This is a genomic window from Curtobacterium pusillum, from assembly GCF_007680845.1.
Lineage (GTDB): Bacteria > Actinomycetota > Actinomycetes > Actinomycetales > Microbacteriaceae > Curtobacterium > Curtobacterium pusillum_B.
On sequence record NZ_VEIY01000003.1, the window covers coordinates 457,367 to 513,589 of the forward strand.

A 56,223-nucleotide genomic window follows, 5' to 3' on the forward strand; every position below is an offset into this window, starting at 1 on the left:
TGACGAACTCCTTGCGGCGGTCCTGGGTGAGCTCGGGGATCGTGACGCGCACGATCTCGCCGTCGTTCGTCGGGCTCGCGCCGAGGTTCGGGAACGTCGCGATCGAGCGCTCGATCTCCTTGAGCGCCGACTTGTCGTACGGCGTGACGATGAGCGTGCGGGCTTCCGGCGTCTGGAGGGACGCGAGCTGCGCGAGCGGGGTCGGCGTGCCGTAGTAGTCGACGGGGATCTTCTGGAAGAGCGCCGCGTTGATGCGGCCGGTGCGGACGGTCGAGAAGTCGTCCTTGGCGACCTCCACGGCCTTCGCCATCTTCTCGGTGGCTTCGGTCAGGACATCACTGATCACGGTGGTTCTCCTTCGGTACTGGCGTCGAGTCTAGTCAGCGGCGGAGGTCAGTTGCTGACCACCGTGCCGATGCGCTCACCCCGGATGGCTGCGGCGACGTTCCCCTCGCCCTCCATGCCGAACACGTGCATCGGCATGCCGTTGTCCATGCAGAGCGAGAACGCCGTGGCGTCGACCACCTTGAGCCCCTTGAGGAGCGCGTCCTGGTAGGTCACGTGGTGCAGCTTCTCGGCGGTGGCGTCCTTCTTGGGGTCGGCCGTGTACACGCCGTCGACGCCGTTCTTGGCGACGAGGACCTCGTGCGCGTCGATCTCGAGGGCGCGCTGTGCCGCGACGGTGTCCGTCGAGAAGTAGGGCAGGCCGGCACCGGCGCCGAAGATGACGATGCGCCCCTTCTCGAGGTGCCGCTCGGCGCGCCGCGGGATGTACGGCTCGGCCACCTGGGTCATGCTGATCGCCGACTGCACGCGCGTGGCCGCACCGGCCTGCTCCAGGAAGTCCTGCAGGGCGAGCGCGTTCATCACGGTGCCGAGCATGCCCATGTAGTCAGCACGCCCGCGGTCCATGCCGCGCTGCGAGAGCTCGGCGCCGCGGAAGAAGTTCCCGCCGCCGACCACGATCGCGACCTCGACGTCCTGCGCCGCGGCGGCGATCTCCTTCGCGATGGTGCTGATGACGTCCGGGTTCACACCGAGGGAGCCGGCACCGAAGGCCTCTCCGGACAGCTTCAGCAGAACGCGTCGGCGTCCGGTCTTCTCGTTCGTCATGTGGTCGCACCCTTCGTCGAATGTCTCGTGGGAATCTACCGGGCCGCGCCCCGGCCGCGAAAAACGGGGCCCGGAACCGATGTGGTTCCGAGCCCCGTCACGGGTTCGTTACGCGCCGACCTTGACGCGGGCGAAGCCCTGGATCGTGATGCCGGCGTTGGCCGCGGCCTTCGCGACGGAGATCTTGTTGTCCTTCGCGTAGTCCTGGTCGAGCAGCGACACCTGCTTGATGAAGGCGTTGAGGCGACCCTCGACGATCTTCGGGAGGGCGGCCTCGGGCTTGCCCTCCTCGCGCGTGATCGCCTCGACGGTCGCGCGCTCCTTCTCGATGGCCTCGGCCGGGACCTCGTCGCGGTTGAGGTACGTCGGGTTGGCGAACGCGACGTGCTGCGCGATCGAACGGGCCTCGGCCGCGTCGGAGCCCGAGTAGGCGATGACGACGGCGATCTGCGGCGGGAGGTCCTGGCTGGTCTTGTGCAGGTAGACCTCGAACTCGTCGCCCTCGACACGGGTGACCGTGCGGAGCTCGAGCTTCTCGCCGAGCGCGGCGGCGTTCTCGTCGATGACCTCGGCGACGGTCTTGCCGTCCAGCGGGGCGGCGTTGCCGGCCGCGACGTCGGCAGCACCGGCGGCGGCGACCGCGGCGACGACCTTGTCGGCGAGGGAGGTGAAGCGCTCGTTCTTCGCGACGAAGTCGGTCTCGCTCGCGAGCTCGACGACCGTGGCGGCGCCGTTCTCGGTGCTCGCCACGACGACGCCCTCGGAGGTCGCACGGTCGTCGCGCTTGGCGACGGCCTTCGCGCCCTTGATGCGGAGGAGCTCGACGGCACGGTCGTAGTCGCCGTCCGCCTCGACGAGGGCGTTCTTGGCGTCCATCATGCCGGCCCCGAGGTCCTCACGGAGCTTCTTCACGTCAGCAAGGCTGTAGTTGGCCATTGACTGGAGTCCTTTCTGGACTGTGCGTTTGTGGAGAGAGAGAAGGGGCGCCGAGCCGATCGGCCCAGCGCCCCCGGTGGTCACTCGGCGGGGGTGGTCTCCGCGGCGGCCTCGGCCTCGGCCGTGGGCTCCGCGTTCTTCGCGTCGTCGGCGATCGGCTCGCCGATCCCCTTCGCGGCGACCTGCGCGTCAGCGTCGTTCTCTTCGGTGGTGGCGCCCTCTTCCGTGGCGGCCGGGGCCGACGCGGCGGCCGGAGCCGTCTCGGCGGGGGTCGCGGCGGCGTCGCCACCGAGGAGCTCCTGCTCCCACTCGGCGAGGGGCTCGGTGGCCTCGTCGTCGTCGCCACCGTTGTGGCGGGTCTTCAGGCCCTCGGCGGCAGCGTCGGCGACGATGCGCGTGAGGAGACCGACGGAGCGGATCGCGTCGTCGTTGCCCGGGATCGGGTACGTGATCTCGTCCGGGTCGCAGTTGGTGTCGAGGATGCCGATGATCGGGATCCCGAGCTTCTGCGCCTCGTCGACGGCGAGGTGCTCCTTCTTGGTGTCGACGATCCAGAGCGCGCTCGGGGTCCGCGTGAGGTTGCGGATGCCGCCGAGGGTCTTGTGGAGCTTGTCCAGCTCGCGCTTCTTGATGAGGAGCTCCTTCTTGGTGAAGCCCTTCGTCGTGTCGTCGAAGTCGATCTCCTCGAGCTCCTTCATGCGCGCGAGGCGCTTGGAGACCGTCTGGAAGTTCGTCAGCAGACCGCCGAGCCAACGCTGGTTGACGTACGGCTGGCCGACGCGGGTCGCCTGCTCGGCGATGGAGCCCTGCGCCTGCTTCTTGGTGCCCACGAAGAGGATCGTGCCACCGTGCGCGACCGTCTCCTTGACGAAGTCGTACGCGCGGTCGATGAAGGCCAGCGACTGCTGCAGGTCGATGATGTGGATGCCGGAGCGCTCGGCGAGGATGAATCGCTTCACCTTCGGGTTCCACCGACGGGTCTGGTGTCCGAAGTGAACGCCGCTGTCGAGCAGCTGGCGGATGGTGACGACGGCCATGTGCCGTCCCTCCTTGGATCTGGACGCACTGCACAGCAGAGCGTCGCTTGCGGTTGTGTCGGTCGCGACCGGTGGTCGTGGCCCCTGGCGCCTCGGTCCCCCTCCGCCCGCGCCGTGCGGGGCGGGACCGGTGGAGGGGATGCCTTGGTAGGCGCGCGAAGTCAGCGCAGAGCGCTGCTGGGTAGATGCTAACAGACTGGAGGCGCGGTGCGGGACGGACCCGCACCGCGCCTCCCGAGCAGTGGTGACGACGCGTCAGGCCTTGGCGCCCACCGTGCCGCCCTCGGCCGAGATGCCCATCTCCTCGAGCGAGCGGCCCTTCGTCTCCGGGATCTTCGCGATGACGAAGAAGAACGAGATGAGGGCGAACAGCGCGTAGATGCCGTACGTCACGGTGAGGTTGAAGCCGGACAGGACCGGGAACGTGATCGTGACGAGGAAGTTGGCGATCCAGTTCGCCGAGGAACCGATGCCGAGCGCCGTCGCGCGGATCCGGTTCGGGAACATCTCGCCGAGCAGCACCCACATCAGCGGACCCCACGTGGCGCCGAACGACACCACGAAGAGGTTCGCGAAGATGAGGGCGATGATGCCCCACGCGCCGGGGAGGCTCGGGTTGCCGTTCACGATCTCGGCCTGTGAGAACGCGATCGCGACCATCGCCAGCGAGACGAACATGCCCGCCGAACCGCTCACCAGGAGCGGCTTTCGGCCGACCTTGTCGACGAGGAAGATCGCGATGAAGGTCACCGCGACGTTCACGACCGAGGTGATCGTCGAGATGAGGAAGGAGTCGCTCTCCTTGAAGCCGACGGCCTGCCAGAGCGTCGTCGAGTAGTAGAAGATCACGTTGATGCCGACGAACTGCTGGAGCACGGCGAGGATGATGCCGACCCAGACGATCGGCTGCAGGCCGAACCGCTTGCCGCGGATCGAGCCCTTCTTCTCGGTGGCTTCCTTGTCGATGCCGTCCTGGATCTCCTCCAGGCTGGTGTTGACGGTGTCCCGCGGGACGATCTTCGTCATCACGTCGCGGGCGTCGTCCTTCCGGCCCTGCGCCAGCAGGAAGCGCGGGGACTCCGGCAGGGTGATCGCGAGGACGCCGTAGACGACCGACGGGATCACACCGACGAGGAACATCCAGCGCCAGGCCGGCAGCCCGAGGATGACCTCGGACGCGCCGCCGGCGGTCACCGCGAAGAACTGGTCGGACAGCAGCGCGGCGAAGATGCCGAGCGTGATCGCCAGCTGCTGGAACGAGGCCAGACGACCGCGGATCTGCTTCGGGGCGACCTCGGAGATGTACGCCGGCGCGATCACCGACGCGGTGCCGATGCCGAGACCGCCGACGAGGCGCCAGATCACGAAGTCCCAGGTCGCGAAGGCGAAACCCGCCCCGATCGAGCTGACCAGGAAGAGCACGGCCGCCCAGAACATCACGCGGGTGCGACCCCAGCGGTCAGCCAGACGACCGGCGAAGTAGGCACCGAAGGCGCAGCCGATGAGCGCCGACGCGACGGCGAACCCGCTTGCCCCCTCGGACAGGTCGAACTCGCCCTTGATCGCCTCGACCGCACCGTTGATGACGGACGAGTCGAAGCCGAAGAGGAAACCGCCGACCGCTGCTGCGACCGCGAACGCGGTGACCTTCCCCTTGAAGGCACGGTCTTCGCCGTGCTGGGTGGACGTGTTCGACACGATGCTCCAGGTTCCCCGCCGCCGTGCGGGATGCTGCACGGTGCTCCGACGGTCGGCTGGTTCGCCGTCCGAGCGGCGTTGCGTGTTCCGGAGCGGCCTCGACTGTACTCCCCGAGCGGCTGGCACGCCGAGTTCGACACCGCGCCCGTCGGTGGCACGCCGAGTTCGACACCGCGCCCGGCGATCGACGCGTGCGACGTCGCACCATGCGCACGCACTGGTTCCGCCCGGCTCGCGGGCGTCCCTCCTCCACCGGCCTGGAGGCGCGACCCACCCTCCACAGATCGGCCCGCCTCGGCAGCGGCCCGCGCCCGCACCCGCGAGGCTCGGTTCCGTGCACCGCCCACTCCTCGCCGCCGCTCCCATCGCCGCGTTCGTGGCCGCGCTGCTGCTGCTCCTGCTCGTGCCGGGCTGCGGCGTCCGGCCGATGGCGCCGTCCGAGCCGTACCGCGCTCCGGCTACGGCTTCGGCTCCCGCTCCCGCTCCGGCATCGTTGCCGTGGGTGTGGCCGACCGGGACCCGCGTGGTGGTCCGCCCGTGGCAGGCCCCGGCGGACGACTACTCCGCCGGCCACCGCGGCCTCGACGTCCCGGCGCCGATCGGGACGGCGGCGGTCGCGGTGGCCGACGGCACGGTGACCTTCGCGGGCCAGGTCGGTGGGCGCGGTGTCGTGACCATCGACCACGGAGGTGGGCTCGTGAGCACGCTCGACTCCGTCGCGCCGGCGGTCACGGTCGGCGACACCGTCGTGCAGGGCGAAGAACTGGGCACGGTGTCGGTGGGGCACTGCCCCGCGTCGGATCCGTGCTTGCACCTCGGCGCCCGACTCGACGAGCGGTACGTGGACCCGACGCCGTACCTGCCGCCGGCGGAGTGGCCCGTCCTGCTGCCCGACGCCGCGTGGCCCGTCCGGCTGCCCGATGCCCCGCTGCCCGGATGAGGGCTGTGCTCGTCAGGCGCGGGGGTGGGCGGCTCGTCAGGCGCGGGCGCGGGCGGCTCGTCAGGCGCGGGCGCGGGCGGCTCGTCAGGCGCGGGCGGCTCGTCAGGCGCGGGCGCGGGCGGCTCGTCAGGCGCGGGCGGCTCGTCAGGCGCGGGGATGGGCGGTGCGGTAGACCTCGCGGAGTCGAGCGGACGAGACGTGCGTGTAGATCTGGGTCGTCCCGAGGCTGGCGTGCCCGAGGAGCTCCTGCACGGCACGGAGGTCCGCTCCCCCGTCGAGCAGGTGCGTCGCCGCGGTGTGTCGGAAGGTGTGCGGCCCGCTCGGCCCCTCGCCCGGCAGGTCCGCGAGCAGCCTGGCGACGATCCGGTACGCCCCGCGAACGCCGAGACGGGCTCCGCGGTCGCCGAGGAACAGCGCGTCCGGGTCCGCAGCCTCGGTCCGCGCGGCGATGACCGGCCGCCCACGCTCGAGCCACGCCTCCAGCGCATCACGCGCCGGGACCCCGAACGGCACGACACGTTCGCGTCCGCCCTTCCCGAGCACCCGGACGGTGAGCCGCTCGCGATCGAGGTGGCGGACGTCGATGCCCACGAGCTCGCTGACACGGATCGCCGCCGCGTACAGGAGCTCCACCACCGCCAGGTCCCGGAGCGCTCCCGGGTCGTCGCTCGAGGCCCGCGCAGCCAGGCCGTCGAGCATCGTCCGGACCTGTTCGGACGACACCACCCGCGGCAGGTGTGCCGCTCCCTTCGGGGCACGGAGCCGGACGCCCGGATCGTTCGAGATGCGCCCGGCCTCGCTCGCCCACCGGGTGAAGGCCCGGACCGAGGAGGACCGACGGGCGATGGTGCTCCGCGCGAGACCGCGGTGGTCGGCGTCCCAGAGCCAGTCACGGAGGAGCTCGAGCCCGACGTCCGGGAGCAGCTCGACCCCTCGTTCCGTGGCGAAGGCGACGAACTGTTCGAGGTCGTTCGCGTACGCACGCACCGTCTGCTCGCTGAGACCACGCGCGTGGCGGGCGTGGCCGAGGAAGGCGTCCACCGCCACCGTGAGCCGCTCGTGATCCGTCACGCCCTCAGCGTAGGTCCCGCCACCGACTCCGCGGTCAGCGGCGACACCACCCGTCGGCCAGGGGAACCGCCAGCCCTTCGAGCTGCGCGAGTGCGAGCGCGTCCATTGCGTCGTCCACCGAGAGACCGCTGCGACGAGCGATCTCCTCCACCGGGAGCGGCCGCCGGTCGAGTGCGTCGAGCGCCCGCTGCACGTGCGGATCGGCACCCGTGGCGAGGACGACGGTGCCGCTCTCCGGCGATGGTCCGGTCGCGTCGCCCGGGACGCTCGTGTCGGCCAGCAGCGCGGTGACCGGATCGCTCGGCCCGACGACGATCTGCGCGTTCCCGTCCGCGATGAGCCGGTGGCACCCGACCGACGCCGCCGACGTGAACGCCCCGGGAACGGCGAACACGGGGCGTCCGAGGTGCAGCGCGTGGTGCGCGGTGTTGAGCGCCCCCGAGCGGGCGGCCGCCTCGACCACCACGGTGGCTCCGGACAGCGCTGCGATGAGTCGGTTCCGGGAGAGGAACCGCCACCGGGTCGGACGGGTCCCCGGGGGTGACTCGGAGAGCACCCGACCGCGACCGAGGACGTTCCGGAGGAGGTCGGTGTTGCCCGCCGGGTAGAACTGGTCGACCCCGCCCGCGAGCACGGCCGTGGTCGGGGTCCCGGCGGCGACGGCCACCCGGTGCGCCACGGCGTCGATGCCGTACGCGCCCCCGGAGACGATCTCGATGCCGACGTCCGCGGCGATCGACGTGATCTCGGCGGCGGCTTCGGCTCCCGCGACGGTGTTCGCCCGGCATCCGACGACCGCCAGGGCGGCGACGCAACCGGCCGACCCGACAGGGTCGTCCAGCTCCGAACGGCTCCACAGGACGAACGGTGCGTGCGGCCCGAGGTCGTCGAGCGCAATCGGCCACCCGCGCTCCCCCGGGACGACCAGCCGCGCACCCACGGCGGCCCCGGCGGCCACAGCGGTCGCCGTCCCTGCCTCGACACCCGTGCCTTGCAGGCGGGGACGCCACCGGTCGAGCCCCCGCTCCACCTCGACCCGGACGCGATCCGGACCGTCGGCGAACGAGACGCCCCCGCCGAGCCGCTCGACCAGCTCGTCCGGCCCGGTGTGCATCGCACGCTCGACGAGCACGAGGGCCTCGGCTGCACCGAGGCGGCCGACGAGTTCCCCCGCGACGGAGTCACCCGGCTCGGCGAGGACGCTCCACGACACCCGTGCCAGTGCTCCCTCGGACGGCGCGGCGTTCACAGGGCACTCCGCAGCGCGAGAGCCCGCCGGACCTCGTCCTGGCCCGGCCGCGCGACGTCGCCGAGGTCCGCCATGGTCCACGCCAACCGCATCACCCGGTCCCACCCCCGCATCGTGAGCGTCCCGAAGTCGAGCGCCCGGTCCAGGCTCGAGGTCGCTCCCGCCGCCGCACGCCCCTCCGCCCGGAGCCACGGACCGGTGACCTCGGCGTTGCACGTCCAGCCGGTCCCCCGCAACCGCTCGCGCATCCGCTGCCGCGCGGCCCGCACTCTTTCGGCCGCGGCAGCGGTCGTCGGCGCCGTCCCTTCGGCCGCGCGGATGGTCCCGGTGGTCACGCGCGGCACCGCGACACGGATGTCGATCCGGTCGAGCAGCGGCCCGGAGATGCGTCCGAGGTACTTGCGCACCGTGCTCGGGCTGCACGAGCAGAGCGGTCCGCCCCGCGAGCCGGCGTTCCCGCACGGGCACGGGTTGGCTGCCAGCACCACCTGGCACCGGGCAGGGAACTCCGCGCTGCCCACGCTCCGGTGGATCGTGATCCGACCGGACTCGAGCGGTTGCCGGAGCGCGTCGAGGACGGCCCGCGGGAACTCGGTCGCCTCGTCGAGGAACAGCACTCCGCGGGTCGCCCGGGAGACCGCTCCGGGTCGGAGGAGTCCCGACCCGCCTCCGATGAGGGCCGTCGCCGAGGACGAGTGGTGCGGCGCTTCCCACGGCGGACGCGTGCACCACGACTGGTTGCCGAGGCCGCTCACGGACCTGACCGCGGCCACCTCGAGTGCCGCGTCGGGCTCGAGGTCGGGCAGCAGCCCGGGGAGTCGTTCGGCGAGCATCGTCTTGCCGGCACCCGGCGGTCCGAGGAGGAACATGTGGTGACCGCCCGCCGCGGCAGCGATCACGGCGCGCACCCCCACCGCGTTCCCGATCACGTCCGCCAGGTCGTGTGCCTCGGGGGCCGGTTCGAGCACGGCCGGCTGGAGGACCGGTTCGGTCTCGACGGGCGGCAACAGCGCACCGGCCGTGATCGCCGTCGCACGGAGGGACGGCGTGCCGACCACGTCGATCCCGGGGACGATGCGGGCTTCTTCCAGGTTGCCGACGGGCACCACGGCCGTCCGGACACCGGCGTCCCGTGCGGCGATGACCATCGGGATGACGCCCGGGACCGGACGCACGCGGCCGTCGAGCCCGAGCTCGCCGATGTACGCCACGCTGCGCGAGACCCCGGGTGCGACTCCTTCGGCGCCGAGGATCGCCATGGCGATCGCCAGGTCGAAGCCGGACCCGCGCTTCGGGATGGACGCCGGCGTCAGGTTGACGGTGATCCGTCGCGCCGGGAGCGGGCAGTCGGCCACGGCACTGGCGGAGCGGACCCGCTCGCGCGCTTCGCCCAGGGCGGCATCCGGGAGTCCGATGATGCTGAACCCGGGCAGCTGACTGGTCAGGTGCGCCTCGACCTCGATCACCCGACCCTGCACGCCGACCAGCGCGATCGCGGATGCCCGCCCGATGTCGGTCGTCACAGCACGCCCTCGACGTGCTCGACGCCGACCCGGTCACCCTCGACGTGCACCGCCACCGCGTCGATGCGGATCAGCCGCGCCGTCACCTCGGGGTGGTCCTGGAACCACGCGGGCACGAGCCGCCGCAGCCGCGTGACCTTCGACGCCGTGATCGCCTCGAACGGGTGGCCGGCCGTCGCTCCGGCACGCGTCTTCACCTCGACGAAGACGAGCGTGCAGGACTGCCAGGCGATGATGTCGATCTCGCCGCGCGCACATCGCCAATTGCGCTCGATCACCCGGAACCCGTGGGCTTCCAACCATTCTGCGGCCCGGTCTTCGCCGAATCGTCCGAGACTGCTGTTCTGCAGCGGTGTTCGTTCCATGTCGTTGCCTCCGGAACGACCTTTTCGCCAGCGACGGTCGCCGAGGATGCCCACGCGGACATCTGTGGAGGATCAACGCGCAACGGGCAGCTGTGGAGGACAAAGCGAAGGCCCGGACGACTCCACGTCGTCCGGGCCTTCGCACATCACGCTCAGTGTGCGGCTGCGTACGCTTCCTGCACCTGGGTTGAGATACGGCCGCGGGTCGAGACCTCGTACCCGTTCTCCTTCGCCCATTCGCGGATCTTGCCGAGCTCTTCCGAATTGCCACGCTTCGGTGCGGACTTCGGCGCAGTGCCGCTGCCGCCGGTCCGGCGACCGGAGACCTTGCGCGCCGCGGCCACGTAGTCGGAGATCGCTTCGCGGAACTTGTCGACGTTGTCGTCGGTCAGGTCGATCTCGTAGTTCGAGCCGTCGAAGGCGAATTCGACGGTGCGCCCTTCACCCGGGGTGATGGGCGAATCGTCGAGGTCGTCGACGAGCTGGACTGTGACCTTCTGTGCCATGGCGCGCTCCTGCAATCGGGGACGGAATTCCCCACCACATTAGCGGGTGCCATTCATTCCGGCACAAATGACTCGGCGTTTCTCAGCATCCGCATTGAAACTGAAGATCACTCGTCGAGTGCGAGTTCCTTCGGCAACTCGAGTTCACGCGAGGTGAGTTCTTCGACGTTCACGTCCTTGAACGTGAGCACGCGGACCGATTTGACGAACCGGTCGGAACGGTAGACGTCCCACACCCAGACGTCGTTCATCGTCAATTCGAAGTAGAAATCGTGTTCGGTGTCCCGGCGGGCGAGTTCCACCTCGTTGGCCAGGTAGAAACGCCGCTCGGTCTCGACCACGTAGCGGAACTGCGCCACGACGTCGCGGTACTCGCGGTACAGGGCCAGTTCGACCTCGCGGTCGTAGTCGTCGAATTCGTCGTCATCCATCGCGGCCACAGTCTACGGCGACCGGAGCACCCGCGGCACACCAGCCGACCGGAGCACCCCCGGCACACCCGCCGACCGAACCACCCCCGGCACACCCGCCGACCGAACCACCCCCAGCACCAGCCGACCGAACCACCCCCAGCACCAGCCGACCGGAGCACCCGCGGCACACCCGCCGACCGGCCCACCGGCTCAGCCCGCCAGCGCGTCCAACTCCGCGAACCCGTCCAGCGCCACGCTCGACGCCTGGTGCAACCAGCTCTTCCGGTGTAGCGCGTGCGCCCCCACCGCCCGGATCGCGTCGTAGTGCGCCGTCGACCCGTACCCCTTGTTCGACGCCCACGCGTAGTGCGGCGCCTCGTCGTGCGCCGCCACCATCAGTGCGTCCCTGGCGACCTTGGCCACCACCGAGGCCGCCGCGACCGACGCGCAGTCCCGGTCGGCCTTGATCCGCACGACGACCTCGAGCGGGTCGGACGGCATCCGCAGCGCCGCCGGGACCGCGCGCGTGAGCCAGTCGAACGAACCGTCGAGCACGACGACCGCTCCGTCGAGCGAGAGCCCCTTCGCCACGAGCGCACCGAGCGCCGCAGCGCCGGCCTGCCCGAGCGCCGGGACGATGCCCTGCTCGTCCACGATCGACGCGGACGTCATGCCGACGGCGGTCCGGGTCCAGCGTCGGACGACCGGGTCCAGCGCTTCCCGGCGGGCGGCGCTGAGCAGCTTGGAGTCCGCGAGTCCCTGCGGCACGCGGCCGACGTCGACGGTCACGGCGGCGACGCCGACGGCGACCGGTCCGGCGATCGCGCCGCGTCCGACCTCGTCCATGCCGATCACCGTCACCCGTCCCTCGCCGAGGAGCTTCTTCTCGACGCGGAGGGACGGGCGGACGACGGTCACTTGTCCTTCTCCTCCACGCCCGCGAACACGTCGGGGTAGTCGTCGAGCCAGGTCCACCGGCTCGACGGCCAGGAGATCACGAAGGCGCGACCGGTCACGTCCGACAGCGGCACGAAGCCCTTCGAGGGGGTGTCGCCGTTGTACCGGGAGTCCTTCGAGTCGTACCGGTTGTCGCCCATCACCCAGATGGTGCCCTTCGGCACGGTCACCGAGAAGTCCGTCCCGGAGGCCCGGGTCTCGGCGGTCGGCAGCTTGAGGTACGGCTCCTTGATCGGCACGCCGTTGACGGACATCTGTCCGAGGTCGTTGCAGCAGGAGACCTTGTCACCGGGCAGGCCGATGACGCGCTTGATGAGGTGGTCGTCACTGTCACCGGTGCCGAGTCCGACCTGGGTGAGGAGCCAGTCGATGGCCTTCGCGGGCTGGGTGTCCGGCGTGACGCTCGGCACCTCGGACCCGGTGAGCCACCCGCCCGGGTCCTTGAAGACGACGACGTCTCCGCGCTTCAGCGACACGACGCCCGGCACGAGTTCGTTGACGATCACCCGGTCGTTGATCTGCAGGGTGTTCTCCATCGACGCCGACGGGATGTAGAACGACCGGATGAGGAAGGTCTTGACGAGGAACGAGACCAGCAGCGCCGCGATGAAGATGATGACGAGGTCGCGGAGGAACGTGAGGACCCCGTTGCGCTTCTTCTCGACACGGGGCCGGCGCCCGGTTTCGTCAGTCGTGTCCGTCATTTCCGCTCTCGTTCACTGCCACGGGTCCGGGCAAAGGGAAAGCCCCCCGTCGATGCACAACCGTACATGGACGAGGGGCCGGCAGCGGCGTCCGGCTCGCGGACGCTCACTGTGAAGGCGATCAGGCGTCGCGCTTCTCCTTGATCTTGCGGCGGGCCGCCTTGCCACGGAGTTCGCGCAGGTAGTAGAGCTTCGCGCGACGGACGTCACCCTTGGTGACGATCTCGATGTGGTCGATGATCGGCGAGTGCACCGGGAACCAGCGCTCGACACCGACCTGGAAGCTCACTTTGCGGACCTTGAAGGTCTCGCCGAGGCCGTGGCCCTGGCGGCCGATGACGACGCCCTGGAACACCTGGACACGCGAGCGCGTGCCTTCGATGATGTTGACGTGCACCTTGATGGTGTCGCCGGGACGGAAGTCCGGGACGTCGGTGCGCAGCGATGCTGCGTCGACGTGGTCGAGGAGCTGGCTCATGATTGGGTCACTCTCTGCGGACGCGCACGGGTCGCCGCGGATCGATGTCGGTGAGGATTGGTGTGTGCCCGGTGTCGGCGACTCCCCCGTGGCAGAGTCCAGCCAGGGCACGGCTACCCATCCTGCCACAGTCGGCGACCGTCGCAAAACGCACGGGTCGGGAAACACGCGAGGATGGACCCATGATCGAACTCCGCACCCCCGCCGAGCTGGACGGCCTGCGCGTCGCTGGTCGGTTCGTGGCCGACGTCCTCGACGAGCTGCTCGCCACGGTCGACGTCGGTGTGAACCTGCTCGACCTCGACCGAGTGGCTGCACGGATGATCGCCGACCGCGGCGCCGAGAGCTGCTACGTCGACTACCACCCGTCGTTCGGCAACTCGCCGTTCGGCAAGAACCTCTGCACCTCGGTGAACGACGCGGCGCTGCACGGCCTCCCCCACGACTACACCCTCGCCGACGGCGACCTGGTGAGCCTGGACTTCGCGGCCAGCGTCGACGGCTGGGTCGCGGACTCCGCCGTGTCGGTGCAGGTCGGCACCCCTCGGGACGAGGACCAGCGACTCATCGACACGGTCGAGCGCGCCCTGGTCGCCGGGATCGACCAGTTCCGTGTCGGCAACAAGCTCGGTGACGTCTCGTACGCCATCGGCCGCGTGGCGCACGACGCCGGCTACGACGTGAACCTGCAGTTCGGCGGCCACGGGGTCGGTCGGACGATGCACGGCGACCCGCACGTGCCGAACGACGGTCGACCGGGGCGTGGGCTGAAGCTCCGCCCGGGCCTCGTGGTCGCGATCGAGCCGTGGCTCATGCAGGGCACGGCGGAGCTCGTGCAGGACGACGACGGCTGGACGCTCAAGAGCGTCGACGGTTCGCGTGCCGCGCACGTCGAGCACACCGTCGCGGTGACGGAGGCGGGTCCCGAGGTCCTCACCCTCCGCCGCGCCCAGCGCGCCGACGCACCCGCCTGACGGACTGGGCCCACACCGCCGGTCCCGGACCGACGCGCCAGCGGCGGGCCGGCCGTGCCGGTGGGGGGAGGCGCGGTGCGGGCCCGCCCCGCGCCTCCCGTCCGACAGCGCGGAGCCGAGTCTCGGGCTCAGCGACACTTCTCGCGCTCGCACGCCCGAGAACCGTCGCCCAGCCCGAGACTCGGGCAGACCGCGCGCGCGGCGCGCGGCGCGCGGCGCGCGGCGCGCGGCGCGCCGCGCGCCTACGCGTCGGGCAGCAAGTCCGGCCGGACGCGCCGCGTCCGCTCCACCTGCTGCTCGTGCCGCCACGCGGCGACGCGGCCGTGGTGCCCGCTGAGCAGGACCTCCGGCACGTCGAGGTCCCTCCAGGACGCGGGCTTCGTGTACGAGGGGTACTCGAGGAGGCCGTCCTCGTGGGACTCCTCCACCAGGGACTCCGGATTGCCGACGACCCCCGGGACGAGGCGTCCGACGGCTTCGATCATCGCCATCGCCGCGACCTCGCCGCCGTTCAGGACGTAGTCGCCCAGCGAGAGCTCGACGACCGAACAGCGCGTCGACGCCCACTCGAAGACCCGCGCGTCGATGCCCTCGTACCGCCCGCAGGCGAACACGAGGTGGTCCGCCGTCGCCGCGAGCGACCGCGCGATCGACTGCGTGAACGGGGTCCCGGCGGGGGTCGGCACCACGAGGGTGGACGACCCGTCGGGCCGCAGGATCGAGGACAGCGCCTGCGCCCACGGTTCGGGCTTCATGACCATGCCCGCTCCCCCGCCGTACGGGGTGTCGTCGACGGTGCGGTGCCGGTCGGTCGTCCAGGACCGGAGGTCGTGCACGTGCACGTCGAGCAGGCCGTCGGTGCGGGCCTTGCCGAGCAGCGAGACGTCCAGCACCGAGAAGAACTCGGGGAAGATCGTGACGATGTCGATGCGCACGCGCTAGTCCGTGACCGTCTCGGGTCGGGAGGTGTCCTCGGGGTCCTCGAAGAGACCCTGCGGCGGCGTCACCGTGACGGTGCCCGCCTCGATGTCGACGGCCGGGACGATCGCCGAGACGAACGGCACGAGGACTTCGCCGCGGTCGGCGGTCGCGACGGCGAGGAGGTCCTGCGCGGGGAGGTGGTCGACGCGGGCGACCGTCCCGACGGACACGCCGTCGCGGAGGACGTCGAGCCCGACCAGCTGGTGGTCGTACCAGGCGTCGTCCTCGCCGGTCTCGGCGTCGGCGTCCTGTTCGACCCAGAGGATCGCGCGGGCGAGGGTCTCGGCGGCGGACCGGTCCCCGATGCCCTCGAAGAAGGCGACCGGGTGGCCGTTGTACCAGCGCAGCTCGTCGAGCGCGATGGTCTTGCCGGCCCAGGGCGAGTCGTCCGGGACCTGGAGCGTGAAGACGGCTCCTGGCGTGAAGCGACGATCCGGGTCGTCGGTGTAGAGCTCGAGCTTGATGCCGCCCTTGAGCCCGTGCGCCTTCGTGATGCGACCCACCCGGAGCTGGGTCGTCTCCCTAGGAATCGGTGTCGACCACGTCGACACGCACCCGCTTGCCGTCGGCGAGAGCCGAGACGAGGGTGCGCAGCGCCTTTGCGGTCCGTCCGGCGCGACCGATCACGCGGCCGAGGTCCTCGGGGTGCACGCGCACCTCGAGGACCTCGCCCCGCGCGGAGGTGGAACTGGCGACGCGCACGTCGTCGGGGTGATCGACGATCCCCTTGACGAGGTGCGTCAGCGCGGATTCGAGCAAGGAATTACGCCTCGGTCGTCTCGGCGGTCTCGTCAGCCGACGCGGCCGGAGCGGCGGGAGCCGTCTTCTCCGACTTCGGCTTGAGGACGGCCTTCTTGGAAGCGTCGACCGTGAACGGGTGCTTCGGCTCGGCGACCTTGACCTTGGACTCGGTGTCCTTCTCGCCCTTGAACTTGGCCCAGTCACCGGTCAGCTTGAGCAGGGCAGCGACCTGCTCGGTCGGCTGCGCGCCGACGCCGAGCCAGTAGAGCGCACGCTCGGACTCGACCTTGATGACCGAGGGCTCCTCGGTCGGGTGGTACTGACCGATCTCCTCGATCACACGACCGTCGCGCTTGGTGCGCGAGTCGGCGACGACGATGCGGTAGTACGGCGCACGGATCTTACCGAGACGCTTCAGACGGATCTTGACAGCCACAATTGCTCCTGTTTGCTTACGTTGTGGTTGAACCGGAACCGCGGGCGTGGGGGCACACACGGTGAAAGCTCGAGAGAGATCGCTCACAGCTGGATAGAGGGTCGAGCTGCGGCGATTCGACCGTTCATTCTTGCAGATTCCCGGCCGGGATGCGAGCCGACGCGCTACGGCGCGAGTCGCCGCACCGCTTCGAGGGCCTCGGAGGTCGCGCGGACCGCGTCCACGCTCCGCGCGTCGCGGGCTCCACCGACGACGGCGTACGGCACGCCGGCTGCCTGGAGGCCCGGCTCGAGTCCGTCCGTCGGCCGCCCGTCCGCCTCGTCACCGGTCCCGAGCGCGCGCTCCTGCCCGGCGCAGACCACCACGTGGTCCGCGGGGACGGCCCGCTCCTCGCCGTGATCGTCGCGGATCCAGAGCACACCAGGCTCGATGCGCAGGTACTCCTGCACGCCGCCGACCATGTGCACGCCGGCGTCCCGGAGGCGGCCGATCGCCACCCACCGGGAGGTGATGCCGATCCCCTGGCCGAACTTGCCCGAGCGCCGGAGGACCGTGACGTCGTGGCCGGGCCGGAGCGTCCTGGTGGCCGCCGGGAGCCGCTGCGGCACGTCACCGACGACGGCTTCGGACACGTCGACGTCCCAGCGGGCGGCGAACTCCGCGGCGCGCCGAGCCTCGTCGGGCGACTCGGTCAGGAACGCTGCGGTGTCGACGCCGATGCCGCCGCCGCCGATGATCGCGACGGTGCCGGCCGGTACGCCCTCGCGGAGCGCCTGCTCGTAGGACCGGACGTGCGGCAGCGTCGCGCCGGGGATGTCGATCGTGCGCGGGACGACCCCTGGGGCGAGCACGACGGCGTCGCTCGTCGTGAGGTCGGCGGCCGTCGCGGCGCGGCCGAGGTGGATCGTCGCCCCGCGGGCCTCGAGCTCGGCGCGGGAGGCCCGGACGGTCGCGGCGTAGTCCTCCTTGCCGGGCACGAGCGCGGCGAGCTCGAACTGGCCGCCGAGCCGGTCGGACGCCTCCCAGAGGGTGACGGTGTGTCCGCGACGTGCGGCGTCGACCGCGGCGGCGAGTCCGGCCGGCCCGCCGCCGACGACGTCGACGCGCTTCGGGTCGGTGGTCGGCCGCGCGGGGAACGCGACCTCCCGTCCGGCGCGGGGGTTCACGAGGCACGAGACCGGTGCGCCGACGATCGAGCGGTCGAGGCAGGCCTGGTTGCAGCCGATGCAGGTGTTCACGAGCTCGAACGCACCCGCGAGGGACCGGTCCACGATCGCGGGGTCGGCGAGGAACGGCCGCGCGAGGGCGACCGCGTCGATCAGCCCGTCGGCCAGGACGGCCTCGCCGTCGCGGAGGTCGGTCATCCGGTTCGACGCGATCACCCGGACGTCCGGGTACGCCGATGCCCGCACGACGCCGGCGATCCGTGCCGCGTAGTCCAACCACGCCCCGTGCGGCACGGCGGCCTGCACGGTCGGGGTCCGGGACTCGTGCCAGCCGATGCCCACCGAGATGCCGTCGAGCCCGAGGGGCAGGAGATCGTGCACGAGGGCGTCGACGTCGTCGTCGGTCGACGAGCCCGGCATCAGGTCGGCGCCGGAGAGCCGGATCGTCACGGCGAGGTCGGGCACCGCAGCGCGGACGGCGCGGACGACCTCGAGCGTGAAGCGCCGGCGACGGGGCGCGTCGCCGCCCCACTCGTCGTCGCGGAGGTTCGTCAGCGGCGACTGGAACTGGTTGATGAGGTAGCCCTCGGACGCCATGATCTCGACGCCGTCGAACCCGATTCCCCGCGCCGAACGCGCCGCCGCCGCGAAGTCCTCGATGGTCCGCTCGATCTCCGCCGAGGTCAGCGCCTCCGGCACGACACCCCGGGCAGCAGCCCACGGCAGTGCCGACGGTGCCACGACCCGCTGCGGGGCCCCGTGCCGGTCGACCAGCCCTGCGGCGAGCGCGTACCGGCCGGCGTGGAAGAGCTGCGCGAGGATGGTCGACCCGGACTCGTGCACGGCCTCGACCGCCACCCGGAAGCGCTCGTCCGCTCCCCCGACGCCGAACACCGCGAAGTCCGGTCCGCCACGGGCCTCGTCGTTCACCGCGATGCCGCCCGTGATGATGCACGCGGCACCGCCGGCCGCACGCTCGCGGTAGAACGCCGCCATCCCGGCCCCGCCGTCGTCGTGCACCTCGAGCCCGGTGTGCATCGAGCCCATGACCACGCGGTTCGCCAGGTGGAGGGGGCCGAGGGTCCAGGGCGAGGCGACGGTCCGGAGCGAGTCCGGCACGACGGGGGCGGAAGCGACGCTGCTCATGCGCCTACTCTGCCGGAGGCAGCACCGCGTCGCGCAGCGGCGACGTCGTGTCGGCCCAGAACGGCGGCGCGATGACGGTGAGGCCGCCGTCCACGGACAGGGTCTGCCCCGTGATGTACGACGCCTTGTCGGAGAGCAGGAAGTCGACCGCGTCGGCCATGTCGTCCGCGGTGCCGGGGCGCTGCAGCGGGAGCTTCTCGATCACGGACTGCATCGGCGCCATGCCCGGCACGGAGTTGTAGAAGTAGTCGAGCGAGTCGGTGTCGATCAGGCCGCCGTTGACCGCGTTCACCGTGATCTGGCGCGGGCCGAACTCGACCGCCATGTACTTCGTGTACGCCTCGGTCATCGCCTTCGCCGCACCGAGGGCCGCGTAGGTCGGGAACGCCCGGAGCGACCCGTACGAGGTGACGACGACGATCCGGCCACCCGCGTCCATGAGCTGCGCGGCACGCTGCGCGCCGAGCACGAACGAGCGGGCGTTCGTGGCGTAGCTGCGGTCGAGGTGGTGCAGCTTCAGGTCCGCGACGGGCTTGAAGGCGCTGGCCGCCGCGTTCGCGACGAAGTAGTCGAGGCGACCGTAGGTGTCGCGGACCACGTCGAACAGCGCGTCGATCGACTCCGGCTGCTCGATGTCGACCTGCGCCGTGATCCCGTCGCCGCCGGCGGCCTTGACGTCGGCGAGCGACTCCTCGGCCAGGTCGGCGTTGCCCTTGTACGTCACGACGACGGTGACGCCGCGCTGGCCGAGCTTCTGCGCGAGCAGGCGGCCGATGCCGCGGGACGCGCCCGTGATCAGGGCGATGGGTGCGGTGGTGGAGTCGGTCACTTCAGTCCTTTGCGTGCGTGCGTGGGGACGGACGGGAGGCGCGGGGCGGGCCCGCACCGCGCCTCCAGTCCGCTGGTGGGTTGCGGTCTAGAACCCGGCCTGGCCGGTCACGACGGCACGGCCGACGACCAGCTTCTGGATCTCGTTGGTTCCCTCTTCGAAGCGCTGCGCGCGTGCGTCGCGGTAGACGCGCTCGATCGCGTTGCGCTTCCAGTAGCCCTGTCCGCCGTGCACCTGGAGCGCCTTGTCGGTCACGCGGGCGAGCATGTCGACGGCGACCATCTTCGAGGCGCTGGAGAGCGTGCCGGCGTCCGGGCGGCCCTCCTCGTACGCGCGGGCGGCCTCGAGGACCAGGGCCCGTGCTGCTGCGATGTCGGCGTAGTTCTCGGCGATGTAGAACTGGATCGCCTGCCGGCTGGAGAGCTTCTTGCCGAACGTCTCCCGCGTGTTCGCGTACTCGACGGCGAGCTCGTTCGCGCGCTCGGCGAGGCCCACCGCGCTCATCGCGACGGACACGCGGCTCGGCAGCAGGAAGCCGCCGAGGGCGACCTCGAGGCCCTGGCCCTCCTCGCCGAGGAGCGCGCTCGCGGGGACCGGCACGTCCGTGAAGCGGAGGATCGCGTGGTCGGTGCCACGGATGCCCATGGTGTCGGAGTCGTCGATCACCTCGGCGCCGGGGAGGCCCGTGTTGGGCATGAGGAACGCGACCGTGCCGTCCTGGCCGGTGGTGCCCTCGAGGCGGGCGGCGATGAGCCAGTAGTCGGCCTTCACGCCGAAGGTGATGAGGTGCTTCTCGCCGTTCATCACGTAGGTGTCGCCTTCGCGGCGGACCGTCGTGCGGATGTCCGCGCCGGTGCCCGCCGTCGCCTCGGTCAGCGTGAACGCGACGAGCTTGTCACCCGCGACGCTCGGCTTGACGACCTGCTCGATCTGCTCCGGCGTCGCGTACGGCTGCATGGCGCGCCAGGTGCCGTTGATGACGTGCACGAGCATCCGGATGGAGGCGTGCGAGCGGGAGACGACCTCCATGATCTCGAGGTAGCGCGAGAACGGGATGCCGGCGCCACCGAGCTCCGGCGGTGCGGCGAGGCTCAGCCACCCCTTGTCCTTGAGCTCCTGGAAGAGCTCGGGCGCGACCTGACCGGTGCGCTCGATCTCGTTCGCCCAGTCCTCGCCCGGGCCTCGGACCCACTTGGTGACCTCGGCCTTGAGCTGCTGGAAGTCCTGTTCGGTGGCCGTCTCGGTGACCAGGGTCATCGTGTCTCGTTCTCCTTCGTGGCACTCGCGACGAGTGCGGCTGCCTGGTCCCGCAGGACGTTCTTCTGGACCTTGCCCACCGCGTTGCGCGGCAGTTCGTCGATGTACTCGAGCCGCTCCGGCCAGTAGTACTTGCTCACGCCGGCCTTGTCGAGTGCCCGCTGCATCCCGACGAAGTCGAGCCGCTCCCCGCCGGCGGCCGGGACGACGAACGCGCACGCGCGCTCCCCGAGCCGGGCGTCGGGCATCGCGACGATCGCGACGTCGGTGACGAGCGGGTGCTGGTAGAGCAGGTTCTCGATCTCCACCACGGGGATCTTCTCGCCACCGCGGTTGATGACGTCCTTCACACGGCCGGTGATGGACAGGAAGCCCTGTTCCGACACCTTCGCGAGGTCACCGGTGCGGTACCAGCCGTCCTCGGTGAAGACGTCGTCGGTGAGGTCGGGTCGGTCGAGGTACCCGTCGAACATCGTCGGCGAGAACAGCTCGAAGTTGCCCTCGGTGTCCGCCGGGAGCTCGTGGCCCTCGTCGTCGACGATGCGGATCGTGATGCCGGGCAGCGCACGACCGTCGTGTCCGTACGCCTGCGCCGGGTCGTCGGACGGGCTCGACAGCGCGCCGAGGCAGGTCTCGCTCGTGCCGAAGGCCCCGAGGATCGCGCTGCCGAGGACCGTGCTGGCCCGCTGCGCGAGGGCACGCGGAACGGCGGCACCGGTCGGCACGAAGATCCGCAGCGACTCCGGCTGCTGTGCTCCCGCTTCGACCAGGTCGACCAGGTCGGTCAGGAACGGCGTCGCGCACTGCACGAACGTCGCCCCGGCCGCGCCGAACGCCTGCTCGAGGGCGACGGTGCCGTCCCACACCGGCTGGATGACCTGCGGCGCGCCGAGGCGGAACGCCAGGAGCATGCCGTACAGGAACCCGGTCTGGTGCGCGAGCGGCGACGGGATGTAGATCCGGTCCGCGCTCGTGAGGCCGGACTGCGCGACGTGCATCGCGGTCGCGAGGCCGAGCGTGCGGTGCGGGTGCTGGACGCCCTTCGGCTCCCCCGTCGTCCCCGACGTGAACAGGAGCTGGCAGATGTCGTCCGGGCCCGGCGCGTGCGACCGGATCTGGTCGACGTCCACCTGCACGGAGTCGAGCGCGGTGTCGAACCAGCGCCAGTTCCACTCGCTCGCGGCGACGCGGTCGGCGGCGTCGGCGGGCAACGGCGGCTGGTTCGTCGGGGCGTCCGCGTGGCCACGGGCCTCGGCGCGGAGCACCACGACGTGCTCGACCGACAGCCGGCGCTTCTGGGCCTTGGCCTCGTCGATGACGTCGAGCAGCTCGAGCGCCGGCCGCCGCTTCCGGAACACGTTCGGCAGGAACACGACCCGGGCCCGCGACCGGGCGAGGGTCATCGTCGTCTCACGAGGACCGAACACCGGCATGATCGGCGTGGCGACCGCACCGATCTGGATCGCGCCGAGGGTGATCGAGACGAACTCGCGCCAGTTCGGCAGCTGCATCGCCACGGATTCGCCCCGACGGACGCCGAGCTCGAGGAGCAGGGCGGAGACCCGGTCGGCCTCGTCCTGGAGCTCCCGCCACGTGGTGTTCACGGGCTCGGGGCCGCCGACCTCGATCACGGCGAGGCCGTCGGGGTCGGTCTCGGAGAGCGCGCGGACCTTCTCGCTGAGCACCAGTGGGTCGGCGTCCACCCCGGCGAGCTCCGGCGTCGTCGAGAGCTGCCGTGCCGTGGCGTCGCCGGTCTCCTCGCGCTCGCCGGCACCGCCGGTCTCGCCCAGGTCGGTCGCCTCGGACGCCGCCTCGGCCGCGTCGATCCGGTCGTCGCGCGCGACCTGGGCGGCGAGCCCGTCGCCGACGGACATGTCGAGGCCGACGGAGTCCATCGCCTCGAGGAACGTCGGGTACGAGATGCGGTACGCCCGCGGGTAGGTGAGCGTCGAGACGCCGTCGGCCTTCGACGCGGCGACCGCGAGCGACATGAGCACGCGGTGGTCGTTGAACGAGGACATCGGTGAACCGTGCAGGTCGCCCGGACGGACGCCGGTGACGCGGAGCTCGTCGGCGCCCTGCTCGGCGCGGCCGCCGAGTCGGTTGAGCTGGAGCATCGCCGACACCCGGTCGGACTCCTTGAGCCGGATGTGCGCCACGTTCCAGAGCCGGGTCGTGCCCTCGGCGAAGGTCGCCATGGTCGACAGCACCGGCAGGAGGTCCGGGATGGGCTGGCAGTCGATGTCGAGGGGGCGGAGCGGCGAACCGTCGTGCTCGATGCGCACGAAGCCGGTCTCCTCGTCGATCCGCATCGGGACGCCCATCGCCGTCGCGAGGTCGAGGAACTCGCTCTCCGGGTGGTCGGTCTCGGCCGTGGTGAACGCCGTCATGCCGCGGAGGAGCACGTTCGACTCGCGGATGCCGGCCGCCGCGATGCCGAACGCGGCCGAGCCGATGTCCGGCGGGATGACGTAGTCGTGCGGGGTGGCCTGCTGGTTCGCCGGGATCCGGTACTCGAGCCAGTCGTCGGACACCTCCACCGTGAGGCCGAACTGCCGCATCATGCGGACGGTCAGCTCGACGTAGGGCTGCTCGTTGAGCCGGCCGCCGGTGATGTGGACGCGGGTCTCCTGCTCGGCGAACGGCGCCACGAGGAGCAGTCCGGAGATCCACTGCGACAGGGTGCCGGCGATCGACACGTCGCCGCCGCGCGGGCGCTTCGGCTGGACGGTGACCGGCGGGCAGTCGTTCGTCGCCTCGAGCTCGACGCCCATCTGCTGGAGCGAGGTGAGCAGCGCCTTGATCGGTCGGCGCTGGAAGTACTTCATCCCGGAGAGCGTCATCGGCTTGTCCGCGAGGGACGCCAGGCCGGTCATGAAGTAGAGCGTGGTGCCGGAGGACCCCATGTTGAGGATGCCGTCCGCTCCGCGGGAGCCGTGGTCGACGACGTCGGTCGCCTCGTAGCGGCCGCCGAGGCCGGTCACGTGGTACTCGTTCCCGCGGCGCTTCACGTCGACGCCGAGCGCCCGGAGCGTGCCGACGGTCCACTCGACCTGCCGGGTCGCGCTGATGCCGGAGACGATGCTCGTCCCCTTCGCGAGCGAGGCGAGCACCAGCGCGCGGTGTGCGTGGTACTTCGAGACCGGGATGTCGAGTTCCCCGACGAGCGGTGCGGATGTCCCGCGCACGACCAGCTGCATGCGTACCTCTTCCCTGTTGCGACGCACGACCACGCTACGCCTGCTCGAACCAACCTGGGAATCGGATGTGCACGACCAGCGGCGTGGTTCGTTGTGCGTGTCCGACAAGGACCCGGGCAGGATGTACAGCATGGAGATCCGTTTCAGCGAGTCCCGCCCGTCGACCATCGGCGTCGAGTGGGAGCTCCCCCTGGTCGACCGGGACACGGGCGACCTCAGCCCGCGCGCACCCGCCGTCATCGCCGCGGTGCAGGAACGGCTCGGTGACCCCGACCGTGTCACCGAGGAGCTCCTCACGAACACCGTGGAGGTCGTCACCGGCGTCCACACGCGCGTGCGGGACGCCACGAGCGAGCTGTCCGGGATCATCACCGAGGTCATCGACGCGGCCGAACCGCTCGACGCGCAGGTGATGTGCTCCGGCACGCACCCGTTCGCGCAGTGGGACCAGCAGGAGATCACGCCGGACAGCGAGCACTACACGACGCTCATCGACCGGACGCGCTGGTGGGGGCGGCAGATGCTCATCTGGGGCGTCCATGTCCACGTCGGCATCGACGACCGCGACAAGGCCGTCCCGATCATGAACGCGATGCTCGCCTACGTGCCGCACCTGCAGGCCTTCACCGCCTCCAGTCCGTTCTGGGGCGGGACGGACACGGGCTACGCCTCGAACCGGGCGCTCATGTTCCAGCAGCTCCCGACGGGCGGGCTCCCGCCGCAGCTCGCCGCGTGGCCGGACTTCGAGGCGGTCGTCGACGACCTCACCCGCACCGGTGTCATCGAGGGCTTCAAGGACCTCCGCTGGGACATCCGGCCCTCGCCCGGCTGGGGCACGCTCGAGAACCGTGTCTCCGACGGCATCTCGACCCTGCACGAGGTCGGTGCCGTCACCGCGCTCGTCCAGTGCCTGGTCACCGCGATGTCGGATCGGCTGGACGCCGGCGAGACCCTGCCGAGCATGCAGCCGTGGTTCATCCGCGAGAACAAGTGGCGCGCCGCCCGGTACGGCATGGAGGCCGAGATCATCACGAACGCGGCGGGTGACGAACGGCTCGTGACCGACGAGGTGCACGACCTGGTGCAGCGGCTCGATCCGGTCGCGGAGCGCTTGGGTTGCCAGCAGGAGCTGCACCACCTCGACACGATGATCGCGGACGGCGCCTCGTACCAGCGGCAGCTCAAGGTCGCGCAGGAGAGCGGCGGGGACCTGCGCGCGGTGGTCCGGCACCTGGTGACGGAGTTCCGCGAGTCGCTCTGAGCCGCGCGACTCCCCGGCTGTTCCGGGCGTACCTGGTCGTTCCGGGCGTACCTGGTCGTTCGTTTCGACCAGGTACGCCCGATCCCGCTTTCCATCGCGGCCGTTCTGGGAAGGAACGTCGCGAAGCGCTGACAGACGGACGGACGGGAGGCGCGGTGCCAGCCGGCGCCGCGCCTCCCGTCCGTCAGGTGGTCGGGTCTACCGACCCAGGAACTTCTGCAGGCTCGCGAGCTCTTCCTCGGTCGGCGCCTTGCCGCCCTTGGCGCCGCCGCCGAGCCCGAGCCCGGACCCCTTCGCCGCCGGCTGGGGCGCTGCCGCAGCACCCGAGGCGAGTGCGGCACGCTTCGCGGGGTTGCCGACCTTCGACTTCTTCTTGCCGCCGCCCTGCTGCTGCTTCTTGCCGCCGTGCATCCCGGGGATCGGGCCCATGCCGGGCATCTGCGGGACACCGCCACGGGCGACGGTCTTCATCATCTTCGCGGCCTGCTCGAACCGGTTCACGAGGGCGTTGACCTCGGTCACGGTCGAACCGGCACCGCGGGCGATGCGGAGGCGCCGGGAGCCGTTGAGGAGCTTCGGGAGCTCGCGCTCCTGGGGGGTCATCGACTGGATGATCGCCTCGGTGCGCACGATCTCGCGCTCGTCGAAGTTGTCGAGCGCCTCGCGCATGCCCTTCGCCCCGGGGAGCATGCCGAGCATGCCCTTGATCGAGCCGGCCTTGCGGAGCTGCTGCATCTGCTGCAGGAAGTCGTTCAGCGTGAACGAGTCGGTCGCGATCTTCTCGGCGACCTTGCGTGCTTCTTCCTCGTCGAAGGCACCCTGCGCCTGCTCGATGAGGGAGAGGATGTCGCCGAGGTCGAGGATGCGGCTCGCCATGCGGTCCGGGTGGAACGGCTCGAAGTCGTCGAGGCCTTCACCCGTGGAGGCGAACATGATCGGACGACCGGTCACGCTCGCGACCGACAGGGCTGCACCACCGCGGGCGTCGCCGTCGAGCTTCGAGAGGACGACGCCGGTGAAGTCGACGCCTTCCTGGAAGGCACGGGCGGTCGCGACGGCGTCCTGACCGATCATCGCGTCGATGACGAAGAGGACCTCGTCCGGGTCGACGGCCTTGCGGATGTTCGCGGCCTGCTTCATCAGCTCGGCGTCGACACCGAGGCGACCGGCGGTGTCGACGATGACGGTGTCGTACTGCTGGTCGACGGCGGCCTTGATCGCGTTCTTGGCGACCTTGACCGGGTCGCCGACGCCGTTGCCGGGCTCGGGAGCGAAGACGTGCACGCCAGCCTGCTCGCCGACGACCTGCAGCTGCTGGACGGCGTTCGGACGCTGGAGGTCCGCCGCGACGAGCATCGGCGTGTGGCCGTCCTTCTTGAGCCACTTGCCGAGCTTGCCGGCGAGGGTCGTCTTGCCGGCGCCCTGCAGGCCCGCGAGCATGATGACCGTCGGCGGCCGCTTGGCGAACTCGAGCCGACGCTGCTGCCCGCCGAGGATGCCGACGAGTTCCTCGTTGACGATCTGGACGACCTGCTGCGCCGGGTTCAGCGCCTTGTTGACCTCGTCGGAGAGGGCGCGTTCCCGCACTGCTGCGGTGAACGCCTTGACGACCTCGAGCGCGACGTCGGCGTCGAGGAGCGCCCGTCGGATCTCGCGGACGGTGCCGTCGACGTCGGACGGAGTCAGCCGACCCTTGCTCCGCAGGTTGCGGAAGGTCTCGGTCAGCCGATCGGAGAGTGAACCGAATTGCGCCATGATCCGTCGATTCTACAAGGGCCTCGGACAGTTCACCGCAGGAGGACCCCGTCGGCGAGCGCGACGGCCTCCCCGAGCCCGACGTCGACGACCACGGGAGCGGTCGACGGCGTGCGGTCGAGGGTCGGGAACCACCGTCGTCCGGGCGACACGAGGACGAGCAGCCCGCGCACGTCGCCGACCGGCGCGAAGTCCGGCACGGGCGGGTTGGCGTACGGCTCGAGACCGTGCCGACCGAGGACCTCGACCGCCCCGAGGACGTCGGGGACCGCGATGCCGACCTCGCTGACCGACAGGAGGAACGCGTGGCCGTCCGTGTGGGACGAGGGCGCAGGCAGCGCCCGACGCTCGATGAGTTCGAGGACCTGCCGGTCCGGCCCTTCGAAGTACACCGACCGCGAGTCCCAGTTCGGCGGCCCCTCGAACTCGTCGGCGTCGTCCGTGCCGAGGACCGTCGCGATGCCCGCGATCCAGGACTTGGCGGCGGCGAAGGACCCGGTCGGGATCGTGAACGCGAGGTGGTGCGCGCCGGTCATCTGGTCGAGCGGGCGGAACACGAGGCCCGTGGTGCCGAGGACCACCCGGACGGCACCCTCGTCCGCCCGGACGTCGCACCCGAGGCGTTCGTAGAACCGCGCCGTGTCGTCGAGCGACCGGGTGGCGAGCTGTACCTGCTGGATCTGCATGCCCCCATCGCACTCCCTCAACCGCACTCGAGGTCAAGCACGGGACTACGGTCCGGAGCATGCGTCTCGGTGAGATAGACCTCGGTGGGTGGGCGCGACTCGTCGGTGCCGTCGTCCTGTGCACCGCCCTCGCCTGGGTGTTCGGGTCCACCCTGGCGGGCGGGCCCCTCGCCGTCGTGGCGCCCGCGGCGATCGGGTTCGGCCTGCTCATCGCGGTCGTCGTCGTGGTCAGCTGGGCGCGGTACGGCGGGTACCAGGTGCACCGGGCCGTGCAGCGGTGGATCCGGGGCGGTCCCGAGCCGGTGGGCGTGCCGGCGGCGAAGCGGGTCCGGGCGCTGTCGCAGTTCATCGACCGCACCGGCTGGTACGGCTGGCTGGCTGTCGCCGCCGCCGCGATCTTCACCGTCGACGGCCTCCTCCAGCTCGCCGGACGTTCCGACTGGCGCGCCGTCCTGCTCGCGCTGCTCCCCGCGACGATCTGGGCCGGGAACGCGATCAACGCGCTGGTGATCGAGCGCCGTTGGCGGCCGCGGGCGAAGGCGCTCTACGAGGAGGAGCTCCAGACCGCATCGTGGACGGATCTCCCACCGCTCTGAACGGGTTGTTGGACGGAGTCCAGGAACCGTCGTAGCCTGGTCGTCATGCCGGCCCTCGACATCCTCCGACGCCCGGGTCCCACCGACTACGCCGAGGGACTCGCGCTGCAGCGGCACCTCCGCGCCGAGGTCGTCGCAGGTCGCTCCCCCGGCGCGCTCGTCCTCTGCGAGCACCCGTCCGTGTACACGGCGGGTCGCCGCACCGAACCCTCCGACCTGCCGACGGACGGCTTCCCCGTGGTCGAGGTCGACCGTGGCGGCCGGATCACCTGGCACGGGCCGGGGCAGCTCGTCGCCTACCCGATCGTCCGGCTCGCCGAGCCGCTCGACGTCGTGGCGTGGGTGCGCGACCTCGAGCAGGTGATCATCGACGCCGCGGCCGCGTTCGGTGTCACAGCCGAGCGGGTCGACGGCCGGAGCGGCGCGTGGGTGCACGACGACACCACGACCGGGACCGACGGCACTCGACCCGGCAGCACCGCGAAGGTCGGCGCCATCGGCCTGCACGTCGCCGAGGGCGTCACCAGCCACGGCATCGCGATCAACTGCACGAACGCCCTCGACGCCTACGCGGCGATCGTCCCGTGCGGCATCGCCGACGCCGGCGTCACGACCCTCAGCGCCGCCGCCGGCCGCACGATCACCGTGGACGAGGTCGCGGCGGTGGTCGCCGAGCGCACGCAGGCCGCGGTCGACGGCATGCACACCAGGAACCGGATCAGCAGCACCGCTCGACAGGAGACCCTCGCATGACCCTCGCCCCCGAAGGCCGCCGCATGCTCCGCGTCGAGGCACGCAACGCCCAGACGCCGATCGAGACGAAGCCGGCGTGGATCAAGACCCGCGCCACCCAGGGCCCCGAGTTCCGCGAGCTCTCCGCCCTGGTCAAGGACAAGCAGCTGCACACCGTCTGCCAGGAGGCCGGCTGCCCGAACATCTTCGAGTGCTGGGAGGACCGCGAGGCCACCTTCCTCATCGGCGGCTCCCAGTGCACCCGCCGCTGCGACTTCTGCCAGATCGACACCGGCAAGCCCGAGCCGCTCGACCGCGACGAACCCCGCCGGGTCGCCGACTCCGTCGTGTCGATGGGACTCAAGTACGCCACGGTGACCGGCGTCGCTCGGGACGACCTCGACGACGGCGGCGCCTGGCTCTACGCCGAGACCATCCGCCAGATCCACGAGCACTCCCCCGGCACCGGCGTGGAGATCCTCGTACCGGACTTCAACGGCCGCCCGGACCAGCTCGGCCAGGTGTTCGACGCCCGGCCGGAGGTCTTCGCGCACAACGTCGAGACCGTGCCGCGCATCTTCAAGCGCATCCGGCCCGCCTTCACGTTCGAGCGCTCCCTCGACGTCATCACGCAGGGCCGCGACGCCGGGCTCGTGACGAAGTCGAACCTCATCCTCGGCATGGGCGAGGAGCGCACCGAGGTCGAGGACGCCCTGCAGCGCTTGCACGACGCCGGCACGGACATCATCACGCTGACGCAGTACCTCCGCCCGTCACCTCGACACCTGCCGGTCGCCCGGTGGGTCCGCCCGGAGGAGTTCGTCGAGCTGCGCGAGGTCGCGGAACAGATGGGCTTCGCCGGTGTGCTCGCCGGGCCCCTCGTCCGCTCGTCGTACCGCGCGGGTCGGCTCTGGGCGCGCGCGACGGTGGCGCGCGGGGGCACGGTGCCGGAGCACGTGTCCCACCTGCTGGACGCCACGCCGGGCCGCCAGGCGGTCTGAAGCCGCCTCCCGTCCGACGTTGCCCTGGGACAGGGCGCCTGGTCGCTACGCGCGGCCGCGGATGCTCCGGAGGAGCCAGCCGATGACCGCCAGCAGGATGAGCACGATGCCCACCCAGAGCAGGAACTTCAGCGCACCGACGAAGATGCCGCTGAAGAGCAGGACGAGGCCGACGATGATCGCGATGATCAGCAGAGCGGGCATGAGGGTCTCCAATCCCTGGAACGAGACCGGACGGATGCCCGGGCCGTAGCGAGACGGTACACGCGGAACGGCGTCCGCGTTCGCCCCCGGACGAGCGCTCAGCCGACCAGGTTCTGCACGAACACGTGCGGCGTGAAGCCGGTGAGGTCGTTGATCCCCTCGCCCTGCCCGATGAGCTTGATCGGGATGCCGGTCTTCTCCTGCACGCTGAGCACGAACCCGGCCTTGGCGGACCCGTCGAGCTTCGTGATGACGAGCCCGGTGACGCCGGCACCCTCGATGAACGCCTGCGCCTGTGCGAGGCCGTTCTGACCGGTGGTGGCGTCGAGGACGAGCAAGACCTCGGCGATCTCGGTCTGCTTCTCCACCACGCGCTTGATCTTCGACAGCTCGTCCATCAGCCCGGCCTTGGTGTGCAGCCGGCCCGCGGTGTCGATGACCACGATCTCGGTGCCGGTGCGGATGGCCTGCTCGACGGTCTGGTACGCCACCGATGCCGGGTCCTGCCCGGGCTGGGACGGCCGGACGACGTCGACGCCGGCGCGCTCGGCCCACGTGGCGACCTGCTCGACGGCTGCGGCGCGGAAGGTGTCCGCCGCCCCGACCAGCACCGTGCGGTCGTAGGTCTTCAGGAACTTCGCGAACTTGCCGATCGTGGTGGTCTTGCCGACGCCGTTCACGCCGACGACGAGCACGACGGCCGGCCGTGCGCTGAGCTTGAGGGTGGTGTCGAGCTTCGAGAGCCGTTCTTCGAGGACCTCGCGGAGCATGCGCTGCAGGTCGGCGGGGTCCGTCGTGCCGTACCGGTCGACCCGCGCGTGCAGGTCCTCGATGATCTCCTCGGAGATGTCCGGCCCGAAGTCCGCGCCGATGAGCGCCGTCTCGAGGTCGTCCCACGTGGTCTCGTCGATCGTCTTGCGCTGGAACAGCCCGCGCAGCCGGGAGGACAGTGACCAGGAACTCGCCATGCTCCCAGCTTAGAGCGCACCACATGTCCGCTGTGCCCGGTAGGCTGGTGGACACGAAGGGGAGTATTCCTCCTCGGTGTCCCCGTCAGTACGGGCCGGAACGATCCGGCTCCGGGGCGCCGGTCGTGACCCGGACATCGGACGGGCCGTGACGGAAGAGACCTTCAGGCCTCGGCGTACCCACCAGCTGGTCGCGCCCTCACCTGAAGGAACCCGTTGGACGTCCCACTCTTCGTCTGGTTGCTCACCATCGCCGGCATCCTCGCGCTGCTGGTCTTCGACTTCTACTCGCACGTGCGGACACCCCACGTGCCGCACATCCGCGAATCGGCGTTCTGGTCCGCGTTCTACATCGGCCTCGCCGTCCTGTTCGGCGTCGGCATCTGGGTGTTCGGCGGACACCAGGCCGGCGGTGAGTACTTCGCGGGGTGGCTCACCGAGAAGGCGCTCTCGGTCGACAACCTCTTCGTCTTCCTCATCATCATGTCGAGCTTCGCCGTGCCGAAGGAGTTCCAGCAGAAGGTGCTCCTCGTCGGCGTCGCGATCGCCCTGGTCGCCCGCGGGATCTTCATCGCCCTCGGCGTGACGATCATCGAGAACTACTCGTGGGTGTTCTACCTGTTCGGTGCGCTGCTCTTCTGGCTCGCCTGGTCGCAGGCACGGGGCGGCAACGAACACGACGCCGACGAGGGCGACTCCCGCCTCATCCGGGTGCTCCGCCGCGTCATCCCGACGTCGAAGGACTACGACGGCGACCGCCTCACCACGAAGGTCGACGGCAAGCGGCTCTTCACGCCGATGCTGCTCGTCATGGTCGCGATCGGCCTCACCGACGTGCTCTTCGCGCTCGACTCGATCCCCGCGATCTTCGGCCTCACGCAGGACGCCTTCATCGTGTTCACCGCGAACGCGTTCTCGCTCCTGGGGCTCCGGCAGCTGTACTTCCTCATCGCCGGGCTGCTCGAGCGGCTCATCTACCTGGGGCAGGGCCTCGCGGTCATCCTCGGGTTCATCGGCGTGAAGCTCGTCTTCCACGCCATGCACGTCAACGAGCTGCCGTTCATCAACGGCGGCGAGCACATCGAGTGGGCCCCGGAGATCCCGATCTGGTTCTCGCTGAGCTTCATCGCGCTGACGATCGCCGTCGCGACGGTCGCGTCGCTCGTGGTCTCGAAGCGCCGCGCGGAGCGCGGGCTCACCCCGACGGGGCAGCCGCGGGACGCGGTGGCGGCGGACGCGGAGTAGCGCGACTGCTGACGGACGGGAGGCGCGGTGCCAGCTGGCACCGCGCCTCCCGTCCGTCTGTGCCCGAGTCTCGGGGCACGCCCGCCGAATCTCGGGCTGAGCGACAGTTCTCGCGATGCGGAGCGCGAGAAGTGTCGCTCAGGCCGAGACTCGGAGCACGCCCGCCGAATCGCGGGCTGAGCGAGCGCGCGGGCGCGCTACGCGACGGCCTCGGCCGGCTCCGGCTCGCGCTTCTGCACGCGCTGGCCGACCACGGCGGAGACCCCGTCCTGCCGCATCGAGACGCCGTACAGCGCGTCGGCGATCTCCATCGTGCGCTTCTGGTGCGTGATGACGATGAGCTGCGACGACGCCCGGAGCCGCTCGAACACCGTGAGCAGGCGCCCGAGGTTCGCGTCGTCCAGCGCCGCCTCGACCTCGTCCATGATGTAGAACGGCGACGGGCGGGCGGTGAAGATCGCCACGAGCAGCGCCACCGCGGCCAGGGACCGCTCCCCGCCGGACAGCAGCGTGAGCCGGTCGATCTTCTTCCCGGCGGGCTTGACCTGCACCTCGATGCCGGTGTGCAGGAGGTCGTCCGGGTTCGTGAGCGTGATCGACCCCGAGCCGCCGGGGAACAGGATCGGGAAGATGACGTCGAAGGCCTCGCGGGTGTCCGAGAACGCGGAGTCGAAGATCGACTGCATCTTCGTGTCGAGCTCGTCGATGATCGTCATGAGGTCGGTGCGGGTCTTCTGGAGGTCCTCGAGCTGCTCGGCGAGGAACGCGTGCCGTTGTTCGAGGGCCTGGAACTCCTCGAGCGCGAGCGGGTTCACCTTGCCGAGCTGACCGAGGTCACGCTCGGCCGCCTTGAGCCGACGCTCCTGCTCCGCACGGTCGTAGGGCACGGTCTCGACGTCGGCGGGGTCGACCTCGTCGGTGCTGTCGAACTCCGGCAGGGCGGGGCCGCCGGGCAGGGTGGACTCCGCGTCCACGAGCTCCGGGACGTCGGTGTCGGCGTCGGTCTCGGCATCGGTCTCGTCCGTCGTCGACTGGATGCCCGCTGCCTCGGCTGCGGAGGCGGCCGCGGCGCGCTCCGCCTCACGGTGCCGCCGCGCGAGGACCCGCGGGTCGATGAGCACGTCGACGGGCACCGGCACGTGCGGCCCGTACTCGGCGACGAGCACGGCCTCGACCAGCCCGAGCTCGCTCTGCGCCCGGTCGAGGACACCCGACACGTGCAGCTTCTTCTCGTAGATCTCCATCTCGAGCGAGTGCACCCCGTCGGTGATGGTCTGCAGGCGGTCCCGGAGCTCGCGCTCCTCGTTCCGGATGGTCTGCAGCTCGGTGTTCCGCTTCGAGCGCTCGGCCTCCTCGGACGCGAGCCGCACGCGGGCCTCGGCCAGCGACCGGTCCACCGCACCGAGCAGCACCGGCAGGTCCGCCAGCACGCTCTCGGCGACGGCGATCTGCCCGCGTCGGACGACCGCCCGCCGGGCGGCTTCCTCGGCCGCGGCACGCTCGGACTCGAGCTGTCGCTGCAGCGCGGCGGCACGGTTCCGCTCCGACCGCACCCGTTCGCGCACGGTCTCGACCTGGATGCGCTGCTCGATCTCCGCCGCACGAGCGGCCTCGAGCGCGTCCTGCAGCCCGGGCCGTTCGGACGCGTCGACGACCGGACGCGGACGCTCGGTGAAGGCACGGTGGGTCTGCTCGGCCTCGTCGAGGGCCGCCGCAGCCGCCTCGACGGCACCGTCCGTCTCGGCGAGGGCCGCCCGGAGCCGTTCGACCTCGGCGACCGCGTTCTCGGCCTTCGCCCGCGTGGAGGCGCTGCTCCGGTCGTACTCGGCCTTGGCCCGGGCGTGCGCCCGGGATGCAGCGTCGGCCTCGTCCGCCTGGCGGCGTGCGTCCTCGACGGCGGCGCGAGCGGCCTGGAGGCGCGTGGCCGCGTCCTCCGCGTCGCGTGCGACCGACTCGCGACGGTCCACCGCGTCGTCGCGCTCCGCGACGAGCTCGATGCGCGACGTCACGCGCTCCCCGCCGCCCGTGACGCGGACCGCACGGACGAGGTCACCGGACCGCGTCACGACCGTGGCGTGCGGGGCGGCCGCGAGCACCGCCTCCAGGTCGACGTCGTCCGACTCCGCGACCAGCGTGTCCCGCAGGATCGCGGCGATCGCCGGCGGTCCCTGGACGAGGTCGAGCGCGCGGCGCACGCCGGCGGGCAGCCCGTCGGGCAGGGCGGGGGTGGTCCCGATCGTCGCGGGGTCGGCGTCGGCGACGACGACGTCGATCCGGCCGATGTCCGCGGACCGGGCGTGCGCGACGGCATCGAGCGCGACCGTCCGGTCGTCGGCGAGGACGGCGTCGGCGAGTCCGTCGAGGGCGGTGGCGATCGCGCCCGCGAACCCCGGCACGATCGTGAGGCTGTCCGCGAGCCGGCCGACGATGCCCGCGCGACCGGCATCGATGAGCGCCTGCGAGCCGTCCCGCACGTCGATCGACATGCTGAGCGCGGCGACGCGGGCGTCCAGGGCGTCCCGTTCGCGTTCGAGGGCGTGCAGGCGGTCGCGGTGCTCGTCGCGGGCGGTCTGTGCCGTCTCCTGCTCGTCGCGGGCCGACACGAGTGCGGCGGCGAGGGCGTCCTCGTCGACGCCTTCGGACGGGTCCGTGCCGAGTTCGGCGAGGGCCGCTGCGGCACGCTCGGCACGCTCACCGGCCTCGGCGAGGGCGCGCTCGCGGCGCTCGCGGTCGGCGACGACCGACCCGCGTCGGGACCGGGCGACCTCGACCGCGGACGCGAGCCGCTGCGCCTCGAGGTCGTGCTGCGACACGAGCGCGGCCTGGGCGGCGATCCGTTCGTCGAGCGCGTCGAGGGCGGCGCGGGCGTCCTGCACGCGCTGCGCGACCCCGGCCGAGCCACGGGTCATCTCGGCCGCCTGGGCTTCGAGCCGGTCGGCCTCGTTCCGGACGCCCTGCACCCGCTCCGGAGTGATCGTCGGGCCCTGCTGCGGGGCGTCGGCCTGCTGCGCGAGGAACATCAGGCGCTGGGTCGCGAGGCTCGACAGTCCGCGGAGCCGTTCCTGCACGCTCTCGAGCCGGTGCACGACCGTCCGGGCGCGGTCCACGTCGTCGCCGACCATGCTCTGCTCGACGTGCTGCTGGCGGGCGCGGGTCTGGTCGAGGCGCTCCTGCAGGACGATCCGCTCGGACTTCCGGCCGGTCTCGATCTCCTGGTGCTCGTGGAGCTCGCGGCGCAGGCGGACGACGTCGTCAGCGAGGATCCGGGCCTTGGCGTCGCGGGCGACCGCGGCGACGGACTGCGCCTTCCGCGCGACCTCGGCCTGGCGGCCGAGGGGCTTGAGCTGGCGGCGGATCTCCCCCGCCAGGTCGGACAGGCGCGTGAGGTTCGTCTGCATCGCCTCGAGCTTGCGGAGGGTCTTCTCCTTGCGTCGGCGGTGCTTGAGGATCCCGGCGGCTTCCTCGATGAAGCCGCGGCGGTCCTCCGGGGTGGCGTGCAGGACCCGGTCGAGCTGCCCCTGGCCGACGATGACGTGCATCTCACGGCCGAGCCCGGTGTCGCTCAGGAGTTCCTGGACGTCGAGCAGGCGGCAGTTCTCGCCGTTGATCGCGTACTCGCTGCCGCCGTTGCGGAACAGCGTGCGGGAGATCGTCACCTCGGAGTACTCGATCGGCAGCAGGCCGTCGGAGTTGTCGATCGTGAGGAGCACCTGCGCGCGACCGAGCGGTCCGCGGGTCGAGGTGCCCGCGAAGATGACGTCCTCCATCTTGCCGCCGCGGAGGGTCTTCGCCCCCTGCTCCCCCATCACCCAGGCGAGCGCGTCGACCACGTTGGACTTGCCCGAGCCGTTCGGGCCGACGATGCAGGTGACACCGGGCTCGAACGCGAACGTCGTGGGCTGCGCGAAGGACTTGAACCCCTTGATGGTCAGGCTCTTCAAGTACATGCGGGTCTCCGGGAGGTCTCGTTGCGCGTCAGGCTAACGCGTGCGCGCCCGGGGACGTGGCTGGCACACGGGACAACGGTGGCTCGACCGGTTCATGAAGGCCTCGCGCACGATCGTGGCGCCGCAGCGCGGGCACGGCTTCCCTTGCTGCCCGTACACGGCGAGCCGCTGCGAGAAGTACCCGGACTGCCCGTTCACGTTGACGTACTGCGCGTCGAAGCTCGTGCCGCCGTCCTCGAGCGCCCGGCCGAGGACCGCCCGGACCTCGACGAGGAGCGTCCGGAGGTCGGCACGGGTCAGGCGGTCGGCGGCTCGGTCGTAGTGGAGCTTCGCGGCCCACAGCGACTCGTCGGCGTAGATGTTGCCGATGCCGCTCACGACGCCCTGGTCGAGGAGCACCCGCTTGATGCCGCTCGAGCGCTTCCGTGCCATCGCGACGAACCGGTCGTCGTCGAACGCCGGGTCGAGGGGGTCCCGGGCGATGTGGGACACCTGCTTCGGGATGCTCCGACGCCACGGTGCGTCCGGGTCGGTCTCGTCGACGTGTCCGCCGAACCCCGCGGGAGCACCGTCGATCGTCGGCACCATCGGGTCGATCGCCATCGAGCCGAACGTCCGCTGGTCGACGAACTCGAGCTCGACGGGCGGCTCCGCGGCGCCGTCGCGGTCGGTGCCGGTTGGCTGCACGTCGAGGAGGATCCGGCGGTGCTTCGCGGCCTCGCGCCCGCGACCGAGCAGGATCTGGCCGCTCATCCCGAGGTGCGCGACGAGCGCCTCGGCCGGATCGTCGGCGTGCACGGGCTGGAGCGGCATCCAGAGGAACTTGCCACGACGCACGGCGGCGGCGATCGTCCGACCCGTCAGGCGGTCGGCGAAGTCCTCCGCCGGGCCGTCGTGCCGGGTGAGGGCGCGGTCGTCGACGACGTCCACGTGCAGGATCCGGGCGCCGGTGACGGCGGGTTCGAGGCCGGCACGGACGACCTCGACCTCGGGGAGTTCGGGCACGCGGTCAGGCCACCCGGCCGGACAGGCGCGTCCACGCCTGCAGCGCGGCGGCCATCTCAGCGGTCTTCTTGCTCGACCCGGTGCCCGTCGACACGTCTTCGCCCTGGAGGACGACCGTCGCGTGGAAGGTCTTGTCGTGGTCCGGACCGGCCTCGGTCACGCGGTAGGACGGGTTGCCGAGCGCGAGGCTCGACGCGAGCTCCTGCAGGCTCGTCTTCGGGTCCATCGCGGCGCCGAAGCGGTCCGGGTCGATGAGCAGCGGCTCGACGAGCCGGAGCACGAGCGCCGTCGCCGGGTCCGGTCCCGCGGAGAGGTAGGTCGCACCGATGACGGCTTCGACGGTGTCCGCGAGGATCGACGACTTGTCGCGGCCGCCGGTCTGCTCTTCGCCCTTGCCGAGGCGGAGGTAGGCGCCGAGCCCGATCATCCGGGCGATCTCGGCCAGGGCGACCGTCGACACGAGGCTCGCCCGACGCTTGGCCAGGTCGCCTTCGTCGAGGTCGGGGAAGGACCGGTAGAGCTTCACGGTCACGGCCTGGCCGAGGATCGAGTCGCCGAGGAACTCGAGGCGTTCGTTGTGCCCGATGCCGCCGTGCTCGTACGCGTACGAGCGGTGCGTCAGGGCGAGTTCGAGCAGTTCGAGGTCGATGTCCGCCCCGAGGAGGTCACGCAGACGAACGACGTCCGGCCCCACGGGGCGGGACCCCGTGGCGCCGGACGTCGCGGTCATGCGTTCGGTCCGATCAGACGTCGGCGACCTTGCGGCCCTTGTACTCCATGTACAGGGCGGTGCCGGCCGAGTCCTCGACGACCTTCGCGCGGTGCGGGAGGCTGTAGGTGACCTTGCCGTTCTCGATCGTCTTCACGAGCTGGACCGGCGCGGCCTTCCACTGCGAACGACGGGCGTGCGTGTTGGCACGGGACTGCTTGCGCTTGGGAACGGCCATGGTGGTTCTCTTTCGGTTGGTCGGTGGTCAGTGGCGAAGGGCGGCGGTCAGTCGGCCTGGTCGGCGTCGGACCGCTCCTGACCCTCGGTGGTCTGGGGCGTGGTCGTGCTGGTTTCGTCGGCGAGGGCGAGCCCCTGGAGGGCCGCCCACCGCGGGTCCACGACCTCGGAAGCGCGGTGCTCACCGATGTCGGCCAGTCGTTCGCCCGTCACCGGGTCGAGGCCTGGGCAGTCCGGTCGGCAGACCGGCTGGAACGGCAGCGCCAGCACCACCGCATCTCGAACGACCTGTTCGCAATCCACGTGGTCATCGCGAACGAAGAAGTCGAAATCCTCCGAGGCATCATACGCGAAGAGCTCGGCGAAATCGACCTCGACCGGTTCGGTGATCTCGATGAGGCAGCGGGAGCACTCCCCCTCGGCCTCGGCCGACGCGTGCCCGGACACCAGGACACCCTCGTGCAGGCCCTCGAGCCGGACGTCGATGCGCATCTCGGCGCCGGGACGCACGGCGATCACACCGGCGCCCATCGCGTCCGGCACCTCGATGTCGAGCGAGTGCTCGCGCATCTCGCCCGGACGGTGCGCGAGGTCGCGCACGCGCAGGGCGTAGGGGCTGTTCACGGGGGAAGACACGATCGACGAGCCTACAGCGATCGGGCCGCCGAGTCGAGGCGGGCGCGCCGGGGCGGACCCTCGCGGCGTCAGCGCCCGGAGCGGGCCCTCGGCGGCGTCAGCGCCCGGTGTGCTCGTGGAGCGCGTCCGCGACGACCCGGGGCACGTAAGGGGACACGTCGCCCCCGAGGGAGGCGACCTGCCGGATGAGGGAGCTCGACACGTGCGCCCGAGCGGCCTCCGGCAGGAGGAACACCGTCTCGACGTCGGCCAGGTGCCGGTTCATGATCGCCATCGGCGTCTCGTACGCCACGTCCTCGCCGGAACGGACGCCCTTGACCAGCACCGTCGCCCCGACCTGCCGGCAGTAGTCGACGAGGAGTCCGGCGGTCCACTCCCCGACCCGCACGTTGTCCGGCACGCCGGTCTCGACGAGGGACTCCTCGATGAGCCGCACGCGGTCGACGGCCTCGAACATCGCCGGCTTCTTGTCCGGGTTGTGCACGACGAGGACGTGCACCTCGTCGAACAGCCCCGCCGCTCGACCGATCACGTCGAGGTGCCCGAGGGTCACGGGATCGAACGAACCGGGGACCACCGCGATCTGCGCCATGGCAGCGACGATACCGAGTCCGCGCGCTCAGTTCTTGCCGAGGAACGCGGCGTCGGACTCGTCGAGTCGCCGCGCGAGGGCTTCCCGCAGGGCCGGGTGGCCGTCGAGCTGCGGGTCCGGCTTGAGGACGCGCTCCGCTTCCTCGCGCGCGTCGACGATGAGGTCGGCGTGCTCGACCACGCGCAGGAGGTTGAGCGACGACCGGCCGCCGGACTGCCGTTCGCCGAGGACGTCGCCCTCGCGCCGGAGTTCGAGGTCCACCCGCGCGAGCTCGAAGCCGTCGTCGGAGGCGGCGACCGCGTCGACGCGTTCCCGCGAGGTCGTCTCGAGCTCGGCGGCGGTCACCAGGAGGCACACACCGGCGTACTGCCCGCGACCGATGCGTCCGCGGAGCTGGTGGAGCTGCGAGACACCGAACCGGTCGGCGTCGAGGACCGCCATCATCGAGGCGTTCGGGACGTCGACACCGACCTCGATCACGGTCGTCGCGACGAGGACGTCGATGTCGCCCGCGGCGAAGGACGTCATCACGCGGTCCTTCTCGTCCGCCGTCATCCGACCGTGCAGCACCGCGATCCGACGGCCGTCGAGGACCGGCATGGTGCGCATCCGTTCGGCGGTCGCCAGCACCGTCGCCGGGGCGCGCTTCGGGGCTTCGTCATCGCCGTCGGGAGCCGACTCGCCGTCGTCTTCGGCGTGGGCGTCGTCGATCGCCGGGCACACCACGAACGCCTGTCGACCGGCGCTGAGTTCCTCGGCCATGCGGGTCCAAATGCGGGACTCCCACCCGGGGTGCTCGGCCAAGCCCACCGTGAAGGTCTCGACGCCGGCTCGGCCGGAGGGCAGTCCGGTGATCGTCGACACGTCCAGGTCGCCGAAGACCGTCATCGCGACGGTGCGCGGGATCGGCGTGGCGGTGAGGACGAGCACGTGCGGGGGCGTCGCGCCCTTCGTGCGGAGGGCTTCACGCTGCTCGACGCCGAAGCGGTGCTGTTCGTCGACGACGACCAGCCCGAGCTCGGCGAAGTCGACGCGGTCGCCGAGCAGTGCGTGCGTCCCCACGACGAGCCGGGAACTGCCCGACGCCGCGGCGAGGAGCGCCCGACGACGTTCGTCGGTCGACTGGGAACCGGTGAGGATCACCGGGCGGAGTTCGGCCGCGAGGTCCGGTCCGAGGAACTTAACGATCGAGCGCAGGTGCTGCGCCGCGAGCACTTCGGTCGGGGCGATGAGGGCGGACTGTCCGCCGGACTCGGCGACCGTGAGCATCGCCCGGATCGCGACGAGGGTCTTGCCGGAGCCGACCTCGCCCTGGACGAGCCGGTGCATCGGCCAGTCCCCCGCGAGGTCGTGGTCGATCTCGGCGCCGACCGCCTGCTGGTCGTCGGTGAGCGTGAACGGCAGGGACGCGTCGAAGCGTTCGAGGATCCCGCCCGGCGACGCCGTCCGGGGCGTGGCGGCCGTGGCCCTGGCGGCGATGCGGCGCTGCACCAGTGCGGTCTGCAGGACGAACGCCTCGCGGTAGCGCAGGGCGTCCTGCGCACGCTTGAAGTCGGCCACCTTCTCGGGGCGGTGCAGCAGCTCGAGGGCCCGTCGGAACGGCACGAGGTCGAGTCGCGACCGCACCCGGGCGGGGATCGGGTCGGGGACGTCGGGCAGGGTGTCGAGGACGATGGCCATCGACTTGGCGATCTGCCACGAGGTGAGCGTCGAGGTCGCCGGGTAGATCGGGATCGGCTGGCGGGACCAGCGGATCGCTTCTTCGGATTCCGGGTCGGCCGTGGCGCGGGGGTCGTCACGGTCGAAGAGCTCGTAGTCGGGGTGCGCCAGTTGCCGGGCGCCGCGGTAGTCGCCGACCTTGCCGGAGAAGATGCCGCGGGCACCGGGCACGAGGTCCTTCGTGCGCCAGCCCTGGTTGAAGAACGTCAGCGTGAGCAGGCCCTTGCCGTCGCCGATCTTGGCTTCGAGGATGGACCCGCGACGAGCGCGCATCGTGCGTTCCCGGACGTCGACGACTTCGGCCACGATCGTCACGCTCTCGCCGATCGCGAGGGAGTCGAGTGCCGTCAGGGCGCCCCGTTCGGCGTAGCGGCGCGGCGCGTGCTCGAGGAACTCGCCGACCGTGCGGTACCCGAACGCCTTCTCGATCGCACTGGCCGTCCGGCCGCCGAGGACGTTCGCGAGCCGCGCGTCGAGCGGTGCCGGGCCGAGGTCCGGCGCCGCGGGCTCGGTTGTCGTTCCGGTCGTGGCCACACGTCAACGGTACCCGGCGCGACCGACGTCACCCGCGCCTCCAGACCGGCCTGTGGACAACTCCGGGAGCGGGCCGCCGGGCCGCTACGGTGGCTGCATGACCCGCATCATCGCCGGCGCCGCCGGTTCCACGACGCTGCGGGTGCCGAAGTCCGGCACCCGACCGACGAGCGACCGCGTGCGCGAGGCGCTGTTCTCGTCGTTGGAGGCACGTGGGCTCGTGGACGACACGTCCGTGGCGGACCTCTACGCCGGCACGGGCGCGCTCGGGCTCGAAGCGGCGTCCCGCGGTGCGGTCGAGGTCGTGCTCGTCGACCGGGCGTCCGCTGCGGCCGAGGCCTGCCGGGCGAACGCGAAGGCCGTGCAGCGGCGCGTGCCGGGGGTGCGGATCGACGTGCAGCCGCAGCCCGTGCTCGGCTACCTGCGCAGCACCGTGCGCACGTTCGACCTGGTGTTCATCGACCCGCCGTACGACGTCACCGAGCACGAGATCGCCGAGGTGCTCGAGACCCTCGTGCCGCGGCTGACGGACCACGCCGTCGTCATCGTCGAGCGGAGCAAGCGGTCGGACGAGCCGACGTGGCCGGCCGGGCTCGAGCCGTTCAGCAAGCGCAGCTACGGCGAGACCGTGGCGTGGGAGGCCGTGGTCGCGCGCGGCTGACGCGCGCGCGGGCCGCGGCGGCGGGCGCGGGCGTCGGTTGCGCGCGTGGGCCGACACCGCACCGGTCGATCGACGCGTGCCCTGTCGCACCCTGCGCACGAACCCATGCGTGCGCATGGGCCGACACCGCACCGGTCGATCGACGCGTGCGGTGTCGCGAACGCGCGCACCGGCGGGAGGCGCGGGTCGCGCCCGGCGGGCCCGTCGCGCACCGTGCGTGCACGTCGGGAGGCGCGGGTCGCGCCCGGCGGGCACGTCGCGCACCGTGCGCCGTGCGGGTCAGCCCGCGGCGCCGTCCCAGTCGGCGTACGGGTCCCACCCGGTGGTCGCGACGGGCACGCCGCCGCGCACGAGGTCCGATGCACCCCGCTCCCGCACGACCCCGATGCGCCGGAAGCCACCGGGCAGCGGGATCCCCGCCGGGAACGTGGCCAGGAGCCCGTGGTCCTCGCCGCCGTGCAGGGCGACCTCGTCGAGGTCCGCCTCGAGCGACAGCGTGACGCGGCTGGCGCGGGCGAGCCGACCGGCGTCGATCGCCAGACCGTCGGACAGGTCGAGCATCGCCGTCGCCCCGCCCCGGCCGGCGACCGGCCCGTCGGCGATGGGCGGGCGGGGGCGCCGCTGCCGGGCGACGTCGGGGTCGAGGTCCGCCCCGCTCGCGATGGTCGCCGCGCGGGAGGGTTCGCCGTCGGGGTCGACGCCCTCGCGGAAGAGCCGCGAGAGCCCGCGAGCAGCAGCGCCGAGCTCCCCCGACACCGCGAGGACGTCCCCGACGCGGGCACCAGAGCGAAGCACGGGGGAACGTCCCTCGAGGTCACCGAACGCGGTCACCGAGACCGTGAACGTGGCCGAGGTGGACAGGTCACCACCGACGACACCGCACCCCGGCGCGAGGGCGTCCACGGCGAGCCGCACCCCGTCGGCGAAGGACTCGAGCACCGCCACCGGGGTGTCCTGCGGCGCGGCGAGGGCGATCACCAGCCCGGACGGCACGGCACCCATCGCGGCGACGTCGGAGAGGTTCGTCGCGGCGGCCTTCCACCCGACGTCCTCGGGTGAGGACCACGCCCACCGGAAGTCCGGACCGTGCACCATCATGTCCGTCGTCACCACGAAGCGGCCGTCCGGGGCGGCGACGACCGCGCAGTCGTCACCCGGCCCGACGACCGGCGAACCGGCTGGGAGCCGCCGCACGATCCGGTCGAGGACGGCGAGTTCGCCGAGGTCCCCCACCCTCGGTCCGGCCCAGGCCTCGTCCGTCGCGTCCACACGAGAACGGTAGCCTGGACGGCGATGGACACCGTGCGCCGCCCCACCTGGAAGATCGCGATCGTGGGGCTCGTGGTCGCCCTCGCGGCGGGGCTCACCGGCTGCACGAACGCCGTCGCGATGTCCCCGGCGCCCTCGGCGGACGCCGCTGCGTGTGCTGCCGCGCAGGTCCGGTTGCCGGCCGCGGTGGACACGAAGTTCGACCTCCGGAACACGAACGCGCAGTCGACCGCGGCGTGGGGCGACCCCGAGGTGGCGCTGTACCACTGCGGTGTCGCGGTGCCGACGGTCTCGGACCTGCCGTGTTTCTCGCTCGGCGGGGTGGACTGGATCCGGGACGACCGGGGGAAGCAGATCGTCTACACGACGTTCGGACGGTCGCCGGCGGTGCAGGTCGTGATCGACTCGACGAAGACCACGAACCAGGTGGTGCAGGACGTCACGGACGCGGTGTCGACGCTGCCGAAGGACGGACACAAGTGCCTGGACCCGTCCGACGTCCAGGGCTGACCCGGAGCCCGAGCTCGGTCAGCGGACCGCGGCGCGCCCCAGCTCGATCAGCTCGGTGACGAGTTCGCCGTAGGGGACCCCGGACGCCGCCCAGCAGCGCGGGTACATCGACAGCGGGGTGAACCCGGGCATCGTGTTCACCTCGTTCACCACGAACCCGTCGTCGGTGAGGAAGCAGTCCACCCGCGCCAGGCCGGAACCGCCGATGGCCTCGAAGGCACGGGCACCGATCGACCGGATCTCGTCGGTCTGGTCATCGGTCAGGGGTGCCGGGCAGAGCAGGGACTCGTCCCCGCCGAGGTACTTCGACGCGAAGTCGTAGAAGCCGTCCTCGGCCACGACGATCTCGCCCGGCAGGCTCGTGCGCGGCACACCGTCGCGGCCCTCGAGCACGGCGACCTCGACCTCGCGCCCGATGACCCGGGGCTCGACGATCACCTTGGAGTCGTGTTCGAACGCCAGGTCCATCGCGGCACCGAGCTCCGCCGGGTCGTCCACGCGGGACACCCCCATGCTCGAGCCAGCACGCGCCGGCTTCACGAAGAGCGGCCACCCGTGCGCGGCGATCGCCTCGGCGACGTCGACCGGGTCCGCGGCCCATTCGCGACGGAGCACCGTCGTCCACGGGGCGACCCGGAGTCCGGCGTGCTCGAGGACGGCCTTGGCGACGTGCTTGTCCATCGCGAGGGCACTGGCGAGCACACCGTCGCCGACGTACGGCAGCCCGGCGATCTCGAGCAGGCCCTGGACCGTGCCGTCCTCGCCGAACGGACCGTGCAGGATCGGGAACACCACGTCGACCGCGATCGTCGTGATCGAGCCGTCCGGGTGCGAGACCACGAGTTCGTTCGTGGCGGGCGAGGTCGGGAACGCCACGCGCGTGCCGTTGTCCGGCACGGTCGGCAGCACGCCGTCGCGGAGCGTCCACTGTGCCGGGTCGTCGGCCTGCAGCGTGAACGCGCCGTCCCGGGTGATCCCGATCGGCACGAGGTCGTACTCGGTGCGGTCGACGACGTCCATGATCCCGCCGGCGGTCACGCAGCTGATCTCGTGCTCGCTCGACCGACCGCCGAACAGCACGGCGACGGTCGTGGGAGCGGAAGCGATCGTGGGCATGGCAGTCCCCTTGCTGGTCGGGACCGGACCCGTCACTCGCCCTGGGGCTCGTCGGTCTCGGTGAGGTGCGGTGCGATGTTGCGTGGATCGAGCCTACCGGCGAGCACCTCGGCGACCTGCCCCACGATGGGCATGTCGACGCCGTTCGCCGCGGCGAGCTCGAGGATCGGTGCGACGGACGCGAGCCCCTCGGCGGTCTGGTTCATCTGGCGGACGACCTCGTCGAAGCGGTAGCCCTGGCCGAGGAGCCGTCCGGCGGTGTTGTTCCGCGAGAGCGGCGACTGGCACGTGGCGATGAGGTCGCCGAGCCCGGCGAGCCCGGACAGCGTCGACGGCTGCGCCCCGAGCGACACCGCGAAGTCGGTCATCTCGGCGAGGCCGCGGGTGATGATCGACGCCTTCGTGTTCTCGCCGTAGCCGACGCCGTCCACGATGCCGATCGCGACGGCGATGAGGTTCTTCAGCACGCCGCCGAACTCGGTCCCGATGACGTCGGTGTTGATGAACGACCGGAAGTACGGGTTCGTGGCGACGGCCGCCACCGCTGTCGCCGTCTCGGCCGACGTGGACGACACGACGGCGGCGGTCGGCTGCCGACGGGCGATCTCGAGCGCGAGGTTCGGGCCGCTCGCGACGGCGATGCGGTCCTGGTCGATGCCGAGGCCGTCGAGGAGGACCTCGCTCATCCGGAGCCCGGTGCCCTTCTCGACGCCCTTCATGAGGCTGACCACCGGCACGCCGTCCGGGAGGAGCGCACGGATCGCGGCGAGGTTCGAGCGCAGCGTCTGCGACGGGACCGACACGTACACCTGTTCGGCGCCGGACAGCACGGCCTCGAGCGACGTCGACGCCGTGAGCGTGCGCGGGAGGTTGATGCCGGGCAGGTACTCGGAGTTCCGCTTCGTCTCGGTGATCTCCCGGGCGACCTCGGGCCGCCGTGCCCAGACGACCGTGGAGGCGCCGCCCTCGGCGAGCACCTTCGCGAACGTGGTCCCCCAGCTCCCGGCCCCGATGACGGCCACGCGGGGCTTGTCGGTCGACTGCATCACCACGCGGATGGCGGCGGTGTCGACGGCGCCCGGTGCGGCGACCGCGGGGTCCGGGTGGTCCTCGTGCGGGCGGAGGCCCGTGCCGTGGTCACTCAAACCTGCCGGTCTCCTTCTGGTTGTTCGCCGCGGGGTCCCAGCGGGTGGCCGGCGCCTGCTCACCGCGGAGCTCCTCGAGCAACGCCGTGATGCGGGCCATCACGAGCGCCGTGGCCTCGACGAGCGTCTGCTGGTCGATCGGCCGACCGCGGTAGGCCGACAGGTCGACCGGGTCGCCGACGATCACGTCGACGCGGGAGGGCGGGAAGAGCCGGAGCTTCTTGCCGTAGCGCGCCATGATGTTCTGCGTGCCCCAGTGCGCCATCGGGATGAGCGGCACGTCGTTCTCGAGCGCGATCCGCACCGCACCCGTCTTGCCGCGCATCGGCCAGAGGTCGGGGTCGCGGGTCAGGGTGCCCTCGGGGTAGACGATGATCGCGCCGCCCTGCTCGACGAGCGAACGGCCGCCGCCGAGCGGGTCGCTCAGTCGCGTGCGCCCGGACCGCTCGACGGGGATCTGCCCCATGCCCGACATGAGCTTGCCGAAGACGGGCACCTTGAACAGGGACGCCTTCGCGAGGAACCGCGGGGCCCGCTTCGAGATCCACACGGCCGTGCCGACCACGAGCGGGTCGATGTTCGTGAAGTGGTTCGGCGCGAGGACGAACGCGCCGTCCGCCGGCAGTCGGTTCGGGCCGTGCCAGCGGTACCGCGCGGAGAACCGGAACGTCGGGATGACGATGGACGCGACGACGCGGAACGCGGCGTTCAGCTCACCGCGGCGCCACCGGCGCCCAGGGACGGGATCGCCCGTGGCGACCTGCGAGGCGGGGGTGCGCCGCGCCTCCAGGCCGTCACCGGGCTGTTCCGGACCGTCAGCCGCGAGCGGAGACGACACCGCGCTCAACCTGCGAAGTCGAAGTCGGCGCCGAGCTTGCGGAGCTTCGGGATGAAGTGCTCGTAGCCGCGGCTGATGATGCCGACGTTCGTGATGTGGGACTCACCCTCGGCGGTGAGCGCCGCGATGAGGTGGCTGAAGCCGCCGCGGAGGTCCGGGACGCGGACGTTCGCGCCGTGCAGCTTCGTCGGGCCGGTGATCACGGCCGCCTGCTCGAACGGGCGGCGGGCGACGCGACGGTCGTGGCCGGGCAGCCCCTCCTTGTGGACGACGATGTCGGCGCCCATCTCGTTGAGGGCATCGGTGAAGCCGAACCGGTTCTCGTAGACGGTCTCGTGCACGACGCTGCGGCCCTCGGCCTGCGTGAGCGCGACGACGAGCGGCTGCTGCCAGTCCGTCATGAAGCCGGGGTGCACGTCGGTCTCGATGACGACGGGGCGGAGGACCTCACGCTCGCGGTAGAAGCGGATCCCGTCCTCCTGGACGTCGAAGCCGCCGCCGACCTTGCGGAAGACGTTGAGGAACGTCATGAGCTCCTGCTGCTTCGCGCCCTCGACGAAGATGTCGCCGTTCGTCGCGAGTGCGGCGGAGGCCCAGCTCGCGGCCTCGTTGCGGTCGTTGATCGCACGGTGCGTGTAGCCCCGGAGCGACTCGACGCCCTCGATGAAGATGGTGCGGTTCGGCTCGACCGTGACGATCGCGCCCATCTTCTGCAGGATCGCGATGAGGTCCATGATCTCGGGCTCGATCGCGGCGTTGCGCAGTTCCGTGACGCCCTCGGCGAGCACCGACGAGAGCAGGACCTGCTCGGTCGCGCCGACGCTCGGGTAGGGCAGCTCGATCTCGGCGCCCTTCAGCCCGTTCGGGGCGGTCAGGTGGATGCCGTTGAGCTGCTTGTCGACGACGGCGCCCATCGCGCGGAGGGCGTCGAGGTGGAAGTCGATCGGCCGGTCGCCGATGCGGCAGCCGCCGAGGTCGGGGATGAACGCCTCGCCGAGCTTGTGCAGCAGCGGACCGCAGAACAGGATCGGGATGCGGCTCGAGCCGGCGTGGGCGTCGATCTCGGCGAAGTGCGCCGACTCGACGTTCGACGGGTCGAGGATGAGCTCGCCTCGTGCAGGATCGGTGATGCGCACGCCGTGCACCTCGAGCAGCCCGCGGACGACCTTGACGTCGGAGATGTCCGGGACGTCCTTGAGGATCGACGGGGTGTCACCGAGCAGCGACGCCACCATGGCCTTCGTCGCGAGGTTCTTCGCCCCGCGGACCTCGATGCGCCCCACGAGCGGCTTGCCCCCGCGGATGACGATCTCGTCCGACTTGAGGCCCACGCGCGCCCCTGCGGCTGCTGCGTCCTGTACGAGAGAGTTCACTACTTCACCGGCAATGTCTTCGGCCGCCAACGGGAGCGGCGGGATTCGAACTCCGTGATCGCGGTCTCGTCACGGAGGGTGAGCCCGATGTCGTCGAGCCCTTCCATCAACCGCCAACGAGTGTAAGCGTCGATCTCGAACGGCACGTCCACATCGCCGAGCGACACGCGCTGCGCCACGAGGTCCACCGTCGCCTCGATGCCCGGGTTCGCCTCGATCGCAGCCCAGAGGCGCTCGACTTCCGATTCGGTCACGATCGCGGTGACCAGGCCCTGCTTGCCGGCGTTGCCCTTGAAGATGTCCGCGAAGCGGGGCGAGATGACGACCCGGAACCCGAAGTCGCGGAGCGCCCAGACGGCGTGCTCGCGGCTCGACCCGGTGCCGAAGTCGGGGCCGGCGACGAGCACCTTCGCGTTGTCGTACGGAGCCTGGTTGAGGACGAACGAGGGGTCCTGGCGCCAGCCGGAGAACAGGGCGTCCTCGAAGCCGGTCTTCGTGACGCGCTTGAGGTAGACCGCGGGGATGATCTGGTCGGTGTCGACGTTCGAGCGCTTCAGGGGCGCGGCGATGCCGGTGACGGTGGTGATCTTGTCCATCAGATGGTCCCCTCGGTGGTCGTCTCGGTGGTCGTCGCCGACAGCGCGGCGATCTCGTCGTCGGTCTGCAGGTCCCACGGGCTCGACAGCGTCCCGCGGATCGCCGTCGCGGCGGCGACGAGCGGGGACACCAGGTGCGTCCGTCCGCCCTTGCCCTGCCGACCCTCGAAGTTGCGGTTCGAGGTGGAGGCGCAACGCTCCCCCGGCGCGAGCTGGTCGGGGTTCATCCCGAGGCACATCGAGCAGCCGGCGAACCGCCACTCGGCGCCGAACTCCTTGATCACGACGTCGAGCCCCTCGGCCTCGGCCTCGAGCCGCACCCGGGCGGACCCCGGCACGACCATCACCCGCACGCCCGGCGCCTTCTGCCGGCCCTGGATGATCGACGCGAAGGCCCGGAGGTCCTCGATGCGCGAGTTCGTGCACGACCCCATGAACACCGCGTCGACCGCGATGTCCTTCATCGGGGTCCCGGCGGCGAGGTCCATGTACTCCAGCGCGCGCTGGGCGGCGGCCTGGTCGTTCGGGTCGCTGTAGTCGGCGGGGTCCGGCACCGACTCGGACAGCGAGACGCCCTGCCCTGGGTTGGTGCCCCAGGTGACGAAGGGCTCGAGCTCGTCGGCGTCGATGAACACCTCGGCGTCGAACACGGCGTCGTCGTCGGTCGACAGGGTGTCCCAGTACGCCACCGCGTCGTCCCAGTCCTGACCGGTCGGGGCGTGGTCGCGGCCCTGCACGTAGTCGTAGGTGGTCTGGTCGGGGGCGACCATGCCGGCGCGCGCACCGGCTTCGATCGACATGTTGCAGATCGTCATGCGCCCCTCCATCGAGAGGGCGCGGATCGCCGAGCCGCGGTACTCGAGCACGTAGCCCTGCCCGCCGCCGGTGCCGATCTTCGCGATGACGGCGAGGATGATGTCCTTCGCCGTGACGCCGGGACGCAGGGTGCCCTCGACCGTGATGGCCATCGTCTTGAACGGCTTGAGCGGCAGCGTCTGCGTCGCGAGGACGTGCTCGACCTCGCTCGTGCCGATGCCGAACGCCATCGCGCCGAACGCGCCGTGCGTCGAGGTGTGCGAGTCGCCGCACACGACCGTGATGCCCGGCATGGTCAGACCGAGCTGCGGGCCGACCACGTGGACGATGCCCTGCTCCTTGTCACCGAGCGAGTGCAGGCGGACGCCGAACTCCTCGCAGTTGCGGCGGAGCGTCTCGATCTGGATGCGGCTGGTCGGGTCCGCGATGGGACGGTCGATCGCGAGGGTCGGGGTGTTGTGGTCCTCGGTCGCGATCGTCAGGTCGAGGCGGCGGACCGGACGACCGGCCTGGCGCAGGCCGTCGAAGGCCTGCGGGCTCGTGACCTCGTGCACGAGGTGGAGGTCGATGTACAGGAGGTCCGGGTTCCCGTCCTCGCCCTTGACCACGACGTGGTCGTCCCACACCTTCTCGGCGAGCGTCTTTCCCATGTGCCCGACCCCTTCTCGTTCCTCGTGACGACACCGCGTCCGCGGCGTGATCCGGCGAGTCTAGCAGGTTGGTATACCAACGCTGGTCGCGGGGTGCCGGCGCGGCTTCGGCGCGGCGTCGGCGCGGGTTCGCCTCGGTCTGGAGGCGCGGGTCGACTCCGCGACACCCGTCGCGGTGGGAAGATGGTCACGACATGACGACACCTGCGCACTCGACCCGGACCATCAACCTCGAGGGCGCAGCACGCGCCGCGATCGCCGGCGGTGCACCCCTCGCGCTGCTCATCGCGCTCGGGATGCCCGGGTACGCCGCCTTCGCCATGTTCGCCGGGTTCACCGCCATCTTCGGCGCGACCGAGCCCTACCGGCAGCGCGCCCTGACGACCGGCGTCGCCGGTGCGATGCAGGCGATCTGCATGTTCGCCGGACTCGGCGTCGCCCTCGCCGGGTCGCAGCTCTGGATGCAGGCCGTCGGGCTCGTCCTGGTGCTCGTGTTCGCGGTGTGCACGCTCAGCACGCTGCGGACGATCCCCGCGCAGCCGATCTTCCCGACGTTCGCGTTCGCCGTCTCCGCGCTCGTGCCCGTCAAGCCGTCGGACGTGCCGCTCGTCGCCACGATCATCATCGGCTCCGTGGCGTGGGCGTGGCTCGTGGCGATGTCCGGGTCGGTGCTCCGCCGGGTGTTCCACCCGCGGGCGCCGCACCGCTTCCGCCCACTCGCCGCGCCGAAGCACCGGACGCTCGCGGTCCTCGGCACGCCCGCGCTCTGGGAGACCGTCGGGCTCAACGTCGTCGGCGCCCTCGTCGCGGGAGCGATCGCGGAGGGGATCCCCGGCCTCGGGCACCCGTACTGGGCCGTCATCGCGGTCGTGTCCACGCTGCCGGCACTCCGCCAGCGGCACACCGTGCTCCGGGCGTTCCAGCGTGTGGTCGGCACGGTCGGCGGCACAGTGATCGCCGTCGGGATCCTGCTGCTCGAGCCGTCGGCGTGGTGGATCGTCGTCATCGCGGTGATCGGGCAGTTCTTCGCGGAGATCTTCGTGGCGCGGCACTACGCCGTCACCCTGCTGTTCCTCACGCCGCTCGCCCTCGCGGTGTCGTGGCTCAGCTTGCCCGAGGCGCCGGAGCTCCTCGCGCTCGACCGCATCGCGCAGACGGTGCTCGGCGCGCTCGTGAGCGTCGCGCTGCTCCTGGTCGGCCGCGGGATCGAGCGGCGGCGCGGGCGCGCTCTGGGTGCGACCGGGGCGGTCCGCACCGTCTGACGCGCGGCTGCGTACCCGGTCGTTCCGGGCGTACCTGGTCGTTCCGTTCGACCAGGTACGCCCGGTTCCACCTCCCGACGCGTCAGTCGCGGGGCTGGATGTTCCAAGCGTCGATGACCGGACGGCCGTGCTCGTACCCGAGCACGCTCACCGACGCCGTCCCGAGCTTGAGCACCGCACCGTCCTGCGGAGCGAGTCGGATCCACGCGGCACCGAGCGCACGGAGCACGTGTCCGTGCGCGACCACGACGGCGTCGTCCCCCTCGGCGAGCACCGGGCGGGCACGGTTGAGGATCCGCTCGACGCGGACACGGACCTCGGCGGCGTTCTCGCCCGGGGTGTCCCCCGCCGGCACGCCGTCGGTCCAGAGATCCCACGGGCCGTGCCGGAGCACCTTGATCTGCGGGGTCGTCAGGCCCTCGTACGCGCCGTAGTCCCACTCGTACAGGTCCTCGTCCAGCTCCGGGTCGACACCGATCAGCGCGGCGGTGTCCCGCGCGCGCTGCAGCGGGCTGGACAGCGCCAGCGCGAACGAGCGGTCCGCCAGGTACCGACCGGCGCGCTCCGCCTGCTCGATGCCGTTCTCGGTGAGCGGGATGTCCGTGCGACCGGTGTGCTGACCGCTCTTCGACCACTCCGTCTCTCCGTGACGGACGAGGACGAGTTCGCCGGGGCGTTCCGAGGTCATGTGTTCCTTCCGAGCCAGAGGCCGAGCGCGGCTGCGCCGACCGAGACGACGAGCATCCCGAGGCCGTTCAGGACGGCGAGCCGGGGCTTGCCGGATCGGAGGAGCTGGACGGTCTCGACGCTCGCCGTCGAGAACGTCGTGTACCCACCCATCATGCCCGTCCCCAGCACCGCGACCGCGGAGACAGGGATCGTGCCCGCCTGTCCGATCCCGGTGAGGAGCCCGAGGACGAGCGATCCCGAGACGTTGATCACGAGCGTGCCGAGCGGGAAGCCCGTCACACGCGCCTTGACGAGTCCGTCGAGCACGAAGCGGAGCGCCGCCCCGGCTCCCCCGCCGATCGCGACGAGGAGCAGTTCGAGACCGCTCACCGATCCGCGCCCTTCGGCCGGACGGCCCCGGCGAGCAGGACACCGGCGGTCACGGCGAGGAGGCCGAGGGCGACCGTCAGCAGGGCGTATCCGGTCCCGGCTCCCCACCTGCCGGCGACGAGGAGCTGCGCGGTGTCGTCGGCCAGGGTGCTGTACGTGGTGAACCCGCCGAGGACACCCGTGCCGACGAACAGGCGCAGGGTCCGGCGCCGGCCGCGGTCGGGTCCGCGGTGCGCGAGCGCCTCGAGCAGGAGACCGAGGCAGAACGCCCCGACGACGTTGATGCCGAGGATGGTCCAGCTGATGTCGTCGTGCGCGGGGAAGGCCTCGGCGAGGAGCGCCCGGACGGCGGTGCCGATCGCCCCGCCGAGCGCGACGAGGCCGAGGTACCGCCACCGGAGGTGGGGTGGACGAGCGTCGGACACGGTGCTCCTACTGCTCGGGGCGGCGGGTCGCGGCGATGCCCTCGATCTCGACGAGCTGGTCGTCGTACCCCAGCACCGTGACGCCGAGCAGGGTGCTGGGGACGTCGTGGTCCCCCATCGCGGCACGGACGACCTCCCACGCGGCGACGAGGTCCTCCTGCCGCGACGACGCGACGAGCACGCGGGTCTGCACGAGGTCCTCCACACCTGCTCCGGCCGCTGCGAGCGCCGTGCGGAGGTTCTCCACGCACTGCGCCGCCTGACCGCGGGGATCCCCGACCGCCACCGTTGCGCCGTCCCGGTCGAGCGGGCACGCACCCGCGAGGAAGACCAGCCGGGCGTCGGCCGGGGCGGTCGCGGCGTACGCGTACTGGGCGACGTCGCTGAGGGCGTCGGACCGGATGAGCTGCACGACACTGGTCACCTCGTCAGCCTGGCAGATCCGGCGCTCGACGACCATCGGTGGTCACCGGCGGCTGAACTTTCCCTCACACTGGTTGGGTCCCTCCTCCCCGACCGCCGCAAGGAAGTCCTGCATGCCTGAGCTCCCGCCCCTCTTCGAAGTCGGCTCGATCGTCGTCCTCGTCGGGATCCTGCTCGCGGACCTGCTCATCGTGGCCCGTCGGCCGCACATCCCGACCCTACGGGAGTCGGCGCTCTGGGTCGGCCTCTACGTCGGGCTCGCGCTGGTCTTCGCGGTGGCGATGTTCGTGTTCGCGGGCGGTGACCCGGCCGGACAGTTCCTCGCGGGGTGGCTGACCGAGTACAGCCTCAGCATCGACAACCTCTTCGTGTTCGTCATCATCATGAGCCGGTTCGCCGTCCCTAAGCGGATGCAGCAAGAGGTGCTCATGCTCGGCATCATCATCGCCCTCGTGCTGCGCGGGGTGTTCATCCTGCTCGGCGCGCGGCTCATCGAGGACTTCTCCTGGATCTTCTACCTGTTCGGCGCCTGGCTGGTGTGGACGGCGATCCAGCAGCTCCGGGGCGACCACGACGACGACGAGCAGCAGGACAGCTTCATCGTCCGACTGCTGCGCCGTCGGGTGCGGATCACGGACTCGTTCGACGGCATGAAGCTCCGCACGACGCACGACGGGGTCAGCCACTTCACGCCGCTGCTCATCGTCCTCATCGCGATCGGGACGACCGACCTCCTCTTCGCGCTCGATTCGATCCCCGCGGTGTTCGGCATCACGCAGAGCGCGTTCATCGTCTTCACCGCGAACGTCTTCGCGCTGATGGGGCTGCGGCAGCTGTACTTCCTGCTCGGTGGACTGCTCGAACGACTCGTGTACCTGAAGTACGGCATCGCGGTGATCCTCGCGTTCATCGGCGTGAAGCTCGTCCTGCACGCACTGCACGAGAACGAGTTGCCGTTCCTCAACGGCGGCGAGGGCGTCTCCTGGGCTCCGGAGATCGGCACGTCGGTGTCGCTCCTGGTGATCGTCGCCGCGATGGCCGTCGCGACCGGTGCGAGCCTCGTGCGCATGCGGCGGGACGGAACGACCGGCACCGGCGCCGAGCGGACCCGCACCGCCGACTGATCCCGGGCGGTGCGTGCACGACCAGGACCGGGTGGCAGGCTGGGTCGGTGGACACCACTCTCGACCAGGCGACGGACGTCGTCACCGGCATCCGGTTCCCCGAGGGCAACCGCTGGCACGACGGCCGGCTCTGGTACTCGGACATGCACACCGGCGAGGTCTTCTCGATCGACCCGTCGACCGAGACCGAACCCCGGCTGGAAGCCTCCGTCACCGGCCAGTCGTCGGGCCTCGGTTGGCTGCCGGACGGACGACTCATCGTCAGCGCGATGGAGTCGCGGGCGGTCGTCGCCGTGCAGGAGGACGGATCCACCGCGGTCTTCGCCGACCTGTCCGCGGTCGAGTCGTCGCTCATCAACGACCTCGTCGTCGACGCCGAGACCGGTCGGACGTACCTGGGCGCGTTCGGCTACGACCTCTACGGCGGTGAGGAGCTCCGTCCCGGACCGCTCTACGTCATCGACACCGACGGCTCGGTTCGGCTCGCAGCCGACGGCCTGGTCTTCCCGAACAGCGCGAACGTCCTGCCGGGTACCAGGACCCTGGTCGTCAGCGAGACGTGGGGCGGCCGGCTGACCGCGTTCGACATCGAACCGGACGGCTCGCTGAGCGGGCGTCGCGCGTGGGCACCGCTTCCCGAAGGGGTCACCCCGGACGGCAGCACCGTCGACGACGAGGGCGCGGTCTGGGTGTGCTCGGTCGACACCGGCGAGTTCCTCCGGGTCCTGGAGGGCGGCGAGGTCACCGACCGCATCACGGCACCCGGGCGTTGCGCGATCGACTGCGCGCTCGGCGGTCCGGACCGGCGGACGCTCTACCTGGCGACGGCGGACAGCTACGACCCCGCCGCGACGGAGCGCACCCGCGCCGGCCGGATCAGCGCGATCAGGGTCACGGTGCCCGGCCGCTGACCGGCCCGAGAACGACGGAACCCCCGCCGAGCCGGAGCTCAGCGGGGGTTCCACATGGTGACCCCAGCGGGATTCGAACCCGCGTTACCGCCGTGAGAGGGCAGCGTACTAGGCCGCTATACGATGGGGCCGCGATCCCGCTGCAGGAGCGGGACACACGCGTTGTCGGACTCGGAGGCTAGCCACCAGTGGTGACCCCAGCGGGATTCGAACCCGCGTTACCGCCGTGAGAGGGCGACGTACTAGGCCACTATACGATGGGGCCGTTCCGACAACTCGACAAGTATTGCACAAGCGCCGCGCCCGGCCAAAACGAGGCGTGTCGCCCGGGTGAGCCGCCATGCCCCGGTGGGCATACGGTGGATCGATGGTCGTGCGCATCGGGCTGTCGGGGTGGCAGTACGACTCGTGGCGCGGCGACTTCTACCCCGCTGGCGTGCCCAAGCGCCGGTGGCTGGAGTACGCGGCCGAACGGTTCTCGACGGTCGAGGTCAACGG

Annotated in this window: 57 protein-coding genes and 2 tRNA genes (2 of these 59 only partly in view); 13 read left to right on the forward strand and 46 right to left on the reverse strand. The window is 71.3% G+C overall.

The features are described 5' to 3' along the window. The 5 genes from frr to FS825_RS09735 all read right to left on the reverse strand — a co-directional run. Window positions 1–346 carry the 5' portion of a ribosome recycling factor gene (gene frr, locus FS825_RS09715; RefSeq protein WP_144712364.1) on the reverse strand. Its footprint begins 209 nt before the window's first position, so 346 of the gene's 555 nt are visible here — the first part of the coding sequence; it begins with the start codon at window positions 344–346; the stop codon falls past the left edge of the window. Window positions 347–393: 47 nt separating this feature from the next. Next, window positions 394–1,113: a UMP kinase gene (gene pyrH / locus FS825_RS09720; RefSeq protein ID WP_144712366.1), complete on the reverse strand. Its 720-nt coding sequence runs from the start codon at window positions 1,111–1,113 to the stop codon at window positions 394–396. Between the two features lie 108 nt (window positions 1,114–1,221). Then, window positions 1,222–2,049: a translation elongation factor Ts gene (tsf, locus tag FS825_RS09725; RefSeq protein ID WP_144712368.1), complete on the reverse strand. Its 828-nt coding sequence runs from the start codon at window positions 2,047–2,049 to the stop codon at window positions 1,222–1,224. 80 nt (window positions 2,050–2,129) lie between these two features. After that, window positions 2,130–3,086 (reverse strand): 30S ribosomal protein S2, encoded by a 957-nt coding sequence (gene rpsB / locus FS825_RS09730; protein ID WP_144712370.1) that lies wholly within the window; start codon window positions 3,084–3,086, stop codon window positions 2,130–2,132. A gap of 255 nt (window positions 3,087–3,341) precedes the next feature. Then, entirely contained in the window at window positions 3,342–4,784 is a 1,443-nt protein-coding gene (locus FS825_RS09735) for a sugar porter family MFS transporter (protein WP_260981107.1), read from the reverse strand. Window positions 4,785–5,118: 334 nt separating this feature from the next. Between FS825_RS09735 and FS825_RS09740 the strand changes: the two genes are divergently transcribed. Then, entirely contained in the window at window positions 5,119–5,724 is a 606-nt protein-coding gene (locus FS825_RS09740; RefSeq protein WP_260981108.1) for a M23 family metallopeptidase, read from the forward strand. Between the two features lie 144 nt (window positions 5,725–5,868). Here FS825_RS09740 and FS825_RS09745 read toward each other — a convergent pair whose 3' ends face one another. The 9 genes from FS825_RS09745 to rplS all read right to left on the reverse strand — a co-directional run bounded on the left by FS825_RS09745 (window position 5,869) and on the right by rplS (window position 12,990). Beyond that, entirely contained in the window at window positions 5,869–6,795 is a 927-nt protein-coding gene (locus FS825_RS09745; RefSeq protein ID WP_144712372.1) for a tyrosine recombinase XerC, read from the reverse strand. Window positions 6,796–6,829: 34 nt separating this feature from the next. Then, on the reverse strand, window positions 6,830–8,044 hold the full coding sequence (gene dprA / locus FS825_RS09750) for a DNA-processing protein DprA (RefSeq protein ID WP_144712374.1): 1,215 nt from the start codon (window positions 8,042–8,044) through the stop codon (window positions 6,830–6,832). Continuing rightward, a complete protein-coding gene (locus FS825_RS09755; RefSeq protein WP_144712376.1) occupies window positions 8,041–9,567 on the reverse strand; it encodes a YifB family Mg chelatase-like AAA ATPase in 1,527 nt (508 codons plus the stop codon). The genes dprA and FS825_RS09755 overlap by 4 nt, the downstream gene beginning before the upstream one ends. Beyond that, the gene (locus tag FS825_RS09760; RefSeq protein WP_144712378.1) at window positions 9,564–9,932 is read right to left on the reverse strand and encodes a YraN family protein; all 369 of its coding nucleotides are present in this window, start codon (window positions 9,930–9,932) and stop codon (window positions 9,564–9,566) included. Before FS825_RS09760 ends, FS825_RS09755 begins: the two co-directional genes overlap by 4 nt. Window positions 9,933–10,084: 152 nt before the next feature. Further along, window positions 10,085–10,438: a histone-like nucleoid-structuring protein Lsr2 gene (locus FS825_RS09765; RefSeq protein ID WP_144712380.1), complete on the reverse strand. Its 354-nt coding sequence runs from the start codon at window positions 10,436–10,438 to the stop codon at window positions 10,085–10,087. Between the two features lie 107 nt (window positions 10,439–10,545). After that, window positions 10,546–10,869 carry a DUF2469 family protein gene (locus FS825_RS09770; RefSeq protein ID WP_111115750.1) on the reverse strand — a complete coding sequence of 108 codons (324 nt, stop codon included), beginning with the start codon at window positions 10,867–10,869 and terminating at the stop codon, window positions 10,546–10,548. A 192-nt stretch (window positions 10,870–11,061) separates the two neighbouring features. Beyond that, a complete protein-coding gene (locus FS825_RS09775; protein ID WP_144712382.1) occupies window positions 11,062–11,769 on the reverse strand; it encodes a ribonuclease HII in 708 nt (235 codons plus the stop codon). Then, a complete protein-coding gene (gene lepB, locus FS825_RS09780) occupies window positions 11,766–12,512 on the reverse strand; it encodes a signal peptidase I (RefSeq protein WP_144712383.1) in 747 nt (248 codons plus the stop codon). The genes FS825_RS09775 and lepB overlap by 4 nt, the downstream gene beginning before the upstream one ends. Before the next feature lie 121 nt (window positions 12,513–12,633). After that, window positions 12,634–12,990, reverse strand: coding sequence for a 50S ribosomal protein L19 (gene rplS / locus FS825_RS09785; protein WP_144712385.1), 357 nt, complete (start codon window positions 12,988–12,990; stop codon window positions 12,634–12,636). Window positions 12,991–13,172: 182 nt separating this feature from the next. Between rplS and map the strand changes: the two genes are divergently transcribed. After that, window positions 13,173–13,964, forward strand: a complete 792-nt coding sequence (map, locus tag FS825_RS09790; RefSeq protein WP_144712387.1) for a type I methionyl aminopeptidase — start codon at window positions 13,173–13,175, stop codon at window positions 13,962–13,964. Between the two features lie 242 nt (window positions 13,965–14,206). On the opposite strand, the gene trmD is transcribed toward map, so the two are convergent. The 8 genes from trmD to aroA all read right to left on the reverse strand — a co-directional run bounded on the left by trmD (window position 14,207) and on the right by aroA (window position 23,720). Continuing rightward, window positions 14,207–14,899: a tRNA (guanosine(37)-N1)-methyltransferase TrmD gene (gene trmD / locus FS825_RS09795; protein WP_144712389.1), complete on the reverse strand. Its 693-nt coding sequence runs from the start codon at window positions 14,897–14,899 to the stop codon at window positions 14,207–14,209. Between the two features lie 3 nt (window positions 14,900–14,902). Beyond that, a complete protein-coding gene (gene rimM / locus FS825_RS09800; protein ID WP_186377165.1) occupies window positions 14,903–15,448 on the reverse strand; it encodes a ribosome maturation factor RimM in 546 nt (181 codons plus the stop codon). Window positions 15,449–15,467: 19 nt separating this feature from the next. Then, window positions 15,468–15,704, reverse strand: coding sequence for an RNA-binding protein (locus FS825_RS09805; protein WP_022902329.1), 237 nt, complete (start codon window positions 15,702–15,704; stop codon window positions 15,468–15,470). A 4-nt stretch (window positions 15,705–15,708) separates the two neighbouring features. Next, on the reverse strand, window positions 15,709–16,122 hold the full coding sequence (gene rpsP / locus FS825_RS09810; RefSeq protein WP_144712391.1) for a 30S ribosomal protein S16: 414 nt from the start codon (window positions 16,120–16,122) through the stop codon (window positions 15,709–15,711). Between the two features lie 164 nt (window positions 16,123–16,286). Further along, window positions 16,287–18,434, reverse strand: a complete 2,148-nt coding sequence (locus tag FS825_RS09815; RefSeq protein WP_144712393.1) for an oxidoreductase — start codon at window positions 18,432–18,434, stop codon at window positions 16,287–16,289. Window positions 18,435–18,438: 4 nt separating this feature from the next. Beyond that, the gene (locus tag FS825_RS09820; protein WP_144712395.1) at window positions 18,439–19,263 is read right to left on the reverse strand and encodes an SDR family oxidoreductase; all 825 of its coding nucleotides are present in this window, start codon (window positions 19,261–19,263) and stop codon (window positions 18,439–18,441) included. Between the two features lie 87 nt (window positions 19,264–19,350). Further along, complete coding sequence (locus FS825_RS09825; protein ID WP_144712397.1) at window positions 19,351–20,520, reverse strand: acyl-CoA dehydrogenase family protein; 1,170 nt, start codon at window positions 20,518–20,520, stop codon at window positions 19,351–19,353. Continuing rightward, window positions 20,517–23,720, reverse strand: coding sequence for a 3-phosphoshikimate 1-carboxyvinyltransferase (gene aroA, locus FS825_RS09830; protein WP_144712399.1), 3,204 nt, complete (start codon window positions 23,718–23,720; stop codon window positions 20,517–20,519). Before aroA ends, FS825_RS09825 begins: the two co-directional genes overlap by 4 nt. A 121-nt stretch (window positions 23,721–23,841) precedes the next feature. On the opposite strand from aroA, the gene FS825_RS09835 reads away from it, so the two are divergent. After that, a complete protein-coding gene (locus tag FS825_RS09835; protein WP_222126917.1) occupies window positions 23,842–24,981 on the forward strand; it encodes a glutamate--cysteine ligase in 1,140 nt (379 codons plus the stop codon). Between the two features lie 198 nt (window positions 24,982–25,179). On the opposite strand, the gene ffh is transcribed toward FS825_RS09835, so the two are convergent. Together ffh and FS825_RS09845 are read right to left on the reverse strand one after the other, a co-directional pair. Next, on the reverse strand, window positions 25,180–26,736 hold the full coding sequence (ffh, locus tag FS825_RS09840) for a signal recognition particle protein (RefSeq protein WP_144712403.1): 1,557 nt from the start codon (window positions 26,734–26,736) through the stop codon (window positions 25,180–25,182). 32 nt (window positions 26,737–26,768) lie between these two features. Next, window positions 26,769–27,422, reverse strand: coding sequence for a VOC family protein (locus tag FS825_RS09845; protein ID WP_144712405.1), 654 nt, complete (start codon window positions 27,420–27,422; stop codon window positions 26,769–26,771). 59 nt (window positions 27,423–27,481) lie between these two features. Between FS825_RS09845 and FS825_RS09850 the strand changes: the two genes are divergently transcribed. The 3 genes from FS825_RS09850 to lipA are packed head-to-tail and all read left to right on the forward strand — an operon-like array spanning window position 27,482 to window position 29,751. After that, on the forward strand, window positions 27,482–28,018 hold the full coding sequence (locus FS825_RS09850) for a hypothetical protein (RefSeq protein WP_144712407.1): 537 nt from the start codon (window positions 27,482–27,484) through the stop codon (window positions 28,016–28,018). A gap of 45 nt (window positions 28,019–28,063) precedes the next feature. Next, window positions 28,064–28,771: a lipoyl(octanoyl) transferase LipB gene (gene lipB / locus FS825_RS09855; protein WP_144712409.1), complete on the forward strand. Its 708-nt coding sequence runs from the start codon at window positions 28,064–28,066 to the stop codon at window positions 28,769–28,771. Continuing rightward, entirely contained in the window at window positions 28,768–29,751 is a 984-nt protein-coding gene (gene lipA, locus FS825_RS09860) for a lipoyl synthase (RefSeq protein ID WP_144712411.1), read from the forward strand. Before lipB ends, lipA begins: the two co-directional genes overlap by 4 nt. 45 nt (window positions 29,752–29,796) lie before the next feature. On the opposite strand, the gene FS825_RS09865 is transcribed toward lipA, so the two are convergent. Both FS825_RS09865 and ftsY read right to left on the reverse strand, forming a co-directional pair. Further along, window positions 29,797–29,955, reverse strand: a complete 159-nt coding sequence (locus FS825_RS09865) for a DUF4175 domain-containing protein (protein WP_137767577.1) — start codon at window positions 29,953–29,955, stop codon at window positions 29,797–29,799. 98 nt (window positions 29,956–30,053) lie between these two features. Continuing rightward, complete coding sequence (gene ftsY / locus FS825_RS09870) at window positions 30,054–30,923, reverse strand: signal recognition particle-docking protein FtsY (protein WP_144712413.1); 870 nt, start codon at window positions 30,921–30,923, stop codon at window positions 30,054–30,056. A gap of 216 nt (window positions 30,924–31,139) precedes the next feature. On the opposite strand from ftsY, the gene FS825_RS09875 reads away from it, so the two are divergent. Continuing rightward, window positions 31,140–32,168 (forward strand): TerC family protein, encoded by a 1,029-nt coding sequence (locus FS825_RS09875; protein ID WP_144712415.1) that lies wholly within the window; start codon window positions 31,140–31,142, stop codon window positions 32,166–32,168. Between the two features lie 197 nt (window positions 32,169–32,365). Here the strand turns inward: FS825_RS09875 and FS825_RS09880 are convergent, their stop codons facing one another. The 7 genes from FS825_RS09880 to FS825_RS09910 all read right to left on the reverse strand — a co-directional run bounded on the left by FS825_RS09880 (window position 32,366) and on the right by FS825_RS09910 (window position 41,547). Further along, complete coding sequence (locus FS825_RS09880) at window positions 32,366–36,115, reverse strand: AAA family ATPase (RefSeq protein WP_144712417.1); 3,750 nt, start codon at window positions 36,113–36,115, stop codon at window positions 32,366–32,368. 33 nt (window positions 36,116–36,148) lie between these two features. Next, on the reverse strand, window positions 36,149–37,120 hold the full coding sequence (gene mutM, locus FS825_RS09885; protein ID WP_144712419.1) for a bifunctional DNA-formamidopyrimidine glycosylase/DNA-(apurinic or apyrimidinic site) lyase: 972 nt from the start codon (window positions 37,118–37,120) through the stop codon (window positions 36,149–36,151). A 4-nt stretch (window positions 37,121–37,124) separates the two neighbouring features. Further along, window positions 37,125–37,850, reverse strand: a complete 726-nt coding sequence (gene rnc / locus FS825_RS09890; protein ID WP_144712421.1) for a ribonuclease III — start codon at window positions 37,848–37,850, stop codon at window positions 37,125–37,127. A gap of 13 nt (window positions 37,851–37,863) precedes the next feature. Next, complete coding sequence (rpmF, locus tag FS825_RS09895; RefSeq protein ID WP_058728177.1) at window positions 37,864–38,067, reverse strand: 50S ribosomal protein L32; 204 nt, start codon at window positions 38,065–38,067, stop codon at window positions 37,864–37,866. A gap of 47 nt (window positions 38,068–38,114) precedes the next feature. Further along, window positions 38,115–38,702, reverse strand: coding sequence for a YceD family protein (locus tag FS825_RS09900; RefSeq protein ID WP_313960537.1), 588 nt, complete (start codon window positions 38,700–38,702; stop codon window positions 38,115–38,117). Between the two features lie 97 nt (window positions 38,703–38,799). Then, window positions 38,800–39,294: a pantetheine-phosphate adenylyltransferase gene (coaD, locus tag FS825_RS09905; RefSeq protein WP_144712423.1), complete on the reverse strand. Its 495-nt coding sequence runs from the start codon at window positions 39,292–39,294 to the stop codon at window positions 38,800–38,802. 27 nt (window positions 39,295–39,321) lie between these two features. Next, window positions 39,322–41,547, reverse strand: coding sequence for an ATP-dependent DNA helicase RecG (locus FS825_RS09910; RefSeq protein ID WP_144712425.1), 2,226 nt, complete (start codon window positions 41,545–41,547; stop codon window positions 39,322–39,324). A gap of 97 nt (window positions 41,548–41,644) precedes the next feature. Between FS825_RS09910 and FS825_RS09915 the strand changes: the two genes are divergently transcribed. Then, window positions 41,645–42,208 (forward strand): RsmD family RNA methyltransferase, encoded by a 564-nt coding sequence (locus tag FS825_RS09915; RefSeq protein WP_144712427.1) that lies wholly within the window; start codon window positions 41,645–41,647, stop codon window positions 42,206–42,208. A gap of 279 nt (window positions 42,209–42,487) precedes the next feature. On the opposite strand, the gene thiL is transcribed toward FS825_RS09915, so the two are convergent. After that, window positions 42,488–43,477: a thiamine-phosphate kinase gene (thiL, locus tag FS825_RS09920; RefSeq protein ID WP_144712429.1), complete on the reverse strand. Its 990-nt coding sequence runs from the start codon at window positions 43,475–43,477 to the stop codon at window positions 42,488–42,490. A 24-nt stretch (window positions 43,478–43,501) separates the two neighbouring features. On the opposite strand from thiL, the gene FS825_RS09925 reads away from it, so the two are divergent. Then, entirely contained in the window at window positions 43,502–43,987 is a 486-nt protein-coding gene (locus tag FS825_RS09925; protein ID WP_144712431.1) for a DUF3515 family protein, read from the forward strand. A gap of 18 nt (window positions 43,988–44,005) precedes the next feature. On the opposite strand, the gene FS825_RS09930 is transcribed toward FS825_RS09925, so the two are convergent. The 6 genes from FS825_RS09930 to leuC form a co-directional block, all read right to left on the reverse strand. Next, window positions 44,006–45,103 (reverse strand): D-alanine--D-alanine ligase family protein, encoded by a 1,098-nt coding sequence (locus tag FS825_RS09930; protein ID WP_144712433.1) that lies wholly within the window; start codon window positions 45,101–45,103, stop codon window positions 44,006–44,008. A 32-nt stretch (window positions 45,104–45,135) separates the two neighbouring features. Then, window positions 45,136–46,149 carry an NAD(P)H-dependent glycerol-3-phosphate dehydrogenase gene (locus tag FS825_RS09935; RefSeq protein WP_144712583.1) on the reverse strand — a complete coding sequence of 338 codons (1,014 nt, stop codon included), beginning with the start codon at window positions 46,147–46,149 and terminating at the stop codon, window positions 45,136–45,138. A gap of 91 nt (window positions 46,150–46,240) precedes the next feature. Then, window positions 46,241–47,086, reverse strand: a complete 846-nt coding sequence (locus tag FS825_RS09940; protein ID WP_260981110.1) for a lysophospholipid acyltransferase family protein — start codon at window positions 47,084–47,086, stop codon at window positions 46,241–46,243. Between the two features lie 5 nt (window positions 47,087–47,091). Next, window positions 47,092–48,459 (reverse strand): UDP-N-acetylglucosamine 1-carboxyvinyltransferase, encoded by a 1,368-nt coding sequence (gene murA / locus FS825_RS09945; protein WP_144712435.1) that lies wholly within the window; start codon window positions 48,457–48,459, stop codon window positions 47,092–47,094. Then, a complete protein-coding gene (gene leuD, locus FS825_RS09950; protein WP_144712437.1) occupies window positions 48,459–49,055 on the reverse strand; it encodes a 3-isopropylmalate dehydratase small subunit in 597 nt (198 codons plus the stop codon). The genes murA and leuD overlap by 1 nt, the downstream gene beginning before the upstream one ends. Beyond that, complete coding sequence (leuC, locus tag FS825_RS09955; RefSeq protein ID WP_144712439.1) at window positions 49,055–50,521, reverse strand: 3-isopropylmalate dehydratase large subunit; 1,467 nt, start codon at window positions 50,519–50,521, stop codon at window positions 49,055–49,057. The genes leuD and leuC overlap by 1 nt, the downstream gene beginning before the upstream one ends. A 194-nt stretch (window positions 50,522–50,715) precedes the next feature. On the opposite strand from leuC, the gene FS825_RS09960 reads away from it, so the two are divergent. After that, a complete protein-coding gene (locus FS825_RS09960; protein WP_144712441.1) occupies window positions 50,716–51,783 on the forward strand; it encodes an FUSC family protein in 1,068 nt (355 codons plus the stop codon). Window positions 51,784–51,865: 82 nt separating this feature from the next. Here the strand turns inward: FS825_RS09960 and FS825_RS09965 are convergent, their stop codons facing one another. The 4 genes from FS825_RS09965 to FS825_RS09980 are packed head-to-tail and all read right to left on the reverse strand — an operon-like array spanning window position 51,866 to window position 53,691. Continuing rightward, on the reverse strand, window positions 51,866–52,471 hold the full coding sequence (locus FS825_RS09965; protein WP_144712442.1) for a histidine phosphatase family protein: 606 nt from the start codon (window positions 52,469–52,471) through the stop codon (window positions 51,866–51,868). Next, window positions 52,468–52,842, reverse strand: coding sequence for a fluoride efflux transporter CrcB (crcB, locus tag FS825_RS09970; RefSeq protein ID WP_144712444.1), 375 nt, complete (start codon window positions 52,840–52,842; stop codon window positions 52,468–52,470). Before crcB ends, FS825_RS09965 begins: the two co-directional genes overlap by 4 nt. Then, complete coding sequence (locus tag FS825_RS09975) at window positions 52,839–53,267, reverse strand: fluoride efflux transporter FluC (RefSeq protein ID WP_144712446.1); 429 nt, start codon at window positions 53,265–53,267, stop codon at window positions 52,839–52,841. Before FS825_RS09975 ends, crcB begins: the two co-directional genes overlap by 4 nt. Before the next feature lie 7 nt (window positions 53,268–53,274). Further along, window positions 53,275–53,691, reverse strand: coding sequence for a RidA family protein (locus FS825_RS09980; RefSeq protein ID WP_222126913.1), 417 nt, complete (start codon window positions 53,689–53,691; stop codon window positions 53,275–53,277). Window positions 53,692–53,803: 112 nt separating this feature from the next. Between FS825_RS09980 and FS825_RS09985 the strand changes: the two genes are divergently transcribed. Continuing rightward, complete coding sequence (locus FS825_RS09985) at window positions 53,804–54,814, forward strand: TerC family protein (RefSeq protein WP_144712448.1); 1,011 nt, start codon at window positions 53,804–53,806, stop codon at window positions 54,812–54,814. Between the two features lie 47 nt (window positions 54,815–54,861). After that, window positions 54,862–55,725, forward strand: coding sequence for an SMP-30/gluconolactonase/LRE family protein (locus FS825_RS09990; protein ID WP_186377167.1), 864 nt, complete (start codon window positions 54,862–54,864; stop codon window positions 55,723–55,725). A 55-nt stretch (window positions 55,726–55,780) separates the two neighbouring features. On the opposite strand, the gene FS825_RS09995 is transcribed toward FS825_RS09990, so the two are convergent. After that, a tRNA-Glu gene (locus FS825_RS09995) sits at window positions 55,781–55,856 on the reverse strand. Window positions 55,857–55,914: 58 nt separating this feature from the next. Continuing rightward, window positions 55,915–55,990: transfer RNA gene (locus FS825_RS10000), tRNA-Glu, on the reverse strand. Between the two features lie 102 nt (window positions 55,991–56,092). On the opposite strand from FS825_RS10000, the gene FS825_RS10005 reads away from it, so the two are divergent. Then, a protein-coding gene (locus FS825_RS10005; RefSeq protein ID WP_144712450.1) for a DUF72 domain-containing protein crosses the window boundary here: on the forward strand, window positions 56,093–56,223 show its start. 709 nt of this gene lie beyond the right edge of the window; 131 of the gene's 840 nt are visible here — the first part of the coding sequence; the start codon lies at window positions 56,093–56,095; the stop codon falls past the right edge of the window.

Excerpts from the sequence above, each read along its gene's own strand:
- rpmF (WP_058728177.1), bottom strand. The coding sequence starts at position 38,067 with ATGGCCGTTCCCAAGCGCAAGCAGTCCCGTGCCAACACGCACGCCCGT.
- FS825_RS09845 (WP_144712405.1), bottom strand. The coding sequence starts at position 27,422 with ATGCAGATCCAGCAGGTACAGCTCGCCACCCGGTCGCTCGACGACACG.
- lipB (WP_144712409.1), top strand. The coding sequence starts at position 28,064 with ATGCCGGCCCTCGACATCCTCCGACGCCCGGGTCCCACCGACTACGCC.
- FS825_RS09925 (WP_144712431.1), top strand. The coding sequence starts at position 43,502 with ATGGACACCGTGCGCCGCCCCACCTGGAAGATCGCGATCGTGGGGCTC.
- aroA (WP_144712399.1), bottom strand. The coding sequence starts at position 23,720 with ATGCAGCTGGTCGTGCGCGGGACATCCGCACCGCTCGTCGGGGAACTC.
- pyrH (WP_144712366.1), bottom strand. The coding sequence starts at position 1,113 with ATGACGAACGAGAAGACCGGACGCCGACGCGTTCTGCTGAAGCTGTCC.
- rnc (WP_144712421.1), bottom strand. The coding sequence starts at position 37,850 with ATGACCGCGACGTCCGGCGCCACGGGGTCCCGCCCCGTGGGGCCGGAC.
- ftsY (WP_144712413.1), bottom strand. The coding sequence starts at position 30,923 with ATGGCGAGTTCCTGGTCACTGTCCTCCCGGCTGCGCGGGCTGTTCCAG.
- FS825_RS09965 (WP_144712442.1), bottom strand. The coding sequence starts at position 52,471 with ATGACCTCGGAACGCCCCGGCGAACTCGTCCTCGTCCGTCACGGAGAG.
- FS825_RS09835 (WP_222126917.1), top strand. The coding sequence starts at position 23,842 with ATGTACAGCATGGAGATCCGTTTCAGCGAGTCCCGCCCGTCGACCATC.
- FS825_RS09915 (WP_144712427.1), top strand. The coding sequence starts at position 41,645 with ATGACCCGCATCATCGCCGGCGCCGCCGGTTCCACGACGCTGCGGGTG.
- FS825_RS09850 (WP_144712407.1), top strand. The coding sequence starts at position 27,482 with ATGCGTCTCGGTGAGATAGACCTCGGTGGGTGGGCGCGACTCGTCGGT.
- FS825_RS09985 (WP_144712448.1), top strand. The coding sequence starts at position 53,804 with ATGCCTGAGCTCCCGCCCCTCTTCGAAGTCGGCTCGATCGTCGTCCTC.
- FS825_RS09760 (WP_144712378.1), bottom strand. The coding sequence starts at position 9,932 with ATGGAACGAACACCGCTGCAGAACAGCAGTCTCGGACGATTCGGCGAA.
- rplS (WP_144712385.1), bottom strand. The coding sequence starts at position 12,990 with ATGAGCCAGCTCCTCGACCACGTCGACGCAGCATCGCTGCGCACCGAC.
- FS825_RS09930 (WP_144712433.1), bottom strand. The coding sequence starts at position 45,103 with ATGCCCACGATCGCTTCCGCTCCCACGACCGTCGCCGTGCTGTTCGGC.
- FS825_RS09815 (WP_144712393.1), bottom strand. The coding sequence starts at position 18,434 with ATGAGCAGCGTCGCTTCCGCCCCCGTCGTGCCGGACTCGCTCCGGACC.
- leuC (WP_144712439.1), bottom strand. The coding sequence starts at position 50,521 with ATGGGAAAGACGCTCGCCGAGAAGGTGTGGGACGACCACGTCGTGGTC.
- map (WP_144712387.1), top strand. The coding sequence starts at position 13,173 with ATGATCGAACTCCGCACCCCCGCCGAGCTGGACGGCCTGCGCGTCGCT.
- FS825_RS09770 (WP_111115750.1), bottom strand. The coding sequence starts at position 10,869 with ATGGATGACGACGAATTCGACGACTACGACCGCGAGGTCGAACTGGCC.
- tsf (WP_144712368.1), bottom strand. The coding sequence starts at position 2,049 with ATGGCCAACTACAGCCTTGCTGACGTGAAGAAGCTCCGTGAGGACCTC.
- FS825_RS09960 (WP_144712441.1), top strand. The coding sequence starts at position 50,716 with ATGACGACACCTGCGCACTCGACCCGGACCATCAACCTCGAGGGCGCA.
- ffh (WP_144712403.1), bottom strand. The coding sequence starts at position 26,736 with ATGGCGCAATTCGGTTCACTCTCCGATCGGCTGACCGAGACCTTCCGC.
- FS825_RS09765 (WP_144712380.1), bottom strand. The coding sequence starts at position 10,438 with ATGGCACAGAAGGTCACAGTCCAGCTCGTCGACGACCTCGACGATTCG.
- rpsB (WP_144712370.1), bottom strand. The coding sequence starts at position 3,086 with ATGGCCGTCGTCACCATCCGCCAGCTGCTCGACAGCGGCGTTCACTTC.
- lepB (WP_144712383.1), bottom strand. The coding sequence starts at position 12,512 with ATGACGGACACGACTGACGAAACCGGGCGCCGGCCCCGTGTCGAGAAG.
- leuD (WP_144712437.1), bottom strand. The coding sequence starts at position 49,055 with ATGGACAAGATCACCACCGTCACCGGCATCGCCGCGCCCCTGAAGCGC.
- FS825_RS09865 (WP_137767577.1), bottom strand. The coding sequence starts at position 29,955 with ATGCCCGCTCTGCTGATCATCGCGATCATCGTCGGCCTCGTCCTGCTC.
- FS825_RS09880 (WP_144712417.1), bottom strand. The coding sequence starts at position 36,115 with ATGTACTTGAAGAGCCTGACCATCAAGGGGTTCAAGTCCTTCGCGCAG.
- coaD (WP_144712423.1), bottom strand. The coding sequence starts at position 39,294 with ATGGCGCAGATCGCGGTGGTCCCCGGTTCGTTCGATCCCGTGACCCTC.
- FS825_RS09825 (WP_144712397.1), bottom strand. The coding sequence starts at position 20,520 with ATGACCCTGGTCACCGAGACGGCCACCGAACAGGACTTCCAGCAGCTC.
- FS825_RS09935 (WP_144712583.1), bottom strand. The coding sequence starts at position 46,149 with ATGCAGTCGACCGACAAGCCCCGCGTGGCCGTCATCGGGGCCGGGAGC.
- lipA (WP_144712411.1), top strand. The coding sequence starts at position 28,768 with ATGACCCTCGCCCCCGAAGGCCGCCGCATGCTCCGCGTCGAGGCACGC.